The 57,671-nt window shown below is 49.1% G+C and carries 49 protein-coding genes (2 of these 49 cut by a window edge); 28 read left to right on the top strand and 21 right to left on the bottom strand.

Features of this window, described 5'->3' with window-relative positions; genetic code table 11:
• The 8 genes from sufD to D6024_RS17925 form a co-directional block, all read right to left on the bottom strand.
• Positions 1-1,236 carry the 5' portion of a Fe-S cluster assembly protein SufD gene (gene sufD, locus D6024_RS17960; protein WP_121356137.1) on the bottom strand. 75 nt of this gene lie to the left of the window's left edge, so the window shows 1,236 of its 1,311 coding nt (coding positions 1-1,236); its start codon is at positions 1,234-1,236; the stop codon falls past the left edge of the window.
• A gap of 10 nt (positions 1,237-1,246) precedes the next feature.
• The gene (sufC, locus tag D6024_RS17955; protein ID WP_121356136.1) at positions 1,247-2,005 is read right to left on the bottom strand and encodes a Fe-S cluster assembly ATPase SufC; all 759 of its coding nucleotides are present in this window, start codon (positions 2,003-2,005) and stop codon (positions 1,247-1,249) included.
• Between the two features lie 78 nt (positions 2,006-2,083).
• Positions 2,084-3,565 carry a Fe-S cluster assembly protein SufB gene (sufB, locus tag D6024_RS17950; RefSeq protein WP_121356135.1) on the bottom strand — a complete coding sequence of 494 codons (1,482 nt, stop codon included), beginning with the start codon at positions 3,563-3,565 and terminating at the stop codon, positions 2,084-2,086.
• Between the two features lie 139 nt (positions 3,566-3,704).
• Positions 3,705-4,670 (bottom strand): phosphatase PAP2 family protein, encoded by a 966-nt coding sequence (locus tag D6024_RS17945; protein WP_121356134.1) that lies wholly within the window; start codon positions 4,668-4,670, stop codon positions 3,705-3,707.
• Between the two features lie 58 nt (positions 4,671-4,728).
• The gene (locus D6024_RS17940) at positions 4,729-5,403 is read right to left on the bottom strand and encodes a CDP-alcohol phosphatidyltransferase family protein (RefSeq protein ID WP_240410074.1); all 675 of its coding nucleotides are present in this window, start codon (positions 5,401-5,403) and stop codon (positions 4,729-4,731) included.
• Between the two features lie 117 nt (positions 5,404-5,520).
• On the bottom strand, positions 5,521-5,892 hold the full coding sequence (locus D6024_RS17935) for a GtrA family protein (protein WP_121356132.1): 372 nt from the start codon (positions 5,890-5,892) through the stop codon (positions 5,521-5,523).
• Positions 5,889-6,344: a phosphatidylglycerophosphatase A family protein gene (locus D6024_RS17930; protein WP_121356131.1), complete on the bottom strand. Its 456-nt coding sequence runs from the start codon at positions 6,342-6,344 to the stop codon at positions 5,889-5,891. The genes D6024_RS17935 and D6024_RS17930 overlap by 4 nt, the downstream gene beginning before the upstream one ends.
• Entirely contained in the window at positions 6,344-7,669 is a 1,326-nt protein-coding gene (locus tag D6024_RS17925; protein ID WP_121356222.1) for an inositol-3-phosphate synthase, read from the bottom strand. Before D6024_RS17925 ends, D6024_RS17930 begins: the two co-directional genes overlap by 1 nt.
• 272 nt (positions 7,670-7,941) lie before the next feature.
• Between D6024_RS17925 and ung the strand changes: the two genes are divergently transcribed.
• Complete coding sequence (ung, locus tag D6024_RS17920; protein ID WP_121356221.1) at positions 7,942-8,613, top strand: uracil-DNA glycosylase; 672 nt, start codon at positions 7,942-7,944, stop codon at positions 8,611-8,613.
• A 63-nt stretch (positions 8,614-8,676) separates the two neighbouring features.
• On the top strand, positions 8,677-9,414 hold the full coding sequence (locus D6024_RS17915; RefSeq protein ID WP_121356130.1) for a lysophospholipid acyltransferase family protein: 738 nt from the start codon (positions 8,677-8,679) through the stop codon (positions 9,412-9,414).
• Positions 9,415-9,430: 16 nt separating this feature from the next.
• Here the strand turns inward: D6024_RS17915 and D6024_RS17910 are convergent, their stop codons facing one another.
• A complete protein-coding gene (locus D6024_RS17910; protein ID WP_162944861.1) occupies positions 9,431-12,034 on the bottom strand; it encodes a putative LPS assembly protein LptD in 2,604 nt (867 codons plus the stop codon).
• Positions 12,035-12,281: 247 nt separating this feature from the next.
• On the opposite strand from D6024_RS17910, the gene D6024_RS17905 reads away from it, so the two are divergent.
• The 8 genes from D6024_RS17905 to D6024_RS17870 all read left to right on the top strand — a co-directional run bounded on the left by D6024_RS17905 (position 12,282) and on the right by D6024_RS17870 (position 23,586).
• Positions 12,282-13,298 (top strand): N-acetylmuramoyl-L-alanine amidase family protein, encoded by a 1,017-nt coding sequence (locus D6024_RS17905; RefSeq protein ID WP_121356128.1) that lies wholly within the window; start codon positions 12,282-12,284, stop codon positions 13,296-13,298.
• Positions 13,299-13,333: 35 nt separating this feature from the next.
• Entirely contained in the window at positions 13,334-14,353 is a 1,020-nt protein-coding gene (locus D6024_RS17900; RefSeq protein WP_121356127.1) for an N-acetylmuramoyl-L-alanine amidase family protein, read from the top strand.
• A gap of 176 nt (positions 14,354-14,529) precedes the next feature.
• Positions 14,530-15,534 carry an MlaD family protein gene (locus D6024_RS17895; RefSeq protein WP_121356126.1) on the top strand — a complete coding sequence of 335 codons (1,005 nt, stop codon included), beginning with the start codon at positions 14,530-14,532 and terminating at the stop codon, positions 15,532-15,534.
• A 7-nt stretch (positions 15,535-15,541) separates the two neighbouring features.
• Complete coding sequence (locus D6024_RS17890) at positions 15,542-17,113, top strand: OstA-like protein (protein ID WP_121356125.1); 1,572 nt, start codon at positions 15,542-15,544, stop codon at positions 17,111-17,113.
• Positions 17,114-17,224: 111 nt separating this feature from the next.
• Entirely contained in the window at positions 17,225-17,692 is a 468-nt protein-coding gene (locus tag D6024_RS17885; protein ID WP_121356124.1) for a hypothetical protein, read from the top strand.
• A gap of 113 nt (positions 17,693-17,805) precedes the next feature.
• Positions 17,806-18,555: a DeoR/GlpR family DNA-binding transcription regulator gene (locus D6024_RS17880; protein ID WP_121356220.1), complete on the top strand. Its 750-nt coding sequence runs from the start codon at positions 17,806-17,808 to the stop codon at positions 18,553-18,555.
• Positions 18,556-18,627: 72 nt separating this feature from the next.
• On the top strand, positions 18,628-21,882 hold the full coding sequence (locus D6024_RS17875) for a SusC/RagA family TonB-linked outer membrane protein (protein WP_121356123.1): 3,255 nt from the start codon (positions 18,628-18,630) through the stop codon (positions 21,880-21,882).
• Between the two features lie 9 nt (positions 21,883-21,891).
• Positions 21,892-23,586 carry a RagB/SusD family nutrient uptake outer membrane protein gene (locus D6024_RS17870; protein WP_121356122.1) on the top strand — a complete coding sequence of 565 codons (1,695 nt, stop codon included), beginning with the start codon at positions 21,892-21,894 and terminating at the stop codon, positions 23,584-23,586.
• A gap of 463 nt (positions 23,587-24,049) precedes the next feature.
• Here D6024_RS17870 and D6024_RS17865 read toward each other — a convergent pair whose 3' ends face one another.
• Both D6024_RS17865 and gyrA read right to left on the bottom strand, forming a co-directional pair.
• Complete coding sequence (locus D6024_RS17865; RefSeq protein WP_121356121.1) at positions 24,050-25,300, bottom strand: tetratricopeptide repeat protein; 1,251 nt, start codon at positions 25,298-25,300, stop codon at positions 24,050-24,052.
• An 18-nt stretch (positions 25,301-25,318) separates the two neighbouring features.
• On the bottom strand, positions 25,319-27,931 hold the full coding sequence (gene gyrA, locus D6024_RS17860) for a DNA gyrase subunit A (RefSeq protein WP_121356120.1): 2,613 nt from the start codon (positions 27,929-27,931) through the stop codon (positions 25,319-25,321).
• Between the two features lie 196 nt (positions 27,932-28,127).
• Here gyrA and D6024_RS17855 point away from each other — a divergent pair, with 196 nt between their 5' ends.
• Both D6024_RS17855 and D6024_RS17850 read left to right on the top strand, forming a co-directional pair.
• Positions 28,128-29,219 carry an FxLYD domain-containing protein gene (locus D6024_RS17855; protein WP_162944860.1) on the top strand — a complete coding sequence of 364 codons (1,092 nt, stop codon included), beginning with the start codon at positions 28,128-28,130 and terminating at the stop codon, positions 29,217-29,219.
• A 105-nt stretch (positions 29,220-29,324) separates the two neighbouring features.
• Positions 29,325-30,842: a saccharopine dehydrogenase C-terminal domain-containing protein gene (locus D6024_RS17850; protein WP_121356118.1), complete on the top strand. Its 1,518-nt coding sequence runs from the start codon at positions 29,325-29,327 to the stop codon at positions 30,840-30,842.
• On the opposite strand, the gene D6024_RS17845 is transcribed toward D6024_RS17850, so the two are convergent.
• Positions 30,839-31,534, bottom strand: a complete 696-nt coding sequence (locus tag D6024_RS17845) for an SIR2 family NAD-dependent protein deacylase (protein WP_121356117.1) — start codon at positions 31,532-31,534, stop codon at positions 30,839-30,841. The genes D6024_RS17850 and D6024_RS17845 overlap by 4 nt on opposite strands.
• A 130-nt stretch (positions 31,535-31,664) precedes the next feature.
• On the opposite strand from D6024_RS17845, the gene D6024_RS17840 reads away from it, so the two are divergent.
• From D6024_RS17840 to D6024_RS17830, 3 genes are read left to right on the top strand one after another with little or no spacing between them, the layout of a single operon-like run.
• Positions 31,665-32,450, top strand: coding sequence for a DUF2231 domain-containing protein (locus D6024_RS17840; RefSeq protein ID WP_121356116.1), 786 nt, complete (start codon positions 31,665-31,667; stop codon positions 32,448-32,450).
• A gap of 17 nt (positions 32,451-32,467) precedes the next feature.
• Complete coding sequence (locus tag D6024_RS17835; protein ID WP_121356115.1) at positions 32,468-32,830, top strand: cupin domain-containing protein; 363 nt, start codon at positions 32,468-32,470, stop codon at positions 32,828-32,830.
• Positions 32,831-32,888: 58 nt separating this feature from the next.
• Positions 32,889-33,122: a hypothetical protein gene (locus D6024_RS17830; protein WP_121356114.1), complete on the top strand. Its 234-nt coding sequence runs from the start codon at positions 32,889-32,891 to the stop codon at positions 33,120-33,122.
• A 78-nt stretch (positions 33,123-33,200) separates the two neighbouring features.
• Here D6024_RS17830 and D6024_RS17825 read toward each other — a convergent pair whose 3' ends face one another.
• On the bottom strand, positions 33,201-33,611 hold the full coding sequence (locus D6024_RS17825) for an EVE domain-containing protein (RefSeq protein ID WP_121356113.1): 411 nt from the start codon (positions 33,609-33,611) through the stop codon (positions 33,201-33,203).
• Between the two features lie 119 nt (positions 33,612-33,730).
• On the opposite strand from D6024_RS17825, the gene D6024_RS17820 reads away from it, so the two are divergent.
• Positions 33,731-34,300: a fasciclin domain-containing protein gene (locus tag D6024_RS17820; RefSeq protein WP_121356112.1), complete on the top strand. Its 570-nt coding sequence runs from the start codon at positions 33,731-33,733 to the stop codon at positions 34,298-34,300.
• 105 nt (positions 34,301-34,405) lie between these two features.
• On the opposite strand, the gene D6024_RS17815 is transcribed toward D6024_RS17820, so the two are convergent.
• Positions 34,406-37,213: a TolB-like translocation protein gene (locus D6024_RS17815; protein WP_121356111.1), complete on the bottom strand. Its 2,808-nt coding sequence runs from the start codon at positions 37,211-37,213 to the stop codon at positions 34,406-34,408.
• 76 nt (positions 37,214-37,289) lie between these two features.
• Here D6024_RS17815 and D6024_RS17810 point away from each other — a divergent pair, with 76 nt between their 5' ends.
• Positions 37,290-38,531: a GNAT family N-acetyltransferase gene (locus D6024_RS17810; protein WP_121356110.1), complete on the top strand. Its 1,242-nt coding sequence runs from the start codon at positions 37,290-37,292 to the stop codon at positions 38,529-38,531.
• A gap of 9 nt (positions 38,532-38,540) precedes the next feature.
• Here the strand turns inward: D6024_RS17810 and D6024_RS17805 are convergent, their stop codons facing one another.
• From D6024_RS17805 to D6024_RS17795, 3 genes are all read right to left on the bottom strand, one after another.
• Entirely contained in the window at positions 38,541-38,750 is a 210-nt protein-coding gene (locus D6024_RS17805) for a hypothetical protein (RefSeq protein WP_121356109.1), read from the bottom strand.
• 82 nt (positions 38,751-38,832) lie between these two features.
• A complete protein-coding gene (locus tag D6024_RS17800) occupies positions 38,833-39,564 on the bottom strand; it encodes an SIMPL domain-containing protein (protein WP_121356108.1) in 732 nt (243 codons plus the stop codon).
• A gap of 421 nt (positions 39,565-39,985) precedes the next feature.
• Entirely contained in the window at positions 39,986-40,474 is a 489-nt protein-coding gene (locus tag D6024_RS17795; RefSeq protein WP_121356107.1) for an Lrp/AsnC family transcriptional regulator, read from the bottom strand.
• Between the two features lie 162 nt (positions 40,475-40,636).
• On the opposite strand from D6024_RS17795, the gene ahcY reads away from it, so the two are divergent.
• From ahcY to D6024_RS17775, 4 genes are all read left to right on the top strand, one after another.
• Positions 40,637-41,965 (top strand): adenosylhomocysteinase, encoded by a 1,329-nt coding sequence (ahcY, locus tag D6024_RS17790; protein ID WP_121356219.1) that lies wholly within the window; start codon positions 40,637-40,639, stop codon positions 41,963-41,965.
• A 306-nt stretch (positions 41,966-42,271) separates the two neighbouring features.
• A complete protein-coding gene (locus D6024_RS17785; RefSeq protein WP_121356106.1) occupies positions 42,272-44,074 on the top strand; it encodes an ATP-dependent nuclease in 1,803 nt (600 codons plus the stop codon).
• Positions 44,075-44,278: 204 nt separating this feature from the next.
• The gene (locus D6024_RS17780) at positions 44,279-45,052 is read left to right on the top strand and encodes a DUF72 domain-containing protein (RefSeq protein ID WP_121356105.1); all 774 of its coding nucleotides are present in this window, start codon (positions 44,279-44,281) and stop codon (positions 45,050-45,052) included.
• Between the two features lie 285 nt (positions 45,053-45,337).
• Positions 45,338-46,021 (top strand): hypothetical protein, encoded by a 684-nt coding sequence (locus tag D6024_RS17775; RefSeq protein ID WP_121356104.1) that lies wholly within the window; start codon positions 45,338-45,340, stop codon positions 46,019-46,021.
• Positions 46,022-46,026: 5 nt separating this feature from the next.
• On the opposite strand, the gene D6024_RS26835 is transcribed toward D6024_RS17775, so the two are convergent.
• The gene (locus tag D6024_RS26835) at positions 46,027-46,272 is read right to left on the bottom strand and encodes a hypothetical protein (RefSeq protein ID WP_162944859.1); all 246 of its coding nucleotides are present in this window, start codon (positions 46,270-46,272) and stop codon (positions 46,027-46,029) included.
• Between the two features lie 16 nt (positions 46,273-46,288).
• On the opposite strand from D6024_RS26835, the gene D6024_RS17770 reads away from it, so the two are divergent.
• The 6 genes from D6024_RS17770 to D6024_RS17740 all read left to right on the top strand — a co-directional run bounded on the left by D6024_RS17770 (position 46,289) and on the right by D6024_RS17740 (position 54,532).
• The gene (locus D6024_RS17770) at positions 46,289-47,182 is read left to right on the top strand and encodes an SRPBCC family protein (protein ID WP_121356103.1); all 894 of its coding nucleotides are present in this window, start codon (positions 46,289-46,291) and stop codon (positions 47,180-47,182) included.
• An 88-nt stretch (positions 47,183-47,270) separates the two neighbouring features.
• Positions 47,271-47,828: a DinB family protein gene (locus D6024_RS17765; protein ID WP_121356102.1), complete on the top strand. Its 558-nt coding sequence runs from the start codon at positions 47,271-47,273 to the stop codon at positions 47,826-47,828.
• A gap of 173 nt (positions 47,829-48,001) precedes the next feature.
• Positions 48,002-48,730: a DUF5018 domain-containing protein gene (locus D6024_RS17760; RefSeq protein WP_121356101.1), complete on the top strand. Its 729-nt coding sequence runs from the start codon at positions 48,002-48,004 to the stop codon at positions 48,728-48,730.
• A 633-nt stretch (positions 48,731-49,363) separates the two neighbouring features.
• The gene (locus D6024_RS27050) at positions 49,364-51,418 is read left to right on the top strand and encodes an Ig-like domain-containing protein (protein WP_205573310.1); all 2,055 of its coding nucleotides are present in this window, start codon (positions 49,364-49,366) and stop codon (positions 51,416-51,418) included.
• Positions 51,419-52,306: 888 nt separating this feature from the next.
• Positions 52,307-52,723: a VOC family protein gene (locus D6024_RS17745; RefSeq protein WP_162944858.1), complete on the top strand. Its 417-nt coding sequence runs from the start codon at positions 52,307-52,309 to the stop codon at positions 52,721-52,723.
• A gap of 786 nt (positions 52,724-53,509) precedes the next feature.
• Entirely contained in the window at positions 53,510-54,532 is a 1,023-nt protein-coding gene (locus D6024_RS17740; RefSeq protein WP_121356097.1) for a hypothetical protein, read from the top strand.
• 270 nt (positions 54,533-54,802) lie between these two features.
• Here the strand turns inward: D6024_RS17740 and D6024_RS26825 are convergent, their stop codons facing one another.
• The 3 genes from D6024_RS26825 to D6024_RS17725 form a co-directional block, all read right to left on the bottom strand.
• Positions 54,803-55,060: a lamin tail domain-containing protein gene (locus D6024_RS26825; RefSeq protein WP_162944857.1), complete on the bottom strand. Its 258-nt coding sequence runs from the start codon at positions 55,058-55,060 to the stop codon at positions 54,803-54,805.
• Positions 55,061-55,458: 398 nt separating this feature from the next.
• Positions 55,459-56,313 carry a carboxypeptidase-like regulatory domain-containing protein gene (locus tag D6024_RS17730; protein ID WP_121356095.1) on the bottom strand — a complete coding sequence of 285 codons (855 nt, stop codon included), beginning with the start codon at positions 56,311-56,313 and terminating at the stop codon, positions 55,459-55,461.
• 440 nt (positions 56,314-56,753) lie between these two features.
• Complete coding sequence (locus D6024_RS17725; RefSeq protein ID WP_121356094.1) at positions 56,754-56,912, bottom strand: lmo0937 family membrane protein; 159 nt, start codon at positions 56,910-56,912, stop codon at positions 56,754-56,756.
• A gap of 260 nt (positions 56,913-57,172) precedes the next feature.
• On the opposite strand from D6024_RS17725, the gene D6024_RS17720 reads away from it, so the two are divergent.
• Positions 57,173-57,671 carry the 5' portion of a nuclear transport factor 2-like protein gene (locus tag D6024_RS17720; RefSeq protein ID WP_121356093.1) on the top strand. The gene runs 56 nt beyond the window's last position, so the window shows 499 of its 555 coding nt (coding positions 1-499); the start codon lies at positions 57,173-57,175; its stop codon lies beyond the right edge, outside the window.

Here is a 57,671-nt window from a genome sequence, read left to right as displayed (position 1 = left end):
TTCCAGGATGTCGATGGCAAACGCATGAACCAGCAGCGACTTTGCCGCCTTTTCGCTGATACCCCTGGAACGGAGGTAGAAAAATGCCTCCTCATCCAACTGGCCAACCGTGCATCCGTGAGAGCATTTGACGTCGTCGGCAAAAATCTCCAGTTGCGGCTTGGTATTCACAGTGGCATTATCGGACAGTAAAATGTTTTTATTGCTTTGAAAAGCGTTGGTTTTTTGTGCATCCTTTTGCACAAAGATTTTCCCGTTGAAGATCGCCGTTCCGTTGTCATCGATCACGCCTTTGTACAATTCGTTGCTTTCGCAATGGGGCTTAACATTGTCAACAACGGTATGGTTGTCGACCAGCGTGTCGCCTTTGAGAAAATACAGGCCGTAAAAATGTGATTCGGAATGTTCTGCCTCCATGGCGATATTCAGGTTGTTGCGAACGACGGCACCATTCAACGAAACCGTCACCGTGTTCACCAGGCTTTTGCCTACCTGGCGAATGTGCGTCGTGCCTACCTGGCTGCACACAGCCGTATCGTTTTGAATTTTATAGTATTCCACAACCGCAGCCTGTTCCACCACCACTTCTGTCACCTGGTTGGTAAAGCTTTCCTGCAAACCAAGCGTGGCATAGGTTTCGGCAAAAATAACCTGGGCATTTTCCGAAACATGAATGAGCGTTCGGGGCTGGGCCAGGATATTTGCCGAGCGGGCATCACTTACCTGGTAGATGTATACCGGGTGTTCGACGATCTTCCCTTTCTTCACATGAATAAATACGCCTTCTGCTGCAAAAGCCGTATTCAGCGCATTCAGTCCGTCTTTGATATACCGGCTGCTTTGTCCTAATTGCTGCAGCACAGTATCACGAAATTCGCCTTTGGTTGCTTCTTCCAGTGAAAGCACGGTTAGAGAGGAAGAACGGAGGGTCGAAAGTGACGGCGCATACAAACCGTTGATGAAAACAAGCTCATTCGCCTCCGCGTGTCCGGGTAAACGAACCGGGTCCAGGTCCGAAGCCGTGACATTTCCGGGAAGGCTTTCCGGGTTGAAAGCATATTCTTTGTTGAACACGCCACTGATCCGGGTGTATTTCCATTCCTCGTGCTTAACGGTGGGAATGCCAACTGTTGTGAACGTTTGAAAGGCATCCTGTTCGAGTGAAGTCAACAAACTGCTCCCGTTGTTCGATTGTGATTGCTGGTATTTTTCTTTGATTAAATCGATGGTGTTCATGTGTCGATGATTATGCGCCCTGCTCTACTTCTGCTTTGATGAAATCGTAGCCTTTTTCTTCCAGTTCATAGGCCAGCTCTTTTGTACCTGATTTCACGATGCGGCCTTTGTACAATACATGTACAAAATCCGGAATGATATAATCGAGCAGGCGTTGGTAGTGGGTCACCAGCAAAACGGCATTGTCTTTCGTGCGGAGCTTGTTCACACCGTTGGCAACAATGCGGATGGCGTCGATGTCCAATCCGGAATCAGTCTCGTCGAGGATTGCCAGCCGGGGTTCCAGCATCGCCATTTGAAAGATCTCGTTGCGCTTTTTTTCGCCACCAGAAAAACCTTCGTTCAGCGAACGGCTCAGCAATGATTGATCAATATTGACCAATGTCATTTTTTCCTTCATTTTCTTCAGGAATTGAACGGCATCCATTGGCTCCTGGCCGCGGTACTTGCGAATCTCGTTGACAGCCGTTTTGATAAAATTCGTTGTTGTCAGACCCGGAATTTCGATCGGGTACTGAAAGGAAAGGAAAATCCCTTCGCCGGCTCTTTCTTCGGGTGAAAAGTCCATCAGGTTTTTTCCCATGAATTCAATTTCGCCTTCGGTAACTTCATAATCTTCGCGGCCGGCAATCACTGCCGACAGGGTGCTTTTACCGGAACCGTTGGGTCCCATGATCGCATGCACTTCTCCTGCCTTGATATCGAGATTAATTCCCCGTAAAATTTCTTTCCCGTCAATATTTGCGTGTAAATTCCGTATTGATAACATTGTTGTGAATTATAAAATTTGGACGTTGAATGACGAATGAAAAGAATTTAAAATTCAACATTCATCATTGAATATTTCTTAACCGACGCTTCCTTCCAGGCTGATCGCAAGGAGTTTTTGCGCTTCCACAGCGAACTCCATCGGAAGGTGTGCCATCACTTCTTTAGCGAAGCCATTTACAATCAGGGCAACAGCCGTTTCGGTATCGATGCCTCGCTGGTTGCAATAGAAGATCTGGTCTTCACCGATCTTCGACGTAGTGGCTTCGTGTTCCACCACACCAGACTTGTTTTTCACTTCGATATATGGAAAGGTATGCGCCCCGCATTTGTCTCCGAGCAGCAGTGAATCACACTGCGAGAAATTCCGGGCGCCGGTGGCGTTTTTGCCGACGTGCACAAGACCGCGATAACTGTTTTGGCTAAAGCCGGCCGAAATGCCTTTCGAAACAATACGACTACGGGTATTTTTACCCAAGTGCATCATCTTCGTTCCGGTATCGGCCTGCTGGTAATTGTTGGTAACCGCAACAGAATAAAATTCGCCAACCGAATGATCGCCTTTTAAAATAACGCTGGGATACTTCCAGGTAATGGCAGAGCCGGTTTCCACCTGGGTCCAGGAGATCTTGGAGTGATTGCCCTTACAGATGCCGCGTTTGGTTACGAAATTGTAGATACCGCCGTTCCCCTCTTTGTCCCCGGGATACCAGTTTTGAACGGTGGAATATTTGATCTCCGCGTTGTCCATTGCCACCAGTTCCACGACGGCTGCGTGAAGCTGGTTTTCGTCACGCATCGGAGCGGTGCAACCCTCCAGGTAGCTAACAAAGCTGCCTTCGTCGGCAACGATCAGCGTACGTTCAAACTGGCCAGTGTTTTCGGCATTGATCCGGAAATACGTGGAAAGTTCCATTGGGCAACGAACGCCTTTTGGAATATAAACAAAGGAACCATCGCTGAAAACGGCTGCATTTAATGCGGCAAAATAGTTATCGGTAACGGGCACCACCGAACTGAGGTATTGTCTTACCAATTCGGGATGGTTTTGAATGGCCTCGCTCATCGAACAAAAGATAATACCCTGTTCGGCCAGTTGCTCTTTAAAGGTGGTCGCGATCGATACCGAGTCGATCACCGCATCCACGGCTACACCGGTCAGGCGTTTTTGTTCGTCGAGGGAAATACCGAGCTTTTCAAATGTCTTGCGCAGTTCCGGGTCGATCTCGTCCAGGCTTTTCGGTTTTTCTTTCTGCTTGGGTGCCGAATAATAAATGATATCCTGGTAGTCGATTGCGGGGTATTTCAGGTTGGCCCAGTGTGGCTCCTGCATTTTCAGCCACTGGCGAAACGCCTTCAGGCGCCATTCCAGCATCCATTCCGGCTCTTCTTTTTTGGCGGAGATAAACCGAATGGTATCTTCGTTCAATCCTTTTGGTGCAGAGTCAGCTTCAATGTCGGTGACAAAGCCATATTTGTATTCGTTTCGAACCGTTTGTTCCAGAATATCAAGGCCTTCGTCCACTACGATATTTTCAGACTGAATTTCATCAGATTTCATGGTGCAAAATTACTGCTATTTGTACAAAAAAGTATAAATAAACTTTCGAGATCAGAAATATATACAGGCAATATTTTCCCTTTTAACAATCCAAAAACGCTTCGGGTTGAGCCATGCGACCTTTACCCGTGATGACGTTTTATTTTTCCGTAATAGCAAGGAGATAGTCCATCAACCGGCCGCCGGCCCTGGTGCGAATCCACCATTGGAAAAGCGAAATACCCACTACGGCGCAGCCCATACCGGCCAGGATATCGAGGATATAGTGGTGACCGGAATAAACGGCCGAAAACCAGATGCCAAGCATAATGACCACGAAGAGGGCGTTCCAGGCTTTCAACCTGAATTTCAGGCCATAGAAAAGCACGATCATCATGTAGGCCGCGTGTAGCGATGGCATGGCTGCAAAAACGTTGGAACTTTTGGCATACAGGTTTTTGAAAACAGAAATGCCAAAAAGATGGTCGAAACGGCCCAGGCCCGCCGTATTGCCGGGAGTGGCTGCGTGGAAATCAAATCCATTTGCTGCAACATACCAGGGCGGTGCTGCGGGATAAATATAGTAGCCGATAAAGCCAATCAGGTTCACCAGAAAAAATGTAAGAGAGAACTGGAAAAAGGCATTGCGGTTTTTAAAAAACATGACCGACGCGAAAATGAGCGGAACCGGCACCCAGCAGAGATAGAACAACCCGGCTGCAATGTCCATTGCCATGGATACGTTTCGGGCAAAAAACTCGTTGGGCGTCAAAACACCGTTGTGCCAGTTGATTCCGAAAAGCCCTTTTTCCGCATGGTAAAGCGACGCGATATGCACTTCGTTATAGCGGTAGTTGGGGAAGGCCTTCATGTAGTCGAAAATGATCCAGTAAACAATGAAGATCGAAAACCCCAGTATAAAACGGCGTGTCGGCCGGCTGGCGAAAAAGAAGAAATTGAAAATGCCGGCCAGTACCAACTGGTCGGTTTTAAAGCCGATTAGCACATACGATAAAAGTAAATAACCCAATGTGGCAGACACAGCCAACAAAATGCTTCGTGCAGAAAAAAGACCTTCATTCTCCCGCCTGGCAAAAGAAGGCGATTGAATCAATGACTCTTGCATCTCGGGTTCAGGTAACATTAAACAGTCACTCTTTAACGCACAAAAATAGCGGAATCCGCTAAACGAGAGAAGGCTGCTTCCGTGCGGCCCGGTCTTTCGCATCGAGTGCACGTTTGGCTTCCATCACCCGGTGATAGGCTGTAACGTTGGTAAGGATAGCGAGAATAGTGAGCGGAATGGTAAAGATCGACATGGTCTCGAACAGGTGAAAAGGAATGCCTTTGACATACCATTTAAAATCATTCCCGATGTACGGCGCCAAAATGCCGCAAAGTAATGCTGAAGTGCCAACCAGCACTACCCGTTCCGGACGTTGCATCAATCCACCTTTGCATTGAATACCGAGGCCCTCGGCCCGGGCCCTTGTATAACTCACCATCATCGATCCAATAAGTCCGATAAAGCCAAAAAGAGAGGAAACAAAATAATGATGTGCAACCAGATAATAGCAAATCCCGAGAAACATGAACAACTCGCTATACCGGTCGAGCACAGAGTCGAGAAAGGCGCCGAATGAAGAACTCATTTTTCCCAGGCGGGCAACCTGTCCGTCGAGCATATCAAACAAACCGGCAAAAAGGATCAGTCCCCCGGCCCATCCCAGGTAAGAAAAATCGCTGCGATTGGATTTTTCCGCACCTGCTACAAAAATGGTCGCTACACCAATATTCAAAAGGAAACCAAAAATGGTAACAAGGTTAGGCGTGAAACCGATTTTGATCAGCAGTTTCACAAAAGGGTCGATTATTTTATAAATGCCGAGTTGAAGTTTGATTCTGAGCGGTTTCGATTCCATAAGCAACGATTCACTAAACGCAATTTCCCGAACGAATAAATGATTTTTGGACGATTACCTGAAAACATACCGTTTTTGCAAAGGATAGTTGTAAGCAACGGCCAGAAAAAGAGTAACGGATGCTTTTGATACAAGGTAATTAAAATTGGCAAAATGTGTAAGCAGGTACACGCCGGTTGTCGCCAAAAAAAGGTATCCGCTCCAAACCATAAAATACCGGAACAACTGGATGTGCCGCTCCCTCTCTCCTCCCTTGAAAACCCAGTTTCGTCCGAGAGAAAAGTTGGTAATGCCTCCAAGGATAGTGCCGGTGCTGCTCCCGGCCAGGTACCAGAAACCCACGAATTCAACAGCAAATACTGTTATCCCGTAATCTACCAGGGAGGCCAGAAAAGAAGCGAATTGCGCTTTGGCAAATTTAATCATGCAATCAGGTGGCTTTTGACAACTACCTGCAAAACTACGTTCGAATACAATCCCGCCAACAGGTCATCCAGCATAACGCCCCATCCACCCGGAAATTTTTCCATCCGGCGTACCCCAAGCGGCTTGGCGATATCAAAGAATCGAAAAAGCACAAAGGCGGCCAGTACAAATTGCCATTGAAACGGAAGCAGGAAAAGGGCCATAAGCATTCCGTGCACTTCATCCACCACGACACGGTTGCTGTCCTTTCCCCAGTCCTTTTCCACGATGGTGGCCGTCCACACACCCAAAAAAAACAACAGGACCAGGAGCGCCGCCTGTACCAGCCAGTTGGTTTCGGCTCCCTTTAAGCCGTACCAAAGAAGGCAACAAAAAAGTGCAGCAACTGTGCCTGCACCTTTTTGTATATACCCAATGCCGAAGCACGTGGTGATCAATTTTGAAACTCCCATTACAATACTTCAACCAGGTCCTGGTAATAATCCAAACCGAGGTGCGTAATGAGGTCCTCGCCCATCATGTGGCGCAGGGTATTCTGCAACTTGATGAGTTGTTTGAAGATGTCATGTTCCGGACGCAGGCCCGGGGCGGTTTGGGGTGATTTAAAGTAGAACGAAAGCCACTCCTGGATTCCGCTCATGCCGGCACGTTTTGCAAGGTCCATGAACAGGGCCAGGTCCAGCACGATCGGTGCTGCCAGGATTGAGTCACGGCAAAGGAAGTTGATCTTGATTTGCATGGGATAACCCAGCCAGCCGAAAATGTCGATGTTGTCCCAGCTTTCCTTGTTATCACCGTGCGGTGGATAATAGTTGATGCGCACTTTGTGGTAGATCTCCCCGTAAAGCTCCTCGTTGTGTTCAGGCTGCAGGATATCCTCCAGGACGGAAAGTTTGGAAACTTCCTTCGTCTTGAAATTATCCGGGTGATCGAGTACATAGCCGTCGCGGTTACCCAGGATATTGCTCGAAAACCAACCCTTTACACCCAGTGCACGGGCGGCCAGTCCCGGTGCCACGATGGTTTTCATCAGCGTCTGACCGGTTTTAAAATCTTTACCGCCAATCGGTGTCCCGGTTTGTTTCGACAGTTCCACCAGCGCCGGAATGTCAACAGTCAAATTCGGAGCGCCGTTGGCAAAGGGCACGCCGAGTTTCAACGCCGCATACGCATAGATCATGGAAGGCGAGATGGCCGGATCGTTGTTTTTCAATCCCTCTTCAAAGCTTTCGATCGTTTCGTGCACGGTCGAAACCTCAATGTATTTTTCTGTAGAGCCGCACCAAACAATTACCACACTGCCGCAATCGTTGGCGTCGCGGAAGTTTTCGATATCGTCCATCACCATCCGGGCCAGGTCTGCCTTTGTTGGCGCTTCTTTCACATGTTCACCGTCCAGGTTGGAAATATAGGCCTTGTCGAAAACCGCCTTCATGGGCTGGATGGCTTCCAGTTCGGCCTTCACCGCATGGAGCAGCATGGGCTCGAGTACCTTGGCCTTGCTGGCCGCTTCAAAAACATTGTCACTGTATACATCCCAGCCGCCGAAGACCATTTCATCCAAATTTGCCAGCGGCACAAACTCTTTAATCTTGGGATAGCGGTTTTCGGTACGCTTACCCAGCCGGATGTTGCCCATCTGCGTAAGAGAACCTACCGGTTGGGCAATCCCTTTTTTAACGGCTTCCACGCCTGCAATAAACGTTGTGGCTACAGCGCCCAAACCCGGGATCAGCACCCCGAGCTTTCCATTCGTTTTTTCAATCGTATTCTGCATATTGTTCGTTTTAACTTGGTCGTAAGAAGTGAAAATGGCTGCCAATGAGCAGCGGTTTCGAAGATTTAAACTATAAAGCAAATAACGGTTAAAATCAGGAACAAACCGCCAGGGCGCATTAGGAAAACAAGCCGCTTGAAGTTTGGATTGCCCTGCTTGTCGCTGCGAAACAGCCTTTGTTCGCATGCACCGGATTCGTCTTGCCGGTAAAAATCGACGTCGGTTTTCATTCGGCTGTACATTTGTTCTTTGTTGCCCTAAAATTTTTCCCGATGAACGTCAAGATTGAAGAATCATGGAAGGAGATTTTGGAAGATGAATTCAAAAAGCCCTATTTCAAACAAATTTCCGAACACCTAAAGACCGAAAAAGCGCAGGGCAAGACCATTTATCCTCCAGGCTCACTCATCTTCAATGCCTTTGCGCAAACACCTTTCGATTCCGTGAAGGTGGTGTTGTTAGGACAGGATCCATACCACGGTCCGCGGCAGGCAATGGGGCTGAGTTTTTCGGTCAATGACGGCGTTCCTTTTCCGCCTTCGCTGATCAATATTTTTAAAGAGTTGCACGAGGACGTTGGGGTACCAATGCCCAAAACCGGCAACCTGACACCCTGGGCCCGCCAGGGCGTGCTTTTGCTCAATGCGTCGCTGACCGTGCGGGCCGGTGAGCCAATGAGCCATGCAAAGATCGGCTGGCACCATTTTACAGATACGGTCATTCACAGAGTCTCCGAACTGAAAACGGATGTCGTCTTCCTCTTATGGGGACGGTTTGCGCAGGAAAAAATTTCGCTCATCGATACAAAAAAACATCACGTGCTGAAAGCGGCCCATCCGTCACCGTTATCTGCCAACAATGGTTTTTTCGGTTGCCGCCATTTTTCCAAAACCAACCAGTATCTCATGAAAAAAGGAATGGATCCGATTGACTGGGCACTGTAAACAAGACATTCGATTCACGAAACAAGTAAGCAAGTTTTCACCGTTCAAAACCTTTATTCTACCGTGCAGATTTTGAAAAATATTCTCGGCCGTGTGATGGCGCTTTGGGCAATCATCGTCTTTATCGTCACCCTCATCCTGTTTGTGATCCCGATTGGTCTGTCAGTTCTGTGGCCCGAACCGAAACGCTCGGCCGTTGCCTATTTGTTCTATTCCGCCTGGATGAACACATTTTTGCCGCTTAGCTTCGTGCGCCGCCGCTTTATCGGCCGTGAGCATTTTAAGAAGGGGAAAAACTACGTCGTGATCTGCAACCACAATTCGCTGCTTGATCCTCCGATCTCCTCCCCTGCCATCCCTGGTCCCAATAAAACCATCGCAAAAATCGAGATGGCCAAAATTCCCATCTTCGGAATTGTATACAAGCGAGGCGCCGTACTGGTTGACCGGAAAAATGAAGAAAGCCGGCGGGCCAGTTATGGCAAAATGAAAGAAGTGCTGGAACAGGGCCTGCACATGTGTATTTACCCGGAAGGAACCCGCAACAAATCCAAAGAGCCGCTGCAACGTTTTCACGACGGCGCTTTCAAGCTGGCTCTCGATACGCAAAAGCCCATCATCCCCGCATTGATCTTCCATACGGCCGATGTCATGCCCCGTAAGCCTTTTTACTTCTGGCCATTCAAACGGGTTGAAATGCATTTTCTAGCGCCCATCGACGTGCAGGGAAAAACCGCCCACCAACTGAAGATGGAAGCGTTCGAACTGATGCGTGATTATTATACCTCGCACCTGCATTAACCGACAATCAGTCCGCTTAATAATTGTAGAAGTAACGTGTGCGGTTGATGCGCAGGTCACGCAGAATGCCGGACTTCGGACTCAGGCTGATGTTGAAAAATTTGTAGCTGCCGATAGGCGTCACACCAATCGACATTTGCCAGCAGTGCATTTCTCGTGCGATGTTCATGGTGAACATCGTGATCTGCTTTGTGTTGAAATCATAAAAGCCCTGCGTGCTGAAGTTCCATTTGGGAGTCAGGTTGAAGCTGTTGTTGAACGAAACACTGGAATAGACTTCCGAGGTGTAGCCGCTGTAATCCTGTTTCAACCGGCGGTTTAGCGTCAGTGAATAGGAAAGATTGACCGACCAGTTGATGTTGAAGTCCACAAATTCGGCCGGGTTTTGCCGCATGTAATCGGCCAGCATTTGCTGGTCGGCAAGCAAGCGTGGATCAGTGATCGTCGTTCGCCCCGGTTCCTGCGTCACTTTCTTTCCGTCTTTTGGCTTGCTTTGAAACGAAGTGGAGGCCGACACGCTTCCTCCTGTAAAACGGCCCAGCGTAAAGCGACTACCCTGCCAGACAAAGCGGTTGATGCGCAGGCCGTTTTGAACCTGGTAAGGGTCAAGCTGACCGCTGGCGGAAATGCTGATTTTATCAAAAAGGGTTGTACGCAGGCTCATCGCGATCGGCTGCAATTTGAACGCCGTATCGAGAAAATTGTAAGCACTGCTGAAGGTCAACCCGTCGATCAGTTTTACTTTCCGGTCTGCCGAATCTTTTTTCCCCCGCACTTTCATTTCAATGTTGTTGTCGAGAGAAAACGTCAAACCGCCAAACCGGCCGTAGGAGTATGGAGAAAATAAATTGCCTTCAAACTGCGGCAGGGCAAGCCTTTGACCATTGGCATTCACCTGGACGATATCATAATTCCGTTTGGAAATATTCGGCTTGTAGCTGAAACCCACTGTCGGGCGGATCACGTGGCGGATGGCTTTGATCCGCGAATTTTTCCCAAAAGTGAACATGCCATAAATATTGGTGTTCAATCCAAGGCCAAAACTCATTTGCTGGTCACGGAAAAAGCCTTTCTGTGACGAAACCGTGTCGACCTTTTGGTTCACCGAATCCCAGCGCCGCGAAAAACGGTGGGTATACCAGGTTTCCTCGTAGTTGATCGAAGGGCTGACAAAGAAGTTTCCCATTGCCGGCAGCTGCAGGTTGATCGGGAAACGATGCTGGGCTCCCCATTGAAGCGTATCCATAATCTTGGCGATACTGACGTGCCCCGTATCGTAAAACGAAACCTGGTTGCGGGCCACACCACTATAACCAATGCCGATCTTTTCGTACCATTTCGGCGTGCCTACCATCTCTTTCCGCTGGAAGGGATATTGCGTGGCAACCGAAAATCCGGCATCAGGCAGGATAATGTTGATCAGGCGGCTGGTGTTGTTCTGGTTATGGTTGGCACTGAGCGTAAGCGAATAGGGTTTGCCCTGCCATTGCCGCGAATAGGCAATCGACGAATAAAGCTGGTTCTGGAAGTTGCGGTACGGGTTGTTGGGAATATATTGATTGTAGCGTGTGGAACCGGCGTTGACCGAAGCACTGAACGAGGTTCCCGGTTTCGCTCTCGAATCAACGCTGTGGCTCCAGTTGATCTGGAAGGTTTTGACCAGGTTGTAATCGGGATCTCCCTTAAACGCAAACTTGGTGTGGTTGATGGAAAGATTAAACGAGCCACTATAGCGGTAGCGCTTCCGGTAGGAAGGCGTTAAGCTCAGGTTCCATCCGCCATACGAATAAATATTTGTCCGCACAGTTACATCGAAGTAGTCATTCAACACATGGTAATAACCAAGGCCTTCCAGCCCGATCCCAAACTGCTGGTTGTTGGTAAACTGCGGTGCCAGCAGGCCGGAATGCCGGCCCGTAAACAAGGGATAGATCCCGAAGGGAAGGTAAATCGGTATCGGTATGCCCTCAAATTCGGGGTGCGTTGGTCCCGATACAGCGATCTTGTTGCTGATAACTTTTAGCTTGTTTGATTTGAAGGCAAAATGCGGATCGTCCAGGTTACAGGTCGTAAAATATCCTTCTTTAATGTACACCGTGCTCGGATCGATTTTTTTTGACACCGTCGCCTTGATGTACATCTCTCCCTCGTGGGTATAAGTGTTTTTCGTTAGACCTTTTTGTGTTTTGAAATTGTATTCGAACGACTCGCTTTCAAAATTGGACGAACCCTGCTTGAACGTTGCCCGGGTAAGAATGTTTCCTGCGCTGTCTTTTGAGCCAAGCGCCGTCAGCACGTTGGATTGCTGGTCGACGATCGTTGTCGGTGCATTGATGACAACGTCTTTGTATTCGGTTTTTGTTTTCCCGTAGAGGTAAAATTTTTGCTCCTTCACCAGCAGTACGGCACTGTCTTCAGCCTGGTAGTGCACGGGTGCATCCAGGGTGTCCTTGGATATACGGATGTTAAAACTATCGATGTGCGGTGTTGCGGGCAGTGTATCGGTATTCACCCGTTTGGGTAACGTGTCAGCCGGCGTGGCCGGGGCCGTAGTGTCGCGTCGGGTTACAGCGGGCTGCTTAACCGTTTGTCTCGGGGAAGGCGGTATCGTGTCTTGCACGAGAGGCAAACGTTGATTGTGAAGAGAGCTTGTTGCCGTCGTTAAACTACCGTAATTTTCACCGGTCTTTTTGCAGTCGGCCTTTGCCCGGTACGTTAGCGTAGTGCAAAAAAGTGACGCTGCGAAAAGAACACATAATTTTTTGAAATTAAATTTGTGCAGTCCGGACATAAGGTGTGAACAAAAGTAGTTGTTTGCCTCTTAAGTCAATTGTGAAGAAAATACTAAACCGTTATACGAATCTGATATGCTTAAAAAACGTGTTTTCCTGGTACCCTTTACGATCGTCCTGTTGGCATTCGTATCATTTACGGCCGAAAAACCGGCGCCGGTAAAAACCATCATCATTGACCCGGGCCATGGCGGCGCCGACCAGGGAGCCGACGGTTTGATCTCCACCGAAGCACAGATTACACTGGCACTTGGCAAAAAACTCGGCGACAGGCTGGCGACCGAGCTGCCTTCCGTTAAAGTGCTTTTTACCCGAACGACAGACGTAATTCCGGGCAATGGTCGAAATAAAACCGAAGGTTTGCGCTACCGCGCCAATTTTGCAAATGCATCGAAGGCCGACCTGTTTATCAGTATCCATTGCAATTCGGCCGGAAGGGCTCCGGGTGGCTGGAACGAACGCCGGGTGTCGGGCTATACAGAAAAGGAAATTGTAAAAGGCAAGGGAAAAAAACGCCGGAAGGTGACGGTGCAGGTGCCGCAATACGAAAACGTTTACGTGGCCAATGTATCGAAAGGCACGGAAACCTATATCTGGACGGCCAAAGAAAATTCGCACAAAGAACAACTGGTTGGCGATAATGCGGAATTCGCGTCGTTTGAAGACGACAGTGCAGCCGCACCGCAGGACAACGATCCTGTGTTCAACGCCCTGAAGTTGATCTATACGCAGAAGTATTTTAAGAAAAGCCTGAAGCTTGCCGAATTGGTGCAGGAGGAATTTGAGAAGCGGGGACGCATCAACCGCGGTGTCAAGCAACGCAATGAAAAAGGTATTTGGGTGCTTCATGCCACAGGTATGCCGAGCATTTTGGTGGAGGCCGGTTTTATTTCGAACAAGGAAGAAGAAGAATACATGAATAGCCAGCAGGGCCAGGAAGAGATTGTTGCCGATATGATCAATGCTGTCAAGGCATACCTTGCCTCACTCGATCCGTCGAGAAATGAAGACAACAGGGAACCGGCCAACCGCGAGATCAAAACCGTTGCCTTTCTGCTGCCGGAGAAAAAACATAAAAACAACTTAGTTTAGCAGTCTATTCTGTCACCTCTCTGAAAAAATCCAATATGTTTAAAAAGACATTTCTTTTCCTTTCCATTCTTCCACTGTCCGCAGTGCTTACCTCATTTGCTCCGGCGCCACCGAAACAACAGGTGCTGCGTACGATCATCATTGACGCCGGCCATGGTATAATGGCCGGTGGCGGCCATAACGGAGCCAAAGGAACCTATTCCTATGAAGACGAGATTTGTTTAGCTGTTGCCAAGAAATTGGTGGCACAAGTCAAACAGGATTTCCCTGAAATCAAAGTCATTGAAACCCGGCCGACAGAAGACATCGTGGATCTACGCGAACGGGCCAACATTGCAAACCGCAACCGCGGCGACCTGTTTATCTCCATCCACGTCAACGCCATGCCGCCGATTCAACACAAGGAGATTTCGGGTTACCGCACCGAAGTTTACTATACCGGCAAAGGCCGCAAAAAGAAAAAGCACACCCGTAAAGTGCCGATCTGGCATTATTACGAAGTGCCCAACACAAGGGAAAAAGGAACACAAACCTATATTTGGGGAGCACACAAAGCCGAGGATAAAGAGATTGCCGTGCGGGAAAACGCACCCATGCTGGCGGAAGACAACTACAAGGAAAAATACGGCGACATCGACCCCAACTCCCCGGAATTTATTGCCCTGTCGCTGGTGAAAACAAAACAGTTCGGCAATCGCAGCGCCATTCTTTCGCAAATGGTGGAAGAGCAGTTTTCAAAGGTAGGCCGTATCAGCGGTGGCCCCAAACAGCGGCAGGTCGGTATCTGGGTGTTGCAGGCGACGGCCATGCCAAGCATTCTCGTGGAAACCGGTTTTATTACCAACCCACAGGAAGAAGCCTACCTGAACAGCGAAAACGGCCAACAGGAAATTGCAGGGTGCATCACCAAGGCCGTGCACAACTACATTTCATGGCTCGAAAAAAAGCAAACGCCCTACCAGACTTCGGCAGACAACAACAATGCTCCTGCTGCAACAATCGATGAACGGTTTTTAAAAGCACTCGACAATCATACAGCCGTTGAACCCAAATAACGGAAGCACAAACGTAAAAGCCGGGCCATGCAGATGCACGGCTTTTTTGTTATCCACATTTGGTATGATTTTTTAAACCTTCGGCTGTGGCTGTTGGTGACTGAACCTGTAGTAACGGAATTATTGTTTATTTTTAGTTTGATTCGGCACATAACACCAGAAGAAAACATAATTGCATGAAGCTTTCGAACGAAGTCAAAGTTGGTCTCCTCGCCATTGCCGCCATTCTCATCTTAGTCATCGGATTTAATTTCTTGAAAGGCAAGAGCGTTTTTTCCAAGCCTTTTGTTTTGTATGCTCGCTTCCCGGATATTGGCGGTCTGTCCAAATCAAACCAGGTGAAGATCAATGGTCTTAACGTGGGGACCGTTGCCGAATTCGTACCGGCAGACAAGGAGGTGAACAGCATCATCGTTGAATTGCATGTCGACAAAGCCATTGCCATTCCCCGCAATTCCATCGCCATCATCGACGGTTCTCTCCTCGGCTCGCCCTATATCAATATTGAAAAAGGCCCCGCCAACCTTTACCTGAAATCCGGCGATACCATTAGCACCCGCACCGATATGAGCTTGCTGAGTAACCTGCAGGCGCAGGTGGCTCCTACCCTTACCCGTTTGAACGAAACATTTGACTCGCTAAAAATCGTGATCGGTGGTCTGAACAGCATTTTTGATCCGCATACCAAAAGCAACCTCCGCGACCTGGTAAGCAACCTGACGGTTTCCTCAGCACAGTTATCAAAGCTTCTCGATGTACAGACCGGCGCTCTTGCCCAGTCGATGGGCAACGTCAATGCCATCACAGGCAACCTTGCCCGCAACAACGATGTCATCAACAGTTCGCTTCGTAACGTGGAGGTCACAACATCGCGTCTTGCCAATGCCAATATTGAAGGTGTTGTATCGGCTTTGCAGTCGACCATCGGCGAATTGCAATCCACCATTACCCGGTTTAATACCAACAGCGGAACACTTGGGTTGTTGATGAACGACCGGCAATTGTACGACCGTCTGGGTAATGTCTCGTCGCGTCTTGACAAGGTGGCGCTGAGTGCGGAAATCCTTTTCGACGATATCCGCATCCACCCGAAACGCTACGTTAATATTTCCGTATTCGGTGGCAAGAACGCCGGCGAACCTATAACTTCGCCAGCACCAAAGGATACCTTACCGCGGTAACTGACGAATGAACTGCAAGCATTTCTCTGTTTTCTTTTTTTTTCTCCTGTCTTCATTTTTCGGCTTTGGACAAGCTGTTCCGGGTGATACCGTTTCCTCCGTCCAGATTCTAAATGCAAAAAACCTTCAGGTCCGGAATTTACCGAATGGCACGCAACTTCAAATTCTGGCGGGAAATGTGCGGCTAAAACAGGGAACAACTCTATTTACCACGGACAGTTGCGTGTTGAACGCCACGGAAAAAACGTTCTCCGCTTTTGGACACGTGTACATCAACGACAGCGATACAGCGAAAGTCTGGTCGAATACACTACGGTACCAGTACGACCGCAAATACGCCTACCTCAATGGCAATGTGCGTTTGACCGATGGGCAGGGAACACTGACAACACCTGCTCTTGAATACGATGTGGCGAGAAGGATCGGCACGTATACCAACGGCGGTAAAGTGGTCAACAAGCGGACGACGGTTACCAGCCGCGAAGGCACGTATTACGCCGACATTCATGATATTTATTTTAAACAAAACGTGGTGATGAAAGACCCGGGTTACACCGTTCTTTCCGATTCCATTTTGTACAACACAGAAACACGCATAGCCCGTTTTATTGCCGCGACGACGATTCGCGACAGCAGCGGCCGTGTCATCAAAACAAGCGAAGGCTATTACGATCTGCAGGCGGGCAAAGCAGATTTTACACAACGCACCACCATCGTTGATAAATCGCTGACTGTCGTTGGCGACCGCATCGCTTCCGATGACGAAACAGGAATTATCCAGATCGAAGGCCGGGGCGTATTGATCGATACGGCCAAAGGGATCAACATCCTCGCCGACCGCATTTTTGCCAACAAGAAAACAGAAGCCTTCCTGGCAACAAACAAGCCCCTGATGATCATACGGCAGGAAAAGGATTCCATCTATATCGCCGCCGATACGCTTTTTTCGGCACGGCTGTCCGACCTGTTTGTAGACACAACGAAAAAAGCAAGAAAGCCCAATCCGAAGGACAGCACCAACCGCTATTTTGAGGCCTACCGGAATGTCAGGGTCTTCTCCGATTCGGTGCAGTCGGTAAGCGATAGTTTGTTCTATTCATTTAAAGACTCCGTTTTTCGTTTGTATCAAAACCCGGTTGTATGGAGCAAGCGGAGCCAGATAACCGGCGATACCATTCTTCTATATACCAAAAATAAAAAGCCGCAGTACGTCAAGGCATGGGAAAACAGCTTTATGATCTCGGAAGTGCAGCAGGGCGTGTACAACCAGATCAAGGGTACCCGCATGGATGGCTTTTTCAAAGAAGGCGTGCTCGATTCGGTGCGAACCAAAGGAGCGGCGGAATCCGTCTATTTCATCCAGGATAAGGACAGCGCTTTTACCAGCGTTAACCAAACGCAGAGCGATGCCATTGACCTTTATTTCCTGAAAGGCGATTTACAAAAGGTTGTACTGAGAAGCTCTGTCAACGGAACCGTCACACCGATCAAACAAACAGATCCCCAAAAGTCCAGGCTTGCCAATTTCCGGTGGCTCGAAGCCCGGCGTCCCAAGACCAAATACGAATTGTTCGAGTAACAACAATCAGCCTGTTTTGACCGCTGATCACATTTCCGGCAAACAACCACGATCCTTTCCGCCGCAGGTACAATATGCACTGCATTCCTTCGTTTTGCCTAAAAATAACGCATGAAGAAAGGTATTTGTCAGTGGTTGGTTGTATTGTTTGTCTTTAGCTTTCAAACAGCTTTGGCGCAAGATGCGGCACCGCAAGGTGAAAAGCCAAACCAATTAGGCATCCGCATCAGCAGCAAAGATGCCGTCATCAACCATTCGATCACCTATAGACGTTTTTTAAAACCCGATCTTGCCGTCGAAGGGTTATTTTCATTCAGCGATCCGGTTGCGCTGGGCATTCTTATAGAAAAGTACAAACCTTTGGGTACATCCGGCCTGACCTGGTTCTGGGGCGCCGGTGCTTATGCAGGATTTGGCGGCGGCCGCAATTTCGGTGCACAAGGTGCGGTTGGTCTCGACTTTGTCTTTCCTGCTGTTCCCGTCAATCTTTCCATCGACTGGAAACCTGAATTAAACTTCGTTAAACAATTTTCCTTCGAGCCCGCTGCCGTCGGTTTCAGCGCACGATTTATCTTTTAACAGCAACCTCATATAGTCGTTTTTGCGCCTATGTGCATGTTTGAGTAAATTGTGTAAATGTTTTTTGCGGTTTTATGCAGGATTTTGCCTTATTTTGGCGCAACCGCTTGCTGATGCTTAAAAAGGAAAGACAGACCTACATCCTTCACCAGGTCAACTTACACAACAAAGTCCTGTGTACTGATCTTAGTCAGCATATGAAGGTTTCGGACGATACCATCCGCCGCGACCTCAACGAACTGGCCCAGGAAGGGCGGCTGATCAAAGTGCACGGTGGCGCATTGTCCTCATCGTTCCATTCCACTCCAAGCGACCTGGAAGAAATCTACTCCTACGATAAGAAAAAGATCATCGCGCAGAAAGCATTGCGCCTGATAAAGAACGGGATGTTTGTCATCACCAGTGGCGGCACAACCATCCTGGAGTTGGCTCGTTCGCTTCCCCCCGATCTGCAGGCTACGTTTGTCTCCTGTAGCATTCCGGCTGTCCTGGAATATGCCAACCACCCACAATGCGATGTCATCATGATTGGCGATAAAGTTTCCAAGAATTCAAAATTCACCGCAGGCTCCGAGGCCATTACAAAAATCAGGGAAATCAAAGCGGATCTCTGCATTTTGGGTATCAATGCACTGGATATTCACCACGGCATTTCCGACAACGACTGGGATGTGGTGCAGGTGAAAAAAGCAATGACCGGGGCCGCCCAAAAGCTGGTTTGCCTTACCATTTCCGAAAAAATTAATACCCAACAACCTATACAGGTGTGCGAAGCCTGTGACATCGATATACTCATAACCGAATTGCCACCCGAAAGCGATCTGCTTCTTCCCTATAAAGAAGCCGGTATCCAGGTGCTTTGACATTTTACCTCTTTATACTATTGATCACTATATGTTTCATTCTGCAATTTTTCAAACCTTAAAATGCCTATTATGAGGAAATTTACACAACCCTGGATCTTCGTAATGGGATTTCTCCTTCTGTGTCTTACAACGCTGGCACAAGAGAAAACCATTACCGGGACCGTAACTGACGAAAACAACGCTCCGCTTGCCGGAGCTTCGGTAAACGTGAAAGGAACAAACCGTGGCACCCTGACCGATGCCGCGGGTCATTTCAGTATTCAGGCTGCCAGCGGGCAGGCGCTTATTGTTTCATTTATTGGTTACACGCCACAGGAATTTGAAGTAGGAAAAACGGCTTCCCTGGCCATTAAACTAAAGCAGGGACAAAACAACCTGCAGGACGTTGTGGTAGTCGGTTATGGCACGCAAAGAAGGGCCAACCTGACTGGTGCCGTAACCACGGTCAATGTAAAAGAACAATTGGGTTCAAGGCCAACCAATGATGTTGCCCGGGGTCTTCAGGGTTCTGTACCCGGACTGACCATCACCACGCCAAGCGGCGACATTGGAACCAACCCTTCCATCACCCTCCGTGGTTTAAGTGGTTCGCTGAACGGCGGCGGCGCAAAACCGCTGATCCTTGTCGACAACGTAGAGTTTACCGATCTCCGCATGATCAATCCTGATGATATTGAGTCGATCTCCGTGCTCAAAGACGCGGCTTCGACTTCTATTTACGGAACAAGAGCTGCCTGGGGTGTCGTGCTCATTACCACCAAGTCGGGACGCAAAGGCGCAGAGCGTACGCAGATTTCTTACAACAACAACTTCTCCTTCAGCCAGCCCACAACCATTCCAAAAGTGGCACCGGGTGCCGAAGGTGCTGAAATGGCTTTGCTCGCCTACAAACGCAACAACCCGAACACGACCACTTTTTCTGCATTGGGAATGACGGTGGACCAGATTGCCATTCAAAAAATGCGTGACTGGCAGGCGCAGTACGGGAATCAAAACCTGGGCGATGAAATGGTGATGGGCCGCGACTTTGAAATCCGGAACAATCAATTGTTTTTCTACCGTACCTGGGACCCGATGGAAATGTACCTGCGCAACTGGGCACCGCAGCAAAACCACAACCTGTCCATCGACGGAAGCAGCGCCAAAGTGGGCTATACACTGGGACTTGGCTATACCGACCAGAAAGGTGCACTGAAAGTTAACCCGGACGAGTTCCAGCGCTTTACGGCAAACCTGGGTGTGAACGCTAGCGTCACCAGTTGGCTTGATGCACGCTCAAAAATTATCTTGTCACGAGCCAAACGCACAAGGCCCTATTATTTTTCCAGCGATACCTACGATCCCTGGTACTACTTATCACGGTGGCAGGCGTATTACCCGTATGGCACGTACGAGGGCAAACCGTTCCGTAGTGCGCTGACCGAAGTGCAACAGGCAAAAATGACCCCTTACTACGATAACCTGACCCGTGTTCAATTGGGTGGAACATTCAAGATCATGAAGGGCCTGACCTTTGACGGGGATTACACCTTTACCAGCACGGGTTACCGCGAGCAGCAAACTGGTGGAAGTGTAGCGGCCTGGGATTTTTGGGGTGGTCAAATGATCTACCGTCCATACACCAGCGCTACGTACGACAGGGCAATACTGGCATCGGCCTGGAGTGAGCGGAACACTGTGAGAGGCTTCGCCACGTACAATGCCGATTTAGGAAAGGCGCACAGCCTGAAATTCATTACCGGTACTGACATCGAAGTTTTTGAAAATGGTTACCAGCGGGCAGAGAGAAGAACGCTGCTGAACCCGGATATGGGCCAGCCAAACCTGGCTACCGGCGACCAGTTTGTGGGCAGCTCGGCCAGGCAATGGGCCACCCGCGGTTATTTCGGACGGATCAACTATGCCTTCCAGAACAAGTATTTGCTGGAGCTGAACGGCCGTTACGACGGTTCATCCAGCTTCCCTGTAAAAGACCAATGGGCCTTCTTTCCTTCTGTATCTGCCGGTTATGTGCTGACACAGGAGAACTTCATGGACTTCTCCAAAAACATCCTGAACTTTTTAAAGTTGAGAGGTTCATGGGGATCCGTGGGTAACCAGGATGTGGGAAGCAACCGCTTTTTGAGCATCATGAATTCAACAACGTCAGGTTGGTTGGTGGGCAATGTGAACATGGCTACAGTAGGCACGCCTCCCCTGGTTTCTCCTTCGCTGACCTGGGAAACCGTCACAACGCTTGATTTTGGTGTTGATGCGAAGTTATTCAACAACAAACTGGGTGTCACATTCGACTGGTACAACCGCACAACGAGCGACATGATCACGGGTGGTCTTACCGTGCCAAGCACTTTGGGTACATCAGCTCCGCCACGGAACTTTGGCGACCTGCAAACAAAAGGCTGGGAATTGCAACTCGACTGGAGCCATCGTTTTGGCAAGGATTTCCAGTTGAACATCACGGGCTTGTTGTCCGACTTCCAGGAAAAACTGACAAAATACGGCAGCAATGCCACCGGTTTGATTTCCTCCAACTACGAAGGCCGGCTCATTGGCGAGATTTGGGGCTATGAGACAGACCGCTTTTTTACAGCCGATGATTTTCAAAAGGATGCCAACGGCAACTTGCTTTTGCAAAACGGTAAGTATGTCATGAACAAAGGTGTTGCCACGCAAACCCGCTGGGAAACTGGTACGTTCTTCTACGGTCCTGGCGACATTAAATACAAAGACCTGAACGGAGATGGAAAGATTGACATTGGATCGAATACCGTAAGCGATCCCGGTGACCAGCGCATTATCGGTAACTCCACTCCCCGGTACCAATATGGTGTTCGCCTTGGTGTTGACTGGAAAGGCATTGATCTGAACATGTTCGTCCAGGGTGTCGGAAGCCGCCAGATGTGGGCCAATGGTCCGGTGGTGATTCCCGGTTATCGCATTGGCGAAGGATGGTTTGCACACCAGCTGGATTACTGGAAACCGGAAAACCCCAACGCCTACTACCCTCGTCCAACCGATCAATTGCAGTCGAATGCCACACGCAACTTTTTGCCGCAAACCAAGTATTTGTTGAACATGGCTTATACCCGCCTGAAGAACGTGAACATCGGCTATAAGCTGCCGGTCAAATGGGCCAGCCGGGCCGGTTTGAAAAATGTGCGTCTGTATGTCAGCGGCGAAAACCTGCTGACGTTCGACCGCCTGCAAGTACCCATTGATCCGGAGGTAAACTATACTGATGCCGGCCTGAACGATCCGAACACCTTTGGCCGTGTGTATCCGTATCGCAAATCCATTTCATTTGGCGTTCAAGTAAACCTTTAAAAAATTAGTATGAAAAATAAAATAATTACCGTGTTAGCGGCAGCGCTCCTCGTGGCGACGGGCTGCAAAAAGGACTTCCTGACACGCCTTCCGCAGGATGCGCTGGAAGACACTTCTTTCTGGACCAGTGAGAACAATATCCGCACGTTTGCCTATGGCTTTTACCCGAATTATTTCAGTGGGTATGGCTCAGGCTTTACGTGGGGCAAGTTTTTCTCGGGGCAAAGCCTCAATGACGATTTTGCACCGACCACACCTACCCCATTCACCAAAGTGGTTCCCGCTTCGGGTGGAGGCTGGTCATTTGCCTGGGTAAGAAAGGCAAACATCATGATCAACCGGGTGCAAACAGCACCTGTCAGTGACGAAGCAAAAAAACACTGGACCGGCGTTGGCCGATTCTTTCGTGCATTGGAATACGCCGATTTGGTATCAACGTTTGGCGACGTTCCCTGGATTGACAAGGAACTGGATGAAGCGTCGCCGGAACTGTATAAACCCCGCGATCCGCGTACACTGGTCATGGACAACGTGCTGGCCGATCTGCAGTATGCAGCGGAAAACGTCCGGGCCAGTGATGGAACGGATGGTTTGACAGTAAATAAAAATGTTGTTTTAGCAATGATGTCTCGCATTATGCTCTTTGAAGGGACATACGAAAAGTATCACAACATCAACCAGCAGAAAGCAACGTCTTACCTGCAAGTAGCGAAATGGGCCGCGGACGAAGTGATCAAATCAAACAAATATGCGGCAACGGATAATTTCAGGAGCCTGTTTAACTCACTGGACCTGGCCGGTAAAAAAGAGGTGATTCTTTACCGCCAGTACGAAACCGGTGTGCTGACTCATAGTTTACACAGCTATGTAAACGGCGAACCGCAGTCCGGTGCCTCAAAAGATGCTGTAGAATCATTCCTGGCTAAAGATGGCCTGCCCATTAAACTGTCACCCTTGTACCAGGGAGATAAAACCATCGGCAACGTAATGGCCAACCGCGACCCGCGTTTGTCAGAAACCATTGTTCCGGAACTGCGGTTGAAGGGCGTGGTATCCAATTATTCAACCTCAGGTTACGCCACCCGTAAATTCTTCAATGAATCGATTAAAGATTTGCCCGAAGGAAGCAGTAGCCTGAACCGCACTGATGCGCCGGTCATTCGTTTCGGTGAAGTGTTGCTGAACTATGCCGAAGCCACGGCTGAATTGGGAATGCTCACACAGGCCGATCTCGACAAATCCATCAACAAATTGCGCAGCCGTCCGGGCATTAACATGCCGCCGCTTCAGGTCATGGGCGACCAGCCCGCTGTCAACGGAACACCCTACGATGACCCGGACCGTGATCCTTCGGTTCCTTCCATCATCTGGGAAATCCGCCGCGAACGCCGGACAGAATTAATGTTTGAAGGATTCCGCTTGAGTGATTTGAAACGCTGGAAAAAACTGGAGTACACGGATACACAGGCGAATGCTGACATCAACCGGGGCGCCTGGATTAAACGGTCCGACTGGCCAACACTTCATTCAGATGTAAAAATCGAAAACAACGCGACCGAAGGTTATATTATTCCCGCACCTTCCGCCGCTTCACAACGCTTGTTTACCGATCCGAAAGTATACCTGGATCCTCTCCCCCTTGACCAAATACAGTTGTATAAAACCAATGGAGTGGAATTAGTGCAAAATCCAGGTTGGCAATAATGGTGCGGCTTTCTCTTTAGCTGCAGCATATTCCTTCGAAATAGCTTACGCATGATAAAGGCTGTCCAATTTTCCTGGACAGCCTTTTTTTCTACAGGAAAGCCTGCATTTGGCAATGTGCAGTATAGCTAATTTGAAATTGCGTTCACAACGACATCAGCTTCAGTCGGTCATTCCAGGGCAAGCGTTTTGCTTTTGCCATGATTCCATAGTATGCAACAATGGCTTCTGCAACGAAAACCTGCAAAATGTCTTCTTCATCTCTATCGTCCCTGCGCTACCGTAGTGTTGCAAAACAGCGTAATTCATTCGGAAAATTGTTCGGAAACTTTTTCCGGGCAATGACTAAAGCGGAAAAATTGAAGGAATGGGCTAGGGACTTGAATTAACCTTTCAACCCGTCTCATACCCACAAAAAAGGGGCTGTGTTGCACAGCCCCTTTTTCTATCCGGGATGAGTTCTTTATTGCAATGCTTTTGTTTTTGCCTGGTATTCGGCAGCTTTTGCCGGCTGCTTTTTCCGGTTGTAATAATCAGAAAGCTGTCCCAAAACAATCCGGTAGTTGGCCTTATCCTGGGGCTTCAGCGTTGTCTGCGCACTGTAAAGTTCATACGACTTTGTCAGGTAAGGAAATACCTTATCAAACACGGCATCCATTTTCGCGTTCAACTCTTTTTTCTTCGCGGTTGCAGCGGGAGTAGTTCCTCTTACCGCATCCAGCGCCGATTGCAACTGGTACAATTCTGTCCAGTAAAACTGCGAGATCAGCAGGTTGCCGGTTGAGGAAGAAGGATCCATTTGCAACACGTTCCGCAAGGCAGATTCTGTTTGCAAACGCAATGTCGAATCATTTTCTGCAGCATCACTGGAACGAACATAGTTGTAAAGCTCAATGGCATAGTTCATTGCCAGCGTTTCATTTTTCGGATTTGCCTTTACCAGCGATTGGTATTCGGCAAACCGTTTTTGCTTATCGGCAGGAAGAAACAGTGTCTGGTAATCCAGCCATACATCGCTGTACATCGGGAAACGCTGCTGGCTGACTTCCAGGTATTTTTTAGCCGTTGCCGTGTCCTTTTTTTCCAGGTTGGCATTGATCATGAAACGGTACAGGCCAACATAGTTCGTGTCAACAATGTTGTTGTTAATGATCACGTCATAATACTTGGCTGCCTTGTCATAGGCCTTGGAGTTCTGTGCTGCGTACCCGGCATACAAGGTGGATGTCGTGTCGAATTTTGCATTCACAAGACCATTCTTCTGAAGGATCGTGAAGGCATCAAGCGCATTCTCGAAATTGCGCAAGGCATTTTCATACGAAGTGCTCTGGAAGTTCTGCACGCCCTTCTGGAAAAAACTTTGATAGATATCTACCAATGTCTTGTGATTTTCAAGTGTCGACAGCAACATGCGCTGGCCTTCTGGCTTGCTCTTTTCGAGGTCCACGTAAGCTTTCATGGCATCGAAGCTGGCCTGCATCATAACGCTGTCCGATTTTTGTTTGCCCAGGTTGTGATAAACGACCGCTTTGTAAAAAAGGGCATCTGCGTTGTTTGCATTTTGCGGATCGGCCAGCACTTTGTCAAGTTTTTCCTTTGCTTCGTCGTATTTGCCTTTCTGTACCTTTTCTTTTACATCATCCAGTTTTTCTGCCTTCTGTCCAAACGATTGAACGGCAAGTGCGAGACCAACAAATAATAACAGTTTACGCATTGTTTTTTGATTTTATAGTTAAGCGATTGGAGCTTCCTGCTCTCCTTCTGTTGTGTTTTCGGCTTGGTCGGTTGAAGCTTCTGGTGAAACGGTGTTCTCTTCCGTCGTTGTTGCCTCGGTTCCCTCTTCAGCGAAGATCACGTCCTCTTCCTGTTCATCCAGTTTGGTCAGTGCTGCAATTTCATCTCCCTCTTCAATTCGAATCAGCTTCACACCCTGCGTGGCCCTGCCTTGTTCACTGATGGCAGCCACATTCATGCGGATGGTAATGCCGCTCTTACAGGTAATCATCAGGTCTTCACTTTCGGCCACGTCCACAATTCCTACCAAACGGCCTGTCTTGTCTGTCACACTGATTGTTTTCACACCCTTTCCACCACGGTTGGTGATGCGGTATTCGTCCACTGGTGTGCGTTTTCCATAGCCTTTTTCACTAACCACGAGAACGGTCCTGTCTTTTTGCGTCTCGGGATTAACACAAATCATACCAACAACTTCTTCGCCTTCTTTCTCCACTTCAATCCCGGTTACGCCGATAGCGCCGCGGCCTGTCGTACGCACTTTCGATTCGGGGAAACGGATGGCCCGGCCCGAATTAATTGCCATCATAATGTCGCACAAACCATCGGTCAGCTTGGCTTCCAGCAACTGGTCGCCTTCTACGATCGTAATGGCATTTACACCGGTCGAACGCGGACGGCTGAAGTCAATCAGCGCCGTTTTCTTGATGACACCTTTTTTGGTACAAAGCACGATGTAATTGTTATTCACGAATTCGGCATCCTGCAGGTCTTTTACATCGATGATCGCCCTGACCTTGTCGTCGGGAGAAATTTGCAAAAGATTTTGAATTGCACGACCCTTGCTGTTCTTCTCTCCTTCCGGGATCTGGTAAACATTCAGCCAGTAGCAGCGTCCTTTTTCGGTAAAGAACAGCAGCGTGTGGTGCGTCGACGCAACAAAAAGGTGCTCGATATAATCTTCCTCACGGGTTTTTCCACCCATCACGCCACGTCCGCCGCGCCGTTGTGCACGGTAATCGGATGCGGATGTCCGTTTGATATAGCCAAGGTGGGAGATCGTGATCACCACGTCTTCTTCCTTGATGAGGTCTTTAATGCTAACCTCGTTGTCCAAAAGGGTAATTTCCGTCTTCCGCACATCACCAAACTTTTCCTTCACTTCATTCAGTTCGGTTTTGATGATCTCGTAACGCAGGCCCTCGTTGGCGAGGATCTCTTTCAGGTGGGCGATCAGCTTCATCAGGTCGTCGTATTCCTGCTTGATCTTTTCCCGCTCCATACCGGTAAGGCGCTGGAGGCGCAATTCGAGAATAGCCTTTGCCTGGATCTCGTCCAAACCCCAACCGGCATTCACCAGGTTGTCCTTGGCAATATCCGGCGTGGAAGATGCACGGATCAGGGCAATCACTTCGTCGAGGTGGTCAAGGGCGATGAGATAGCCCTGCAGGATATGGGCCCGCTTTTCCGCTTCACGCAATTCGAACTGGGTGCGGCGATAAACCACATCGTGGCGGAAATCGACAAACTCCGAAATAAGTTCTTTCAGCGACAGGATTTTCGGACGGCCTTTCACGATCGCCACGTTGTTAATCCCATAGCTGGTCTGCAGTTCCGTGTATTTGAACAACTGGTTGATGACAACGTTGGCAACGGCATCGCGTTTCAGGTCCATCACAATGCGGGTGCCTTCTTTGTTGTTCGATTCGTTGTTGATGTGGGCGATGCCTTCGAGAATTTTGTCATTCACCAGTTCACCAATGCGATTACAAAGCGTATCACGGTTCACCTGGTAAGGCACTTCGGTAATGATGATCTGTTCACGGCCGCTGGGTTTTGTATCCACATGAAGCTTGCCACGGAGCACCACACGTCCGCGGCCAAAATGGTAGCCGGATTTCACGCCTTCCATCCCATAAATGGAACCACCCGTGGGAAAGTCGGGCGCCTTCACGTGCTGCATCAGTTCTTCCACCGTGATCTCGCGGTTGTCGATGTAGGCAATACAACCGTCCACCACTTCACTCAGGTTGTGGGGCATCATGTTGGTAGCCATACCCACGGCAATACCGCTTGAACCGTTCACCAGCAATTGCGGGATTCGGGTTGGCAGAACCGTCGGCTCTTCCAGCGAGTCGTCGAAGTTCAGGCCGAAATCGACCGTTTCTTTTTCGATATCCTGCAGCATGGCTTCTGCCATGCGGGTCATACGGGCTTCCGTGTAACGCATGGCCGCCGGTCCGTCGCCGTCCTGGCTTCCGTAGTTACCCTGCCCGTCGATTAGCGGGTAACGGATATTCCAGTCCTGCGCCATCCGCACCATGGCGTCGTAAACGGCCGTATCACCGTGCGGGTGGTATTTACCCAACACCTCACCCACGATACGGGCACTTTTCTTATAGGGTTTGCTGTGGCCCATGCCCAGCTCATTCATCGCAAACAGGATACGGCGGTGTACCGGCTTTAAACCATCCCGCACATCGGGCAGCGCACGACCCACGATCACCGACATGGAATAGTCGATGTAGGCGGTCTTCATTTGCTCTTCGATGTTGATGGGAATAATCCGGTTAAAATCCTGCGTCTCCTGGGGTTGTAAATTATTTTCCATTCTGTGTACTTAACGTCAAATTTTAAAGGTGGGCAAATCTACCTTTTTTAGCCTTAAAAACCTGACAAAAAGCAGCGTTTTCAGCAGGCATTTTGCCTTAATTTACCAAGAGGGTGTTAATGTTTCCACAGCCGGGAAAAAGGTCAGGCACAGTATTTTCTTCACACTGTTTTTAAACACCAATTCGGCACCAGTCATGGCAACCTATTTTTTACTGCGGGATAACTTGGAGTCTGGCCCGTACACGGCCAAAGACCTGAAGGCGAAAGGCCTTTTCCCAACCGATTTGCTCTGGATCGAAGGCGAAAGCACCTGCTGGAAGCACCCGGCAGAAATCAGTGAACTGACCGCCTTCCTGCGTGACCCCGAGCCACGACCGAAAAACAGGCGAAAATCCACAACCAGGGCGGCTGCAACGGCATCGACAGCTTCCACTGTAACAACCTTCAAAAGCGAGTACCCTTCTGCCGGTGACACGCATTTCGATCTTTCGGTTGACCAGGAAGGGGACCTGTCCTACACGCCTTCGTTTGACGCACTGAAGGAAAAATATGCGCAAAAGTCCTACAGGAAAAAAGTGGTGAAGCAGCCGCTGAGTATTGCCGGCAACCTAATGGGCCTTGTGACACTGATGATCGGGGTAACCATGGCGGCGTTCATGATCAAAAAAGCCGTTGAAAATATCGAGTTCGAACCGGCTGAAACCGCGACGTCCGAAGCCCATGCGATAGTGGAGGAAAAATTGCCCCAAAGCACAACCTCCCATGCGGCCCTGGCAACCGTTGCTTCACCACTCGCACAAAACAGCACGTTGATTGCGTCGGCCGTGACGAAACCGGAGCCTGTTACTGCCAAACCGGTCGTCAAAAAAGAACCGCTTAAAATAAAACCCGAGCTGACCATACCAAAGGAGACCCCGGCCTCTTCCCCCGATACGGAGTCGAAAAAAGATGAAGTGCCGGCGGCCGAAAACAAACCTGCCGCTGACGCGGACCTGGCGAAAAAGGAAGAAAAGCCTGCCGCCAAAGCCGCCCTGCAATTGTCGGCCAATGACTATACGGTCGGCCTGTTTGGCGGCATCAGCAATCTCGAACTGACGGTCACCAACCCGTCGTCAACCGCGATTGACAAAGCGGTTGTGGAAGTGGAATATCTGAAATCAAACGGGAAAACCGTTGGCTCCAAAACTGTGGAAGTCAGCAGCATTGCTCCCGGCGCCAGCCGAAAAATCCAGGTGCCGGACAATGGCCGTGGCGTCAAGGTTCACTACCGGGTCGTCAATATGTAAGCCTTTTGTAAAAAAGAGAATTCAACGACATTTTCATTTTCACACCTTGCCCTGCCATTGGCGGGGCAATCGATTTTTGCCTACTTTACAAGCCTATTCTTCACCATGAGACAAATTCTTCTTTTTGGCGCCGGCAAATCATCCACTGCCCTGATCGACTACCTTCTTGTCAATGCCCGGGCGGAAAACTGGCAACTCACCGTTGCCGATGCAAACGCAGAAGCCATTCACGAAAAGATCGGTACCTCTCCTTTCGGTAAGGCCGTTGCGCTGGACATCCTGCAGGATGCAGAACGAAAGTTCCTTGTGCAGGCAGCAGACATCGTGATCTCCCTGCTTCCGCCGGCGCTGCACATTCTCGTGGCAAGGGACTGTCTCCATTTTGAAAAAAACCTTTTGACCGCATCTTATGTCGACGAATCGATTCGGGATCTGAAAGAAGAAATCGAAAAAAAGGGTTTGCTTTTCCTCTGCGAAATGGGGCTGGATCCCGGTATCGATCACATGAGTGCAAAAAAGATCATCGACAGCATTCATGCGGGAGGCGGAAAGATCACTTCTTTCTATTCGCATTGCGGCGGGCTGGTGGCACCGGAAAGCGACGACAATCCATGGCATTACAAGATTAGCTGGAACCCGCGGAATGTTGTGATGGCCGGGAAAGCCGGCGCGATCTACAAGCAGGACGGCGAGATCAGGGAACTTGACTACGAAGCGCTTTTCGAACAAAAACGTTTTGTGCCGGTGCCCGGTACGGATGCTCTTTGCTGGTACCCGAACAGGGATTCGCTGAGCTATATTTCCAAATACGGGCTGGAAGAAACTGATACGTTTATCCGCACAACGCTTCGCCATCCCGATTTTATTTATGGGTGGAAAAACATTATTGACCTGAAGCTGACCGACGAAGCCAAACTCTATCTGACCGATGGCAAAACACTGATGCAGTTTTTCAAAGAGCACATGGATTTGAACGGCTTTGGCGAATGGCTGGAGCAAAAGCTGCACGATCAGTTCGACGCGACCAAATCCCTTTTAACGGAATTGGTCAGCCTTGTCAAGCTGGAAGAAGAAGCCGCCGAAAAAGGCATTGAACCGGTAGAGGAATTTATGATGGTTGACGACAACGGCGATCTGCAAAAAGTCGACATCGACCACTTAAAGATCAGCGCGGCTGCCACGCTTGCCGATAAAATGCACGACGCCAACCTGACGCTGAAACAACTTTTTTTCCTCGGCATGGACGACGAAAAAACAACGATCGACAAAGGCCGCTGCAGTGCTGCCGACGTGCTGCAATTCGCGCTGGAAAAAAAGCTCTTACTGCAACCGGAAGACAGGGATATGGTAGTGATGCTTCACGAGCTGGAATATACAAACGGGTCGGGCCGCAAAAAGACGACGAGCACCTTCTTGCTGAAAGGCGACAATGCCGTTCATACGGCCATGGCTAAAACAGTGGGATTGCCCCTGGCGGTTGCCGCGAAACTGATCCTCAATGGAACCATCCAAACAAAAGGTTTGCAGATACCCGTTTCAAAAGAAATCTATGAACCCGTCCTGCAGGAACTCCGCGGAGCCGGGATCCATTTTACCGAAGAAACCGTTGACCTGCCTTCTTAAACCAGGTATTTTCTGAGATGGGGAATCACCTCTTTCATGCCTTCGGTTGCCGGTTTTTCAATGGCAACAATGTTTTGCACCGGCGACAGGTAGGGAAGTTTTTTATCGACAACAAATTTCGGAACATGGTAAGGCACGTAATTCACCAGGCCCGCTGCAGGGTAAACCACCAGTGAGGTTCCAACAATCAGGAACAGGTCGGCGTGGCGGGCAAGGATCGCAGCTTTTTCCATCATGGGAACGGGCTCTTCGAACCAGACGATATGCGGACGAAGCTGGGCGCCGTCTTCTGCCCTGTCTCCCATTTTGATATCGCCTTCTACCGGGTAAACCAGGCTTTCGTTGGCTTCGCTGCGCATTTTAAGGATCTCGCCATGCAGGTGCAAAACCTTGGTAGAACCAGCTCTTTCATGCAGGTCATCGATGTTTTGCGTCACGATCGAAACATCGAAATCATTTTCCAGTTCGGCTAACGCCACGTGGGCGGCATTGGGCTTTGCTTCCCTGACGCCACGGCGGCGCAGGTTGTAAAACTCCTGCACCAGCGCCGGGTTGCGGCGCCAGGCCGTGGCGGTCGCCACTTCATTGATGTCGTAGCCTTCCCATAAACCGTCGCTGTCGCGAAAGGTTTTCAGGCCGCTTTCCGCACTGATGCCGGCGCCGGTCAATACCACCAGTTTCATTTTGCTCATACCCAAAAATAGTTTGCAAGTGCACACGTTCCATTCGCCTGGCCGTAAAACAAAGCGCTTGACCGTGTGAACGGTGAACTCGTGAACCTTTCCCCGGTAAGCTTTTTGCTGGCATGCCGAAAACAAAATCATGAAGAGTAGGGCCAGCCTGAAGAGCCATCCCCTTCACCCGATCCTTGTCAGCTTTCCCATTGCCTTCTTTGTCGGTGCCTTTGTGTTTGACCTTCTTTCATTGGTTTTCTCCAAACCGTCGTTACAGGCAACGGGCTATCACCTGGTCATTGCCGGCATTGCGGGTGCCGTGCTGGCGGCCGTTCCGGGCTTTCTCGATTTTTTATACACCGTCCCGCCGGAGAGTTCAGCCAAAAAAAGAGCTGCCCAGCACGGGCTGCTCAACTCTGGCAACCTTGTGCTGTTCATTGTCATTTTTTTCCTCAGGCGAAACAGCAGCCTGGCACTTCCGGTCCTGGTTGTGCTGGAAGCAATGGGCGTTGCTATTTTATCGACAGCCGGCTGGTTTGGCGGCACGCTTGTTTACCGGAACCAGATCGGCGTCGACCCGCGCTATGCCGGTGCCGGCAAATGGAAAGAGGAAGTGCTCGAGGCAAAGGGCGGGAAAGTAAAGGTGGCTCGCATAGACGAACTAGCCGTCAACCAAATGAAACTGGTACATGTTGATGGCAAACGGATCGTGATTGCCCGGTCGGAAAAAGGGTATGCCGCTTTTAGTGATCACTGTTCGCACCGCGGTGGCTCGTTGGCCGGCGGTGCCATGATCTGCGGCACGGTGCAGTGTCCCTGGCACGGATCGCAATTCGACGTGCACGATGGTTCGGTCAAAGCAGGGCCTGCCAAAACCGGGATTGAAACTTTTTCCGTTGAAGAAAAAGATGGCGCTGTTTATTTGCAGGTTTAAAAATCAAAAACGACGCAATGCCGTATACTGTACAAAAAAATCCGTTTGTCGTTCCTACAAACGACGGAAAGCTGATTGAAGAACACGTGGGACTGGCTTCTTCGGGCGACCAGGGTCTCAGCATCGCACACATGATCGCACCGTCGGGATGGAGCGAGCCCCACCAGACGCCTTCGTTTGATGAATACACCCTGATCAGCCGCGGTAAAAAACTAGTCGAGGCAGATGGGGACCAGATTGTCCTTGAAAGTGGACAAAGTATCTTGATCAAAGCCGGCACCCGGGTTCGCTATTCCAACCCTTTCGACGAGGAGTGCGAATACTGGAGCGTTTGCCTGCCAGCCTTTTCAGTGGATTCCGTGCACCGCGAAGAGGCCTGATTTTGGCATGCAACGCAGTTTGGAATTTTTTTTGTTGACACTACCTAAAGATCAGATTATGCAAGAGCAATCGTTTGAATTAGTACTGAGTGGTGTGCCCTATTTGGTAAAGGCCGCACCGTTTTCGTTTAATGGGGAAACTCGGTTCAAGGTGCGATACAACAATAGCGACGAACACATTTTTACCTGGGATTCTGGACTGGGCCGGTTGGCCGCAATCGACGATGATGCCGGCCTCATACCAGACGACCTCGAAAATGCAATCGCAGGAAGACTTCAGGCAGGAAAATAGAAATCAAAACAAAGCAGGACTAAGCAGAAAAAGCAGTTCCCATCCGGGAGCTGCTTTTGTTTAATCATTTCTGCATCGTTAGTTTTCACCGGCCATTTCCATGATCACCGTCCATTCGTCGTCTTTAACGGTACCCACCGACAGGCGACCCAGGCGCAACAGATCCATGTTCTGCAATCGCTGCTCGGCCTTGATTTGTTTTAACGTGACAGGCGTTTTTAATTTTTTCACCGGCTTCAGGTCCACAACCACCCATGCATCTTCATCCGATGTCGGATCGGGATACGCTTCCTTCACCACTTTGGCAATGCCAACGATTTCAAGTCCTTCATTGCTGTGATAAAAAAGAACCTGGTCGCCTTTTTTCATGCTTCGCAGGTTGTTGCGTGCTGCATAATTGCGCACGCCATCCCAGAACGTTTGTTTATCGTTTACAAATTGCTCCCAGCTATATTTAAACGGTTCCGATTTTACCAGCCAGAATGCCATGCGGTTGTTTCGATTTAGATTAAAACTGCAAGAATAAATTTTTTGCTTTTACCAATCCAGGAATTTTTTACCGCCGTATTTATTCAGCAAACAAATCATCAAACCCAAAACCTTTACAGATGAAAAAGATCACATTCGCGGCCTTCCTTCTTGCATCGATTGCCTTTACGGCTTCCGCTCAAACGATTCCGGCAAAAGCCGGCGAAATGACCGTGATGGTTGGTGGTGCGCCCATGTACCCTTCCAAAAATATTGTTGAAAATGCCGTCAACTCCAAAGACCACACCACGCTGGTGGCTGCCGTAAAAGCAGCAGGGCTGGTAGAGACCTTGCAAAGCGCCGGGCCGTTTACCGTCTTTGCACCGACCAACGCGGCTTTTGAAAAATTGCCGAAGGGCACCGTCGAAACCCTGCTGAAACCGGAAAACAAAGCCACCCTGGCGTCGATCCTTACCTACCACGTAGTGCCCGGACGCCTGCAATCAAAAGACATTGCCGCGCTGGCAAAAAAAGGCAGGGGCACGGCCGAACTGACAACTGTTCAAGGCGGCAAACTCTGGGTGATGGAAAAGAACGGACAGTGGTGGCTGAAAGATGAAAAAGGCGGAATGGCAAAAATCACCATCGCCGATGTCAATCAAAGCAATGGCGTCATCCACGTGATCGATAGTGTGGTCATGCCGAAATAAAAACGCATCGTTCTGTCCTGTTGTAACAAGATCAGCCGGCCCTGCGCCGGCTGTCTTCTTTTGCAAGGAGGCAATATGATTTTGCGAAAATGAAATCTTTTCTGCTTACCGCGGAATCAGGTCAACCGGTACAACAAATTCGAAAATCGTCCTGCCCGCCGGCCGCGAACCGGAGAAATCGTTGTCCAGCAAATGAGAAACCCGGAAGCCTAAACTAACAGGCAGTGCATTCCACCATTTGGTATCGAAATAGATTTCACCCCCGACACTCCGTTGTTCCCGGGTTATACTTTTGGTGCGTGAATAAACCCGCGTGTAATCGTAAAAAACATTGCTCCGTACCCGCAGGAAATAAAGAATGTTCCCAAAACCCCAGTCGGGATAAAAAAGCGGCATGTGGTAATTACCGGTTATCCGCCACATGCGGGAGAAAAAATAGTCGTTATAGCCGCGTGAATTAGCAAAGCGGTTCGAAAAAACCACGTTGCTCGTATCCGTCTCCTGCCAGTTGGCGGCAACAACGATGCTGTGGTTTCGGATGGAAGGAAGGTAGACCCTTGTGCCACCCAGGAATTGAAAACCGTTCCCGCCCAGCAAATGCCGGTGCGAGAAGTTCAACGTGTAGCCAAATTTTGGAAAGATCTGCTGAACGGCCCGTGGCAACTGCTGCGTCCAACTGACCGAATGGGAAAGATAGCTCGACCTGACACCCCTGATCTGCGACTTGTTGTCACCGGTCGGTGTTGTTTCGTTGTACACGTAGTTGGTTCCGAAAGACAGGTACTTGAACGTTTTGCCGCGTGTAAAATTGAGGGGGATCGAATAGCCCACCTGCGCTTCTTTTTGATCAAGCGTAAACGTTCCGGAGGTTGTCTTTAAGTTCCGGTTCGTGGTATAGGTTAGCCCGGCCTGCAGCACCGGGAAAAAGCCGCCGTAAAACGAACGGAAGCCAACAGCATGCGACGATTCGTTCTGGTTGTACCGGTAAAAGATTTCGTTGGTGAAGGTGTTCAAAATATTATCGCTGAAAATGCTCGCCGTCACCTCCGGGTCCGTGTAATTCACCTGCCGGCTGTGGAAATTAAAAAGCCCCGTCGTCTTCGGGTAGGGCTTGACTGGATAGGCCCCCGTGCCGGCCGTCTCCAAAAGGTTGGAAACAGCAGAATCACCGGCAATCTTATAAGGCTGTACCCGGCGACGCCACTCCTGCATCGGAACGACACCCGGCTCCATTTTCGACAGCGGGCGGTGCCCGATGCGAAAGCCGTTGCTCGTAAAATGGGAATACCACAAACTGTCATTAAAGACCGAAGGAAAATAATTCCCGGTAATATCCGAGGTCAGTTGCTGCAGGCCCGCTGCCGGCAGGCGATCGTCCAGGTTGATGGAATAAATCTCGTCGTTGCCCGAAGCCGACGAGACAAAATAAAGTTTTGACCCGGCAACAAAGGGATAACCCAGTGTTGCAGAAGAAGGCGCAACCAGGGTTTCTGCCTTACCTGTTTTTGATTCGTCATTGAGGGAAAGCCTTTGCAGTGACATCGTCGCATCCGCGTGCCGTACGGCAACGACGATCGATTGCGAGGTCACGAAACGCGGGTGCACAAACAACTCTCCTTTTTTCGCCGGACGTATCGTTTTCAACACCGCTCCTTCCCTGTTCAGCAGCCGCAGTTCATTGTCGGCCGAATCCGTATAGGCAACCGCGATGATCGTTTCGTTATCAGGACCAAGATCGGGTGTAAAATAACGGCCCTTGCTGGTCAGCTTTTTTTCTTCCCGGGTGTGGATATCCAGCAGGTAAATGTCGCTGTAATCCGTCAGGCCCCAGCGCGGGTGAACCGCGTAAGCCGTGTAGGCAATGATCCCGTTGCGGTAACTGAGCCAGTCTTCATTGGTGATGTTGCGTTGCCGGATTCGGTGTTCGCCCTGCCGGTCTTTCAGGTAAAAAGCAGGAATGCGGTCGTAGGCCGTTTTTACGTAAAGAACCGAATCCACGCCGATCATTTGCGGGAATAAATAGTCGGCTACGGTCTCGCGTTTTTGCACCTGGTCACGCCGCGTGCTGACGTCGTGCTGGTAATAGGCAAGGGCTTCTTCGCGGAAGGTTTTGAACGGTTTGCCCGATGCCTTTTGCACCGCCTTCTGAAAGGGGTAAAACAGTCCACGGAACCGGGCCGCATCATCGGTGACCCTGCCCCAGAAACCGGCACCGTATTGCAGGTAACCGTAGTTGGTTAGAAGGTAGCCAAGGTTGTAATGGTTGGGCACAAAGTCTTTGAGCGAACCGTTGCGCAGCTTCATCCAGCTATAATTGCGTTGTTCGTGCCAGAGCGCCTTGAAGCCGTTGTAAAACCAGGGCGCCCTTCCCCGTCCCTGCGCCGTGAGTGCGGTTTCGCTGTGCACGGCATCGCCTTCAAAAAACCAATCGGGAATGGCCATCGCATTGAAAAGTGCCTGTCCCTGCTGGCCGAAAACGACGTGGGCCGCCTTCGATAAACCCTTGTTGAAATTGCTGTATTGCTGCACGTGCCGAAACTCGTGCACGGCCAGTTCTTCGCTCCAGGGCGTTGTGCCAAATTCAAAAATATTGGAACCCGGCAGGAGGTAGTATTCGCTGCGGAATGGAGCCAGCGCCACGTAGCCGTTGGCAAGGGTGGTATTCGGGTGCAACAGGATGTTGATCTTTCGTACCTCGCTGCCAAGCGGGTTGCTGTTTTGCCGCGTCATGCGGTGAATGATGGCCGCGATGCGCTGCGCCTCTGGCGTCACTTTTGGCGTAAAAAGAATGCGGGCCGTATCGGTATTCACCTGTTGCCAGTGGGTAGACGGCGGGAAAGCGCCGAATTGCTGGGCCGCCAGCCTTCCATAACAAAAAAGCATTGCCAGGGCCAAAACCGTTCGATTCATCATGTGTGAAAAAGAATTTAAAAAACCATTCCGCCTCGCAAAGTAAAATTATCTTCATCGCTTAAACCAACAACTGACCATGATCGCTCTTGCCCTGGCGCTGGCACCAACTCTTGCCATTGTTCTCTTTATTCTTTACCGCGACAAATTCGACCGCGAACCGGCCACAGTGCTCTTTGGCTCCTTTTTATATGGCGTGCTGGCAACCATGCCGGCCATGGCCTTGGAAATCGGGGCCGGTTATTTTGGCCTGGAAGAAACCGTGCAGGGGACGGTGCTTTACGTGTTTTTCGGTGTGGCGCTGGTGGAAGAATTTGTCAAGTTCGTCCCGTTGCGCTATTACGCGTTCAACCGGCGCAGCTTCGACGAGCCGCTCGATGGGATTGTGCATGGCGTGATGGTCGGCCTTGGTTTTGCCACTCTCGAAAACCTTCTTTATGTATACGAACACGGGATCAGCGTGGCCATTGCCCGTATGTTCCTAAGTGTGCCGGGCCACGCCGCCTATGGCGTGATCATGGGTTATTTTTTCGGCAAGTCGAAATTCGATTACCGCAACCGCTTTGGACTGCTGTTAACCGGTTTAGTAACGGCAACATTTTTCCACGGCCTGTACGACAGTTGTCTTTTTGTAAGCCAGAAGGTAGATGACGGTACGACCAAGGCATTGCTGATCGTCGGCGCCCTCACCACTGATATCGTGGCCTATATTTTTGCCGCCAGGCTGATCAAACAGCACAGGCGCATCTCCCGTTTCCTCTACGTGGAAAAGCCCGTTTGCACCATCCGCACGGCAACAACCGACGACATTCCGCTGATCCGCACACTGGCCAACCAGGTGTGGCCACTGACCTATGAATCGATACTTTCCCGTTCACAGATCATCTACATGATGCGGCTGATCTACAGCGAAGAAGCCATTCGCAGGCAAATGGCGAGCGGCCACTCCTATCTTATTGTTTACAATGCGGGGATCCCGGTAGGCTTTGCGTCGTATAGCCTGGTCGAACCCCCGGTATGCAAACTCCAAAAGATTTATGTGCTGCCCAACCAGCAGGGCCGCGGCACCGGCCGCTTCCTGGTAGACCAGGTCATTGCATTGGCCATCGAAGGCGGCGCCACTATCCTGCGGCTGAATGTCAACCGGCACAACAAAGCGAGAAGCTTTTATGAACGACTCGGCTTCGCTGTTTGCAGTGAAGAAAAGATCGACATTGGCAGCGGCTATGTCATGGATGATTTTGTGATGGAAAAATCCATCCACGTAACCATCGAAAACTCGCAGGACCACACGACCGGCGAAACAGTGAGGCTTTCCTGAACGGCTGATTTACGAGGGCAGGCTGTCGAGCAGTTGCCGGCGTTTTTTCTGGTAGCGGCAGTGCCGGTAGCCAAGGTAACCGCGGTACATGCCCAGAATATAAATCCCGGTCCCCATTACGAGAGTCAAATCGACGTGCTGCACCAGCACGAAATAGCAACTGGCAAACAGTAGCTGCAGCAAAGTATAGGTGAAGAAAAAAAGCAGGTAAACCCTCATGGTCCGACGCTTGTAAGATGGGGTGCACAAACAATGCCGGACTGCCCACGTCAATCCATTCCATCAACCGAAACCGGAATTGTCAGCGAACCTGGTAGTCGACCTTGAGCGTGATGGACGCGGTTTTTTCCTTCGACGTGGTGTTGAAAGCCCCGCCATAGCTGTAGTCTTCGTTGGCGTTCTTGCCCGTGATCTGGAAGACGCCCATGTTGGCCTTGCGCAGGTCGCCCAGCAAAGCACCCGAATTTTTAGCAATGCTCTCGGCCCTGGCCTTTGCGTCGGCCGAAGCTTTTGCCAGCAGGTCGATTTTCAGTTCATTGAGGCGGGAATAATAATAGCTCGGTGCGGACGAATTGAGTTCAATGCCTTTCTGCAAAAGGTTCGTGATCTGCCGCGACATTTTTTCCACCACGTCGAGGTTGCGGGAGGCGACTGTTACGCTTTCGCTCAGGTTGTAACCGGTAAAGGTGGAACCGATCACCCGTCCATTGGGATCGTATTTCTGCTCGTAATTGCGGTTCATGTTTACGGAAGAAAAAACAATATTGGTGTCCGCAATGCCGGCCGTGTTGAGATAGCGTTTGATCTCGCCTTCATCACGTTTCACTTCTTCATAGGCGGTTTTCAGGTCGAAACCGTTGCGCACAAAATTGCCTGTCCAGACGATCTGGTCGGCCACAAAGTCTTTTTCGGCCAGCCCGGTCACGGTAATGGTTTCGGCTGATTTGAACTTGTATTTTACCGTGGCGGCAGCGAGAAAAACCGCAAGAATGATGGCGACGGCGATAATGAGGTGGCCCATGTAGAGGCGCATGGCGGTGAAATTTGGCTCTAATTTAATTCAGCGGAGGTGGAAGACATAGCCCTGTTTGTTAAATGCAGTTGAATACTTTGCAGGAGAAACCAATGCAATTTTGTGTTTTTGATTCTTTCAGCTATGCTGAACAACCTTGCTGAAACAGAACTGTCTCTTCCTTGTCATTGGGATGCTTCCTTCGTCAGCAATGGCTGCGCAGCAATCGATGTTTCCTGCTCTTGGAAAAGGTGGCAGACAGCGCAACATTTCACAGCCGTCGTCCCGGCAAAAGCAAAGACCCCCGTACCCCGGGATGACAGTACGGGGCGTTCTTTTAGCGGACAATCTTCTTACAGTACTTTCCTGTACCAGCTTGCGGCCTGTAGCTTATCGCTTGCGGCTTACCGTTTATAGCATGCCGCCAACCTTTGCCGCTTCCTCAAAACACCAACTGGTGCGTTTGCTTGATCACGCCCATCACGAACACGCTTTGCACGTTGCCCACGTTCTCGATGGCACTCAGCTTGTTCACGTGAAAATGGTAGTATTCATCCATGTTCGCGGCCACCACTTTTAGCAGGAAATCAAACTCGCCGGAGATCGTGAGGCATTCCAGCACTTCGTTCATTTCAAGGATGCTCTTGATAAACTTGTCGCCGGCGTGCCGGCTGTGCTGCCGCAGCGATACATAGCAGATCACCATCAGCCCCTTGCCTACTTTGGAGGCATTCAGCAAGGTCACGTATTGCCTGATCACGCCACTCTCCTCCATGCGCTTGATCCGCTCGTGTACCGGCGTGGTGCTGAGGTGCACTCCCGCAGCGATTTCCTTGATGGTGGCCCGGGCATTTTGCTGGAGCAACTTGAGGATTTCGAGGTCGATCCTGTCGAGTGCAGGCGTTTCTTCTTTTTGGGGCGCTTTTGCCATCGGTGAAAAGGAAATTTTCCTGCAAAATAGCTTTTTCGGTCGCTGATTTCCCAAATGATCAGAAGCTTGCAGGAAAATTTTCTCCCTCCTTACCTTTGCAGCGGAAAGTTTTGCTGTCTTTTTGTGGCAAGGCTTTCCAACAAAAAACTTCAAATCTCAAATATGTCAACTCTCACAAAAACAAACATCGACTTCAGCCTGAAGTATAAGGTGAAAGACATGAGCCTTGCCGAGTGGGGCCGCAAAGAAATTCGTTTGGCCGAAGCCGAAATGCCCGGCCTGATGGCGATCCGCCAGGAATACGCGGCCAGCCAGCCGCTGAAAGGTGCCCGCATTGCCGGTTGCCTGCACATGACCATCCAGACCGCCGTTTTGATTGAAACGCTGGTGGCCCTGGGTGCCGAAGTAAAATGGAGCTCCTGCAACATCTTCTCTACGCAGGACCAGGCTGCCGCTGCCATCGCCGCTGCCGGTATCGGCGTGTTTGCCTGGAAAGGCCAGACCATCGAAGAAGCCGACTGGTGTATCGAGCAAACCCTGTTCTTTGGTGGCGCCGACCGCCCGCTGAACATGATCTTGGACGACGGTGGTGACCTCACCAACATAGTGCTGGACAAATACCCCGAGCTGGTGCAACATGTAAAAGGTATTTCCGAAGAAACCACGACCGGGGTTCACCGCCTGTACGAGAGAATGGCCAAAGGCACCCTGCCGGTTCCTGCCATCAACGTGAACGACTCTGTTACCAAATCCAAATTCGACAACAAATACGGTTGTAAAGAATCGCTGGTGGATGCCATCCGCCGTGCCACCGATGTGATGCTGGCCGGTAAAGTGGCTGTTGTAGGTGGCTATGGCGACGTGGGCAAAGGTTCCGCTGCTTCCCTGGCCGGTGCCGGTTGCCGTGTGATCGTGACCGAGATCGACCCGATCTGCGCCCTGCAGGCAGCGATGGACGGTTTTGAAGTAAAGAAAATGGCCGACGCCGTGAAAGAAGCCGACATCGTCGTGACCGCTTCCGGTTGCCGCGACCTGATCACGGAAAAGCATTTCCGCAGCATGAAGGACAAGGCCATCGTTTGCAACATCGGCCACTTCGATATCGAGATCGACGTTGCCTGGCTGAACAACAACTACGGCCACACGAAAGATACCGTGAAGCCGCAGGTGGACATTTACAACGTGGAAGGCAAGGACATTATCCTGCTGGCCGAAGGCCGCCTGGTGAACCTGGGTTGTGCTACCGGTCACCCTTCGTTTGTAATGTCTAACTCATTCTCCAACCAGACGCTGGCCCAGATCGAGCTGTGGACCAACGGCGCCCAGTATGAGAACAAGGTTTATGTACTGCCGAAGCACCTGGATGAGAAAGTTGCCCGCCTGCACCTTTCAAAAATTGGCGTGGAGCTGGATGAACTGACCGACGCACAGGCTGAGTACCTCGGTATCAGCAAGGAAGGTCCGTTTAAGCCTGAGGCTTACCGTTATTAAAATGTATATGTGTTTTTGAATATAGAAGAGCCCCGCAGTTGCGGGGCTTTTTAATTTGCTCTATTGAAATTCTTCTTTTATAGTATAAATATTTACAATGTTTTCTGAGTGCAAATTAATTTCAAATAACTAAAACATAATTCACAGTTAGATAACTTATTAGATTGGATGAAAAAGGAACATATGATGTTTAATTACCAAATTCCAATTTTACTAAAAAGATTATTAAGCATTATCTTTCTTACTTTTTAATTTATTTTCTTACTCACAATTTCATTAAAAAAAGATAACCTCAAACTAACTATTATGAGATTCGGATACTTCTATTTCAAGAATTTTAAAGGCATTGATGAATTAAAATTAGAACTGGAAAATAATCCACATTCAAATGTCTACACATTCGTCGGTTTAAACGAAAGTGGAAAAACAACAATTCTTGAGGCAATTAACTATTTCACATACAAGAATGAAAACCTTACTCCGCTTGACATAAAAAGGTATTTAATTGAAGACATACACGATTTAATTCCAATAAGCAAAAGAGATAACTTCAATGAAGAAATTATTATAGAGGCTGGAATTTTGTTGGATAGAGAAGATGAGGAAGAAATGAAAAAAGCAGCTTACGATTTATGTAATTTCATTATAACAGCACCAATAAAAAAAATCACATTTACTCAAAGATACCCATTTGAAAATTCTAAACACGTAAGCAAAAACAATAAACTTCAATGGTCACACGGAATTATCGGGAAAAAGAAAAATGGCACGAAAATCACTTCACTTCCTCCTGAGGAAGCATTAAAGTTAAATAAACTTATAAAGGAAAGAATGCCAAGTATTTTATATTTCCCCAATTTTTTATTTGACTTTCCCGATAAGATATATTTAGAAAGCGTAGCTATTGAAAATAAAAAACATGAGTTTTATAAAGGTATTATTCAAGATATTTTAAATGCACTTGACAATGATTTAGATGTAGATACTCATATTGTAGCACGGGCAAAGTCTAATGATAAAAACGATAAAAAGCACTTAGACAGTGTGCTTGATAAAATGAGTGATAAAGTTACTGACACTGTATTCAAAGCTTGGGATAAAATATTCAATAGAAAATTTTCAAAAAAACAAATCGTATTTATTAGTGATATAGACGATGAAAAAAAAGTGTATTTAGAACTCCTTATCAAAGATGCAGACGGAAAATATTTGGTGAGTGAAAGATCACTTGGCTTTAGGTGGTTTTTTGTTTTTTTACTTCTTACACAATTCCGATCTTTTAGAAAAAAACAAAGAAATTCGTTATTTCTTTTTGATGAACCTGCCTCAAACTTGCACTCAACTGCACAAACTGAATTACTTAAATCATTTGAAAAACTACCTAAAGTAATTTTCACCACACATTCACATCACCTTATAAATGCAAAATGGTTAGAAAATACATATGTTGTAAAGAACGAGGGACTTACTTATAATAATGATGAAGAGAATTATAATTCAAAAATGACTAAAGTTACAATTTTGAAATATAGAGATTTTGCGAGCAAGTTTCCGTCACAAACTAATTACTTTCAACCAATACTTGATGTTCTTGACTATGCACCTAGTAACTTAGAAGTAACACCAACTGTTGCAATTTTAGAGGGAAAAAATGACTATTACACATTACATTATCTCAATGATATTATTTTTAAAAAACGCAAGCTAAACCTTATGCCATGCACAAGCTCAAATAGCATGGATAATTTAATTAGCCTCTATTTAGCATGGAATACAAAATTTATAATTTTACTTGATGCTGATGCAGAGGGGAACAAACAAAAAAAACGCTACATTGAAAATTTTGGAGTATCTGTAGAAAATAAAATCTTTTTATTAAATGACATTAATTCTTCTTGGGATAAATTCGAAATGGAAACTTTATTTGCGCCACAAGATCTAATGAGAATTCAAAAAGAAAGTTATCCTGCGACAATGAAGTTTAATAAAACACAATTTAACCGTTCGATACAAGAATTACTTATAAATAACAAAAGTGTCCAGTTAGAAACAATGACAAAAAATAATTTTGATAGCGTAATAAAATTTATTCATATGAAGTTAAAATAGTATTGCTTAAAGCTGTTGTTAAATAACCCCTGGCTGTCCGTAGTGTAATAAAACCACACTTAAAACAGTAGTAAAAATATAAGCTATAGAACTGCTTGCCTTCATTTGTAACGAAGGCCTACCATTTTCTGAAGCATCGAACGGCAATGCTGTGAGGCGTTCAAACGGTTTCGCGAAAGGCAAACATTTTGCACCTTTCCAGGCATGAAAAGCAGTCTCTCTTTTTATTCCGGCACCAGCAACATCGTCTTGCCCATCAGGCAATCAGAGTTCCCTCCCGCATTCAAAGGTGCCAGCAGGCTAACCTACTACGCTTCGCTTTTTTCTTCGCTGGAGGTCAATTCCTCCTTTTACAAGGTGCCCAGGCCGGCAACGGTGGAAAAATGGCGGGAAACTGTACCGGCTCATTTTAAATTCACGTTTAAAGTACCCAAAACGGTCACGCATGCAAAAGGCCTGCAATTTAACGGGGAAGACCTTGAAGTCTTCGCGGAGACGGTCGCACAGGCAGGCGATAAAAGGGGGTGCCTGTTGGTCCAGTTGCCGCCGTCGGTAAAGAGCGAACAGCAGGAAGAGCTGGAAGGGATTTTGGAAAGCCTGCACAGCGATGCAAAGGGCTGGCACATTGCCGTAGAATTCCGTGACCCATCGTGGTACACCAGCGCGGTTTACCGCCTGCTGCAAAGCTTTGGCGCCGGCATGGTGGAGCAGGACATGCCCCGGTCGGCCACGCCGCCCGTGACGGTGGCCGATGATTTTGCTTACCTGCGTTTTCACGGACCGGACGGAGACTACAGGGGCAGTTATGACCGGGATTTTTTAGCGGGCCGTGCAAAGCGCATTGCTGCGTTGATAAAGGAAGGCCGGGAAGTTTATGCGTATTTCAACAACACCGCGGGTGATGCGTTCGGAAACCTGGAAACCTTGAACAGGATGGTAGCGCAACAGTTGGCGGAAACGAACCTGGAAGATTTTTAACCGTCTTCCTTTCCCGATGTGTCTCCCGCAGCAGATGTTAACTTCATAAACAATTTTTTCGCGGGGACGCATCGGATTACGACCGCTACGACCGATGCGTCTCGCAGAGCCGTTTCTTCTTTTCGGCTATATGGCTGCGGGAGACGCATCGGGAAAGATTGGCAATAATAAAATACACGTCATCGACACAAACGCAGGCCTGTCTTTGTTTTACAGCCTCCTCCAACCGTGTTGCCATAAAGACTTTGTACCAAATATTGTATTTTGCTCCTCCATCTTACCAGCATGAAAAAACTAATCCTGCTTTCCGTACCGGCTGTTGCCCTGTTCTCCTTTTTTGCGTTGAAATCGAATTCTCAAAAAGAAACCACCATTCCCTCAGGCGTTGGCCAGTGGGCGCCGTTCGGGACGTACCAAAAAGGCGACTCCATTATTTATTGGGGCGGCAAGTGGAAACCCGGCACCATCATGGAGGTGGGCAAGCCTTACAATCCCGGCGCTAAAAACGCGGAAACGGGCGAAACACAATACAAAGTGATGGAAGGCGGTGGCCTGAACTGGCCCGACTGGAAAGATTTCAGCCAGGTGGCCGGGAACCAGCGGGATAACTGGTGGACAGGCTTTTTCACCGGCGATTGGAAACTGGGCGAAATGATGGCCGTGAACACACGCCGCGAAGGTGCGTATGAGCGCAACGAGTACAGTTACATGGCAGCCCAGGAAGCCCTGCGGGTGCTGCCCAATGGCACCTACTCCTGGAAAACCATTGACCGCAAAACCATCACCGGGAAATGGATCCCGCTGGTAGACGGCCCGGGTATCGTCTTGCAGAAAGGATACAAAGGCATGAACTGGACCTTTATCAACCAAAGCAATGCCATCACCATGCATATCCGGAAGCTGGAGAACGGCCGCCTGTTGCCCGACGGGCCGGAAGTCAGCAAGGCAGCCACGCGGCCGATGAAATGATCTCCTTACCCGGTTCGTTTCCCGCAGCGGATGGCAAGGTCAGAAACAATTTTTTTGCGGGTTCGCATCGGCTGGCGACAACTGCCGCCGGTGCGTTCCCGCAAGGCAGTTTCTTCTTTTCGGCTTTTCTGTTGCAGGGAGACAAAGCGGGAAAGGTAAATCTCCCACTCCCGCCGCAAACCTTCCCCTTTTTGTCGGAACCACACCTCCCCTGTTCCTGGCCGGTTGAATATCTTCGAGCTATCCTTCATTCTTCAATCAGCAGCCATGATCGCAACCGAAAAAACAATCATCACCGTTTCCACCACCGTGAATGCACCGGTCGAAACTGCCTGGGCCTTGTGGACCCAACCCGAACACATCGTGAACTGGAACAACGCTTCAGCCGACTGGTGCACACCCCGGGCGGAGAACGACCTGCGGGAAGGCGGACGGTTCAATTACCGCATGGAAGCCCGGGACGGCTCCATGGGCTTCGACTTCACCGGCGAATACACCCGGTTGGTGCCCAACCAGGAAATTGCGTACCGCATCGCCGATGGACGAACCGTCAGCATCGTCTTTACGCCGGAAGACAACAAGACACACATCAAGGAAAGCTTTGAAGCGGAAAACACGCATCCGGAAGAGATGCAGCGCACCGGCTGGCAGGCGATCCTCGACAACTTCAAGCACTATGCGGAGACCGGCGGGAAAAGGGAAACCCTTCATTTCGAAATCAGCATCGATGCACCCATTGCAACCGTTTATACCACCATGCTGGACGAAAGGAGCTATAGGGAATGGACAGCGGAATTCTGTCCCACCTCTTATTTCAAAGGCTCGTGGGAGAAAGGCTCCAAGATCCTTTTCATCGGCGTGAGCGAAGATGGTAAGCAGGGAGGCATGGTGAGCCGCATCAGGGAAAACATCCCGAACGAATTTGTCTCGATTGAACACCTGGGTATTCTGGATGGCGAAGAAGAGATCACGGTCGGTCCTGCCGTGGATGGCTGGGCGGGTGCTCAGGAGAACTACAGCTTCCGGAAGGAAGGCAACCGCACGGTGGTATCAGTCGATTTGGATTCCAATGAACAATTCAAGTCCTATTTTGAGCAGACCTGGCCCAAAGCCCTTCAAAAGCTGAAAACGATTTGTGAGCAAGCAGGCCACGCAGGGTAAATCGCATTGAAACGAACGGTCGTTCCCTTCTCCTTCGTGTTTTTCTCTCACCGGCATATTGTTTATCTTAAACGTAAATACACTGTTTATGAAAAAGATCGCTTTACAGGTAGCCTTTGTTAGCCTGCTCTCATTCGCTTTTTCGGCAACTGTAAAAAGCCAGGCCATAACAACGAACGATATCAAGGCACAAATGATAGCAGACTGGGAAAGAGCCAAAGCCTATACGCTGGAATACCTGAACACCATGCCGGCGGACAAGTATGGCTTCAAGGCCAACGACAGCACCCGCAGCTTTGCCCAGCAAATGCTGCACCTTGCCGGCGCCAATGTCTTTCTCATGATGACGGCCACCGGGAACACGCCCCTCCCCTGGCTTTCGCAGGGAATGGAACAAAGGGCCACGGTGCAGGGCAAAGATTCGGTAATGTATTATGTCACGTCCAGCTACGACTATTGCCGGGATGCCGTTAAGAATTCTGACGTCAACAAGTGGGGCGAAAAAATAAAGGTGTTCAACACCTTTGACGTGACACGGTTCGCACTGATGAACAAGGTCTTTGAACACCAGACCCACCACCGCGGTCAAGCAACCATTTACATCCGCCTGAACGGTATCAAACCGCCACAGGAACGGTTGTACTGACGGTTGCGGACCTTTCATTTAATAGCCTTTCGAATGAGAGACTTGCTGGCCCTACCGTTACCCTATCTCCAGGTTTGGTTGCAAGACCGCCTTTACAGGTGCGATCTTATTCGCCGGCTTTTCACATGAGGCACAAATCTGTATGTTTGCGGCAATTCCGAAACTAACGACCCATGAAAAACGTTTTTTATATTCTGCTGCTCCTGTGTCTGTGTAATTGCACCAAAAAAGTAGAAAGGCCGCAATCTCCGGTCGTAGAAAGTCCACGATCTTCAGAAAAAGGTCTCGCTTCATTTGTCATAAAGGCTGCCGACAATCCCACCGTCGCATCCGACATTGAAGGAAAAATCAGCGCAGACTCTGTGCTTCTTGAATTTCCCAGGGATGTTGACCTGTCGCACCTGGTTCCAACGATTGGCATCACGGGTAAAGCGATTGAACCGGCCAACAAGACCACGCAGGATTTTACCAGGCCGGTTTCCTATAAAATAACCGCTGATGACGGCAGCACGAAAACCTATGCATTCAGGGTTGAGAAGATTGGCCATGATACGGCTTCCTTTCTGTTAGGCTCGTGGCGCCTGGTAAAGGATTCGGTCTCCAACAACAATTATTTCACACCTTCTGGCGGCTATTTGCTGCCTGGCGTTTACCAGGGAATTTCGGATGATTATTACAGGTTCCAGTCAACGGGTATTATCACTGTTCATGAAAATAATTTTACCCGGAGCGTCCCTTACAAGGTATTATCAACGGGACAGGTCGATATTGAAGGCTGGACGCAGCAGTACGGCCCGGCAACCATCCAAACACTGACCGAGACCGATTTGATCCTTAACTACAATGCAACCGGCTTAAATGGCGGAACCTATCACCGGGGCATTTATTTGCACCGTCCCTAAACCGATTTCTTTGCAGGCCGGACCTCTGTGTGGTACGGCCATGGCATCCGTCAGGTTGGTGATCGTGGTTTGCTTACCGCCGGACGTACACTGCTTTGGAAGGGATGGAAAAATAATCTTTGGTGTTGCCAAAATTCAGTGCACGGTTTTGACCAAAAGCAAAAAGTGAAAGAATACAGAATAAAAACAGGAAAGTCCGTTTTATCGTAGCGTGATTTTATTGCAGCCTGTTAGGTGCTTTCGGAAAAACCGCAACGACAGGATTGCAGGAGTTTGCAGGGTGCCTTAAAAACGTGGTTGGATTTCCGTGAGGAAAGGCCTCGGGAAGTTGGGTGGAAATCCAGGCCAATGCGACGGCCCGGTTTCAAATTCCGCCAACCGGTGCAAATGCAGTGGCCTTTATAATATAATCCTTTCCCTGAATTTGAATTCTTAAAACCGGCTGCTATATTTGGCCCAAAAACCAGCAATGCTTTCTTATCCGTACGACTTCTACTCCCCTTCGTCATTCCAGGTGAGAACTCTTTTTCCCGCCATTTTACAGGGAAATTTTTAGAAGGCAGCGGCTTCAGGCGGCCATCATGCATATCCAAAACTCAATTCTTACCCCATCGAATGCTTAAATCAACGAACATGCGTTTAATCATCCCTACTCTCTGCTTTTTATTGTTATGTAGTTGCAACAAATCCGGTCGCGAGGATGAAACCGCTCCGCCACCAGTTGCCACGACAACGCTCACGCTGAATGTTGCAGAAGCAACCCCTGGTGATGCCGTTGAGATCAAAGGCAATAAAACGGCACCGGCCAGTGAGATGACGATATCTATTGGCAGCAGTACCGTAAAAGGATACGCCAAAGGTGACTCTGCCTATGTTTTTATTGTACCTGTGGTGTCCCCGGGTACGGTGCAGGTCTCTCTCCCATCCATACCGGGTTCAAATAACATGAGTTTGAAGATTGCCACGTACACTCCCGTTTCAGACCCGCAGGTCGTTATTAGCGATTTTATTGACAAGAGAAACAAGAGTATTGATTCTGTTGCAAACCCGCCGTCGGTCTCAGGCTTCCAACCATCACCCGCAACCGTTACCCTTTTAAACCAGTTAAAGGAGGAAATGGATCTGCAGCTGGCGAAGCTTTCTGCCAGCGAAAAAGAGTTGCTGTCTTACGTCCTGCAAAAGAACAAGCCAGATCCGGTTGCGTTTAGCCAGGATTTACTGGCACCTTCCTTTTACGCAAAACAGTCGGACGTGAAGGGTGACGTGGGCGACAGGCTGGTTGCGATTGCCAAAACTTATGTAACCGTACAGGGCGTTTGCCTGTCTACCATCCCAATCATGGTGGCAAGCGGTGTGGCCGTACTGGCTGCGCCCAACCCATTTGCGGCCGCCGTTTTCATTGGCTCCTTTACCACCTTTGTGATTTCGCGGGAACATGCAATCAGGCGTGCACAGGAAGTGGGGAGGCTCAAAGGCGTAGCCGAGGTGATAATGGAAGGTGATGCACAAAAGCCAATGGTGGTTGGCTTCACCAACAACCAGGAAAAAACCTTAAGCCTGTCCGTGAATTTCAGGAACCTGGCGACAACCGATGCCGGTATTAATGCAGATGTTACGACGGCTTTTTCGAGCGAGCAGTCTTTCGTAAACAAAGACAAAGAAATGGAAAGCCTGTATGGGAAGATAAAAACGAGCGCCTGGTTTACCAAGCTGTCGGCTGCTTACACGGCCTATGTTTCTGTGATAGGAAAAGTGCCGCAAGGCACAACGACGTTGCCTATTGATGGAAACAATATTGTTGTCAAAGGCGTGAGCGATAGCCGGATCAATTATTCCACCTCGCTTTCCGGTACCAGCCGCAAAATCAAAATCAGTTCTGTTGCTACCGGCGAGATCAGTTTTGCGTTGACACTTGGATATAAAAGAACACTTGATGGTAAAGAAATTACAAAAGATATCGCCTGCCTGTACAAGCCTGTTCAACCGGGCAGTATCACCGCGGTGTCTGGCAGCGGGCAGGTTGGTGCCGCCAATACATTGCTCGCCAACCCACTGGTAGTTTTGGTGAAAGATGAAAACGGCCAGCCAATGCAGGGCGTTACCGTAAAATGGGCTGTCAGTTCAGGCGGCGGACAAGTCGGCGCTTCATCTACCACCAATGCAAACGGACAGGCCAGCACCAATTGGACTCTGGGTGCAAGCGGTCCCCAAACGGTTACGGCCACTGTCACCAAATCCGACGGCACGCAAGTGACCGGCTCACCGCTGACCTTCACGGCCGCAATAGACTGCGATCCTTCGTCGCCCAATGCACCGGTGATAAATGGAATAACGATTACCTGCAACGCCAATGGCCATTTCGTTTTTCAAGTCAGTTTTACGGCACCCGGCTCCGGCGCAGTGATTGGTAGTGGTTTCGGGGCCTGCGATGAATCGCAAACCTGTTATCCCACACGCCTTTATTTTTTGAATCCGGGAGCACCGAATTTTACGATCGCCGCCAACAGCTATTCTGCTTCTCTTAAATCAGGAACGGTAAACAGCGGTGTGATTGAAATCGACCTGGGCAAAAATTGTGTTTCTGGCAAGACAGCAGCCGAAAGTCTGCAATTGTATTACACCGATTACCGCTGGCGTTTCCAATTGATGAATAAATGCAATCAACGGTCCGGTATCGTTGAGTACTAAATTTCTTGAAAAAAGGGCTCTGTGAAATGAGCCCTTTTTTTTTGATTGTCCTGGCATCTTTCTGTTATGGTCCCGCGTTCGTTGACCAGGCAGGAATTCAAAATAAAACGTACGGCATAGCCTGCCTGATTCTCTTCCTTTCCGAACACTATTTAACAGAAACTCTCCAAATAAATACCTGCTTAATACAGCCTGCTACCCTGCGAAACATGGACATAGCACAGGTAAACGCCGTATGCAACAGCATGGTTCCAGGCAAAAATTTAAACCACGTATACCTAAACTTTTGTCACCGATAGACGCCTCGTACATCAACCCCTTTTTCTCCTGCGGGAACACGGGCAATCCATCCCATTGTGTGACATTGGCGAATACGTCTTTTGGTGACTGCTACTGCGGAAGCCTGGGCCGCGAATCCAAAATTATTTTGTTTGAATTTGTCCAACGCGGCTTCATTTCCAAAAAATTACCGATCTATAAAAAAGAGAGCAAGACGAAGTGGAGAGAATTTTTGCTTCTTCATGGTTATATGTTTGAAATATTTTTGGTGAAAATCGGTTTGTCAAACTTTCGTCTGTAAAGATTTTGCAAGCAATGTTCTGCCAGCATCTCTGTTTTTTAGTAACAGAAACTGGCTGTATTGCAGTATTTGGTCGTTCAAACTCTTGTTGTTTCTGACCCCTATGTAAACCAGGCCTTTTCCTAACCCGTCATCCGCAAATTCAGGTTGTGGCGGGCAAAGTTTGTTATTCAAATCTGTTTACTTCCCTTCACGACTACGAAATGTGGCGCAATCAGCCTGCTATCATGGCGTTCTCGCCCTTCCAAATTAAAATGAAACAACGCAACTTTATACGGGCAATTCAACCTTCACGAAAAAGGAAAAATATGGCAAATCAAAGCTCCCTCAAACTTGACATCTACGTTAACTATCCCGGTCATTGCGAAGAAGCGTTCCGGTTTTATGAACAAAACATTGGCGGCAGGATTGTTTCAATGATGAAACACGGCGATTTGCCACCCAATTCGAACATCCCGGAAAACTGGAAAAATGCTGTCCTTCACGCAAGGATGGAAATTGGCAATACGGTGCTAATGGGTGCCGATATTCCGAAGGCCGAGCCCATGCGAAGCGCCTACCTCACCCTTCGTTTTGACACGGAAGCAGAAGCGGAACAGGTTTATGGCGTGCTGTCTGAGGGCGGCGAGATTTTTATGAAAATGGAAGAAACCTTTTACGCCACCCGCTTTGCCATGCTGCGGGATAAATTCGGAACCTCGTGGATGCTCCTGTGTGAAAAATGACCGTATAAGAAAAGAGGCCGAAGTACACCAATGCTCCGGCCTTTGACTTGGTATTCATGGTGCGCCTGCCGTGGCATTGCCGACGTGAATTCGACGCTGAAATTCCACCTTGTTCTTTGCCCCCTTGATGCTTCGAGCGTCTTGTTTGAAAGGCTGCAAGCCATTGGCGTCAGGCCACGTTATCAACAATTCTACCAGGAGATCGAATCCATTTTTCATTAATACACGGCAATTATAAGACTGTTTGAACAGGTGCTAACGGCTTGACAGTAGCCTTCCAACTGTTCTTTGGGGCTTCGGTTGAAGCTGTGCACAGTTTAGCAGCAAGGCCGGGGATTTACCTTCTCTCCTGTTTGCCGCGTTCATTTCCCGACAAGCATTCTACCAACGAATTGTGCCGGTTAAAATGATCGAATTGCAGGTCTGAATCGCGGGCTTAGGCTTGCCCTGTCATTATCCGGCAAAGCCGAATGCGGTTGCCCTGCTGTTAGTTTAATTGTTTAAATTGAAGGTCTGCCCGGCTAAATTTCAACCGCGAAGAAGAATACAAGTATCAATACAGGAAATGCCTCGTGGCTATTTTGAACTGCACGGCCCGTTCTTTCCGCAAGCCTATTCTTTCCTGTCATGGCCGAAACCAGCCTTTTTCCCTTAGTTTCGCCGCCCTGTAAGCATCGATGTTTAAACGTAAATCTGTGGCAAAGGCTTTCATTCCCTCTTTAGGCGAGATGTTTCAGTTTGAAAATTGGAAATAAATTCAACCGGTTCAGTCAAAATAACCTCTGTATGAGAAATACGATTTCACTGCTTTTTGCCAGCGCCTTTCTTGCCTGTTCATTTTTTGCCGAAGCCGCCAGGCCGATCAATGGCACTACGACGTTTACCACCACCAGCGCCACGCTGATAGCTTCCGGTACGGCAAGCGGTCCGGGTGGCCTGACTGCTGTCAATGTGGAAGGCTTCAATTTCAACCTTACGACCGCGTCCGGGGCAACCATGAAAATCGAAGTATGGGATGGATTCGTTGGCACGGGAAATGGCGTGGCCTTTTACGAGTCAACATCAACCATCAATCCGCCGATTACGGGCATTACCCTTAAATCGAATGACGGTGCCCGGTTTGACTTTGCGTCGATCGGCATAAATGCCACCAATTCCAGCAGCGGTGACGCTACCGTCACGATCACGGGGCTGAATTCATCGGGCAACCCGGTGAGCGGCGCCACGTTTACCGGAACAGCCAGCGCCGTGACTCTATCCACTTTCAGCGTTAGCAGCAACCCGGCTTTTAAAGCCATTTACGGCGTTCGCATTACAAGCAGCGACATGAATTACGTCTTTCTGGACAACATCAACCTGGCAAACGTAGGGAGCACTTTGCCTGTAACCTGGATGGACTTCAGAGCCATCCGCCAGGAGCAAAACATCCTTCTCAATTGGAGTACGGCAACCGAACAAAACACGAAAGAGTTTACCGTTCAGCAAAGCACCAATCGAATTAACTGGAATACGATCGGTACGCTGAAAGCCGCCGGCAACAGCCAGGCCATCCGGCAATACAGCTTTGTACACACAAGCCCAAACAATGACGCCAATTATTACCGCCTGGCGCAGGCAGACCTGGACGGTCAAATCACTTACAGCAAAACTTTGTTGATCAAGCTTTCAGATAAGCAGCAGGGGCTTTCTGTCTATCCCAACCCGGTACAAAACGGCCGACTGGTGGTGCAACTGGAGAAAGCCGCTACCATCCAGATCATCAACAGCAGCGGCGTAGTGGTATTGCGTAAACAACTGGAAGCAACATAGGAAATCGTACCGGTAAATAACTTACCGAAAGGCGTTTACCATATAACTGACGGTTCAGTAACAAAATCATTCGTGATTCAATAATTGCTCGTTAGGCGGAATTTGCTTCAGCCAGTTTCCCCGCCGGTTCCTGCCTTTCGCTATTTTTGGTGGCCTTCGTCTGTGACGAAGGCCATTTTTGCAACAGGCTACGCTGCCACCTAATCGTTTTACTGCTTGCTGATGTTCGATCAGGTTTCGTTAGCTCAATGTATACTTGCCTGGATTTTCTTAGTGCCTGAAAAGCATCCAGTGCATCTGCGAAACAAGTCCTCCCCTTTCATCATACAGGTAAACAGTTTCGTCAGCACCAAGAATAAAATGGAGCGTGGCAGCATCGAAACTCCGGCTTGTTCCGGAGGACAAGGTCAGCGGGGGAAGAACATAGGTGTCCGTATCGGACCCCGGGGTTAAAACGGATTGCCGGATTTCAACCAATTTCCAATTCTGCAGGTTTACGCTGTTGCTTGTCTCATTTTTGATGGTCACAGACGTGTGTTGAACAACATCAGAAATATACACCTTGCCGGATAATGTACCGACTGTGTCCTCTTTCTTACAACAGGAAAATGCAAGAAGGAATGCTATCGTCAACAGCTTTTTCACACGTTTATTGATACTGCAAATTGACTGGAATTCGCTGCTCGTTGCAAGGTGGCAAATCACCTGAAAATGCATGATGACAGCCATCAACTGAAGAAGTGACGATCGACAGTCATAAAGCCAATTCGTTTCCTACCATGACTCGAACACAGCCGCGAAAGGATTTGTCAGGGAATGAAAAAAGCCATGTCCTCTAGACATGGCTGGTATCAACACCTTGTTTTCTGCTTGCATGGCCTGCAACAGGTAGAAGTCAAACAAGGTCGTGCTCCGGTTCTTCCCTGTTAATTTGCCCGCCCAAGGTAAAAGGGATAATCGCCGGGCGACTTCAAACCACTTTCATACGAGCCGGTAGAAGATGCAGCCGGGTCGAAGTAAAATTCGAGCCACTCCGCCAGGTTGGACGAGCTGTTGGCACCAACAAAAACCTTTTTGATTACGCCGTTCAAAACACTTTCGGCCGAAATGCGGTACTCCGTCACAGGGATATCACCGAGGTAATAATTGCTGTTGCCGGTTTGGATCGTGAATGTTTTCACCACCGGCGCGGTTGCGGAAGTGCCATCAAGGTATTTGGCGCCGCCGACCGGAGTCAGGGTCACCGTCACCTTTGTTCCGGCCGGCATCACGGGCACCAGGTCGTTGTAGTTGACAAGCCGCAGGGATGCACCGAAATACCCCCAGCCGTTTTCGTAACTGGCCGACCGGTCGGGGATGCGGCCACTGAGCTTCCACACAAAATCTTTTACAACGGCTTTGTCGTCGGTTGCAAATGCATCGTAGTCTGCATCGCTTTTCATACCGAGGCGAAGGTGATACACTTTATCCTGGTATTCCACCTCTTTCCATGCGTAGATTTTCCAGCCGCCAATGGATGACAGTTTCAGTTTATACCGGCCGTCGGCCCCTGTCGTTCCGTCAACATGGATGTTGTCGCCGGTTGGATTTTCGGCCCTGATTTTCACACCGGCCATCGGTTTGCCCTGGGCGTCAACGGCCAGGCCGCTCACCATATTGGCTTCAGCCGTTCCACCGCCTGTTGGCGGCACCGAAGGATCTTTGGCGCAGGAAGAAAACGAAAGTGCTGCGGTGATGGCCAGAAGAGCAGCGTAGCGGTTCAGGAAGAAATACTTTTTCATTTGCCAGGTTTACGTTTAATGGTTTCCGTAAAGCTAGCAGGGGCGATTTTCCCGCCGATCGTGAGGATGGATCAACTGTCAAAAGTAGTTCATCAACCGTAAAAAAATCAAAACACTTTTTCTCGACGGTACATCCACGCAATTTTGTCCTGATGCTGACGTGTAACGAAATCATCTTTCTACACGCCGGCAGCCAGTTAATCCGAAATAAGATGAACCTCTTTCGATTCCTTCCGTATTTCCCTGGCCAATGGCGTTCATCTGGTTCTTTTGTGCACGCTTAAACGGATTTTTGAGCCAGCGCAACCGGTAGGTTGCGTTTAATCAAAGTGCTGTCAACTGAACCATGTATTGGCGTGAACAAAAATTGAAAACGAAAATGGCTGTCCGGAGCAATGAAATCCAAACAGCCATTTGGTATAAGCGGAATCCTGCCGTTGTTAAACGCCTCTCCTGCCACCCAATAACTGGATCAGGAACAGGATAATCGCAATGACAAGAAGCGCATGGATAAGACCTCCACTAACATGAAAGGCAAACATGCCTAAAAGCCATCCGATAATCAGGATAACAGCGATGATGTACAATAAATTTCCCATGATTGATAGGTTGTAAGATGAAAAATGGTTATCGTCAGTACTTGTAAAATAATTCTGCCATTGTTGCAAAATGGCCCCTGCGGCAAGGCAAAATCCAGGAACATCCTGCTTTCAACGCTATTTCCCGGCCAGTAACGTTCACTGGAAACCTTATGGCTTTTCCATTTACTTATTTACTATCTTGTAAATCAATCTGCCCCTTTCAATAACACCTCGCTGGCCACCATTTTTTCTTTTTTATTCATTAAAAAACAACTGGTATGAAACGCTTACTCTTTTTCTGCGGCTTTGCCGTTCTCCTCTCCGCCTGCGCAAACAATGACACAAAAGTAAAAGGATCCACAACGACGGCACCCGACAGCGTGGCTGGCGCTGCACCGGCCCAACCCAAAGACCTGCCCTATACACCTGCCTATTCTGCCCAGTGGACCAACGAGGTCTCCGATGCTGATTTAAAAATGGTACTAACAACCTACAAGGATTGGGAAAACAACAACATGCAAGGGTTGGGCAGTGCCCTTGCCGATTCAGCAGTCATCGACATGTGGAACGGCGACCACTTTAAGAAATCGAATGCCGACCTGATGAAAATGTGGTCAACAAACAGGGACAGCCTGAGTTCTGTAAAGATTACCATGGATACCTGGAACAAAATGTACGCACCCGACAAGAAAGAAGGTTATGTCGTTACCTGGTATAGCGAGACCGATACCTATAAAAACGGTAAAGTGGATTCGGCCGACTACCACGATATCAACC

It is taken from the genome of Flavisolibacter nicotianae (assembly GCF_003628535.1).
Lineage (GTDB): Bacteria > Bacteroidota > Bacteroidia > Chitinophagales > Chitinophagaceae > Flavisolibacter > Flavisolibacter nicotianae.
The sequence above is the reverse complement of the archived record's forward strand: the minus strand, read 5'-3'. Positions and strand labels throughout refer to the sequence as shown.

Bases quoted from the DNA above. Each gene is read 5' to 3' on its own strand.
- D6024_RS17780 (WP_121356105.1), top strand. From the start codon at position 44,279: ATGAAAAGCAGTCTCTCTTTTTATTCCGGCACCAGCAACATCGTCTTG.
- D6024_RS17865 (WP_121356121.1), bottom strand. From the start codon at position 25,300: ATGCGTAAACTGTTATTATTTGTTGGTCTCGCACTTGCCGTTCAATCG.
- D6024_RS17900 (WP_121356127.1), top strand. From the start codon at position 13,334: ATGTTTAAAAAGACATTTCTTTTCCTTTCCATTCTTCCACTGTCCGCA.
- D6024_RS17765 (WP_121356102.1), top strand. From the start codon at position 47,271: ATGAAAAAGATCGCTTTACAGGTAGCCTTTGTTAGCCTGCTCTCATTC.
- D6024_RS17805 (WP_121356109.1), bottom strand. From the start codon at position 38,750: ATGAGGGTTTACCTGCTTTTTTTCTTCACCTATACTTTGCTGCAGCTA.
- D6024_RS17880 (WP_121356220.1), top strand. From the start codon at position 17,806: ATGCTTAAAAAGGAAAGACAGACCTACATCCTTCACCAGGTCAACTTA.
- sufC (WP_121356136.1), bottom strand. From the start codon at position 2,005: ATGTTATCAATACGGAATTTACACGCAAATATTGACGGGAAAGAAATT.
- D6024_RS17770 (WP_121356103.1), top strand. From the start codon at position 46,289: ATGATCGCAACCGAAAAAACAATCATCACCGTTTCCACCACCGTGAAT.
- D6024_RS17740 (WP_121356097.1), top strand. From the start codon at position 53,510: ATGAGAAATACGATTTCACTGCTTTTTGCCAGCGCCTTTCTTGCCTGT.
- D6024_RS27050 (WP_205573310.1), top strand. From the start codon at position 49,364: ATGCGTTTAATCATCCCTACTCTCTGCTTTTTATTGTTATGTAGTTGC.
- D6024_RS17895 (WP_121356126.1), top strand. From the start codon at position 14,530: ATGAAGCTTTCGAACGAAGTCAAAGTTGGTCTCCTCGCCATTGCCGCC.
- D6024_RS17725 (WP_121356094.1), bottom strand. From the start codon at position 56,912: ATGGGAAATTTATTGTACATCATCGCTGTTATCCTGATTATCGGATGG.
- D6024_RS17850 (WP_121356118.1), top strand. From the start codon at position 29,325: ATGAGACAAATTCTTCTTTTTGGCGCCGGCAAATCATCCACTGCCCTG.
- D6024_RS17925 (WP_121356222.1), bottom strand. From the start codon at position 7,669: ATGCAGAATACGATTGAAAAAACGAATGGAAAGCTCGGGGTGCTGATC.
- D6024_RS17730 (WP_121356095.1), bottom strand. From the start codon at position 56,313: ATGAAAAAGTATTTCTTCCTGAACCGCTACGCTGCTCTTCTGGCCATC.
- D6024_RS17800 (WP_121356108.1), bottom strand. From the start codon at position 39,564: ATGCGCCTCTACATGGGCCACCTCATTATCGCCGTCGCCATCATTCTT.
- D6024_RS17815 (WP_121356111.1), bottom strand. From the start codon at position 37,213: ATGATGAATCGAACGGTTTTGGCCCTGGCAATGCTTTTTTGTTATGGA.
- D6024_RS17745 (WP_162944858.1), top strand. From the start codon at position 52,307: ATGGCAAATCAAAGCTCCCTCAAACTTGACATCTACGTTAACTATCCC.
- D6024_RS17810 (WP_121356110.1), top strand. From the start codon at position 37,290: ATGATCGCTCTTGCCCTGGCGCTGGCACCAACTCTTGCCATTGTTCTC.
- D6024_RS17855 (WP_162944860.1), top strand. From the start codon at position 28,128: ATGGCAACCTATTTTTTACTGCGGGATAACTTGGAGTCTGGCCCGTAC.
- D6024_RS17845 (WP_121356117.1), bottom strand. From the start codon at position 31,534: ATGAGCAAAATGAAACTGGTGGTATTGACCGGCGCCGGCATCAGTGCG.
- D6024_RS17935 (WP_121356132.1), bottom strand. From the start codon at position 5,892: ATGATTAAATTTGCCAAAGCGCAATTCGCTTCTTTTCTGGCCTCCCTG.
- D6024_RS17835 (WP_121356115.1), top strand. From the start codon at position 32,468: ATGCCGTATACTGTACAAAAAAATCCGTTTGTCGTTCCTACAAACGAC.
- D6024_RS17785 (WP_121356106.1), top strand. From the start codon at position 42,272: ATGAGATTCGGATACTTCTATTTCAAGAATTTTAAAGGCATTGATGAA.
- D6024_RS17930 (WP_121356131.1), bottom strand. From the start codon at position 6,344: ATGGGAGTTTCAAAATTGATCACCACGTGCTTCGGCATTGGGTATATA.
- sufB (WP_121356135.1), bottom strand. From the start codon at position 3,565: ATGAAATCTGATGAAATTCAGTCTGAAAATATCGTAGTGGACGAAGGC.
- D6024_RS17775 (WP_121356104.1), top strand. From the start codon at position 45,338: ATGAAAAAACTAATCCTGCTTTCCGTACCGGCTGTTGCCCTGTTCTCC.
- D6024_RS17820 (WP_121356112.1), top strand. From the start codon at position 33,731: ATGAAAAAGATCACATTCGCGGCCTTCCTTCTTGCATCGATTGCCTTT.
- ung (WP_121356221.1), top strand. From the start codon at position 7,942: ATGAACGTCAAGATTGAAGAATCATGGAAGGAGATTTTGGAAGATGAA.
- D6024_RS17840 (WP_121356116.1), top strand. From the start codon at position 31,665: ATGAAGAGTAGGGCCAGCCTGAAGAGCCATCCCCTTCACCCGATCCTT.
- D6024_RS17885 (WP_121356124.1), top strand. From the start codon at position 17,225: ATGAAGAAAGGTATTTGTCAGTGGTTGGTTGTATTGTTTGTCTTTAGC.
- D6024_RS17870 (WP_121356122.1), top strand. From the start codon at position 21,892: ATGAAAAATAAAATAATTACCGTGTTAGCGGCAGCGCTCCTCGTGGCG.
- D6024_RS17830 (WP_121356114.1), top strand. From the start codon at position 32,889: ATGCAAGAGCAATCGTTTGAATTAGTACTGAGTGGTGTGCCCTATTTG.
- D6024_RS17825 (WP_121356113.1), bottom strand. From the start codon at position 33,611: ATGGCATTCTGGCTGGTAAAATCGGAACCGTTTAAATATAGCTGGGAG.
- D6024_RS17795 (WP_121356107.1), bottom strand. From the start codon at position 40,474: ATGGCAAAAGCGCCCCAAAAAGAAGAAACGCCTGCACTCGACAGGATC.
- D6024_RS26835 (WP_162944859.1), bottom strand. From the start codon at position 46,272: ATGAAGGATAGCTCGAAGATATTCAACCGGCCAGGAACAGGGGAGGTG.
- D6024_RS17875 (WP_121356123.1), top strand. From the start codon at position 18,628: ATGAGGAAATTTACACAACCCTGGATCTTCGTAATGGGATTTCTCCTT.
- ahcY (WP_121356219.1), top strand. From the start codon at position 40,637: ATGTCAACTCTCACAAAAACAAACATCGACTTCAGCCTGAAGTATAAG.
- D6024_RS17905 (WP_121356128.1), top strand. From the start codon at position 12,282: ATGCTTAAAAAACGTGTTTTCCTGGTACCCTTTACGATCGTCCTGTTG.
- D6024_RS17760 (WP_121356101.1), top strand. From the start codon at position 48,002: ATGAAAAACGTTTTTTATATTCTGCTGCTCCTGTGTCTGTGTAATTGC.
- D6024_RS17890 (WP_121356125.1), top strand. From the start codon at position 15,542: ATGAACTGCAAGCATTTCTCTGTTTTCTTTTTTTTTCTCCTGTCTTCA.
- D6024_RS17945 (WP_121356134.1), bottom strand. From the start codon at position 4,670: ATGCAAGAGTCATTGATTCAATCGCCTTCTTTTGCCAGGCGGGAGAAT.
- gyrA (WP_121356120.1), bottom strand. From the start codon at position 27,931: ATGGAAAATAATTTACAACCCCAGGAGACGCAGGATTTTAACCGGATT.